The sequence below is a fragment of the Rhodoferax sp. genome, from assembly GCF_028688795.1.
Taxonomy (GTDB): domain Bacteria; phylum Pseudomonadota; class Gammaproteobacteria; order Burkholderiales; family Burkholderiaceae_C; genus Rhodoferax.
In genome coordinates, this window is the sequence record NZ_JAQTXM010000004.1 from 57,672 (window position 1) to 115,342 (window position 57,671).

The 57,671-nt window shown below is 47.7% G+C and carries 56 protein-coding genes and 4 tRNA genes (2 of these 60 cut by a window edge); 51 read left to right on the forward strand and 9 right to left on the reverse strand.

The window, feature by feature from the left end:
- The 7 genes from PHQ58_RS04390 to PHQ58_RS04420 form a co-directional block, all read left to right on the forward strand.
- Positions 1-683 carry the 3' portion of a hypothetical protein gene (locus PHQ58_RS04390; protein ID WP_300107491.1) on the forward strand. Its footprint begins 232 nt before the window's first position, so only the last 683 of its 915 coding nucleotides appear in the window; the start codon falls outside the window, past its left edge; the stop codon is at positions 681-683.
- Positions 676-975: a hypothetical protein gene (locus PHQ58_RS04395; protein WP_300107495.1), complete on the forward strand. Its 300-nt coding sequence runs from the start codon at positions 676-678 to the stop codon at positions 973-975. The genes PHQ58_RS04390 and PHQ58_RS04395 overlap by 8 nt, the downstream gene beginning before the upstream one ends.
- A complete protein-coding gene (locus PHQ58_RS04400) occupies positions 969-1,475 on the forward strand; it encodes a hypothetical protein (protein ID WP_300107497.1) in 507 nt (168 codons plus the stop codon). Before PHQ58_RS04395 ends, PHQ58_RS04400 begins: the two co-directional genes overlap by 7 nt.
- Positions 1,476-1,492: 17 nt before the next feature.
- Complete coding sequence (locus PHQ58_RS04405; RefSeq protein ID WP_300107500.1) at positions 1,493-1,765, forward strand: hypothetical protein; 273 nt, start codon at positions 1,493-1,495, stop codon at positions 1,763-1,765.
- Between the two features lie 26 nt (positions 1,766-1,791).
- Positions 1,792-2,154 carry a hypothetical protein gene (locus PHQ58_RS04410; protein ID WP_300107502.1) on the forward strand — a complete coding sequence of 121 codons (363 nt, stop codon included), beginning with the start codon at positions 1,792-1,794 and terminating at the stop codon, positions 2,152-2,154.
- The gene (locus PHQ58_RS04415; protein WP_300107506.1) at positions 2,151-2,786 is read left to right on the forward strand and encodes a hypothetical protein; all 636 of its coding nucleotides are present in this window, start codon (positions 2,151-2,153) and stop codon (positions 2,784-2,786) included. The genes PHQ58_RS04410 and PHQ58_RS04415 overlap by 4 nt, the downstream gene beginning before the upstream one ends.
- Before the next feature lie 82 nt (positions 2,787-2,868).
- On the forward strand, positions 2,869-3,120 hold the full coding sequence (locus PHQ58_RS04420) for a hypothetical protein (RefSeq protein WP_300107509.1): 252 nt from the start codon (positions 2,869-2,871) through the stop codon (positions 3,118-3,120).
- Between the two features lie 105 nt (positions 3,121-3,225).
- Here PHQ58_RS04420 and PHQ58_RS04425 read toward each other — a convergent pair whose 3' ends face one another.
- Entirely contained in the window at positions 3,226-4,902 is a 1,677-nt protein-coding gene (locus tag PHQ58_RS04425) for a hypothetical protein (protein ID WP_300107512.1), read from the reverse strand.
- Positions 4,903-5,043: 141 nt separating this feature from the next.
- Between PHQ58_RS04425 and PHQ58_RS04430 the strand changes: the two genes are divergently transcribed.
- From PHQ58_RS04430 to PHQ58_RS04450, 5 genes are all read left to right on the forward strand, one after another.
- Positions 5,044-6,348, forward strand: coding sequence for a hypothetical protein (locus PHQ58_RS04430; protein WP_300107515.1), 1,305 nt, complete (start codon positions 5,044-5,046; stop codon positions 6,346-6,348).
- A gap of 25 nt (positions 6,349-6,373) precedes the next feature.
- A complete protein-coding gene (locus PHQ58_RS04435) occupies positions 6,374-6,829 on the forward strand; it encodes a hypothetical protein (RefSeq protein ID WP_300107518.1) in 456 nt (151 codons plus the stop codon).
- A gap of 66 nt (positions 6,830-6,895) precedes the next feature.
- Complete coding sequence (locus tag PHQ58_RS04440; RefSeq protein WP_300107520.1) at positions 6,896-8,317, forward strand: hypothetical protein; 1,422 nt, start codon at positions 6,896-6,898, stop codon at positions 8,315-8,317.
- A gap of 219 nt (positions 8,318-8,536) precedes the next feature.
- Positions 8,537-10,489, forward strand: a complete 1,953-nt coding sequence (locus tag PHQ58_RS04445; protein ID WP_300107523.1) for a hypothetical protein — start codon at positions 8,537-8,539, stop codon at positions 10,487-10,489.
- 14 nt (positions 10,490-10,503) lie between these two features.
- Positions 10,504-11,952 (forward strand): hypothetical protein, encoded by a 1,449-nt coding sequence (locus PHQ58_RS04450; protein ID WP_300107526.1) that lies wholly within the window; start codon positions 10,504-10,506, stop codon positions 11,950-11,952.
- A 52-nt stretch (positions 11,953-12,004) separates the two neighbouring features.
- Here PHQ58_RS04450 and PHQ58_RS04455 read toward each other — a convergent pair whose 3' ends face one another.
- Together PHQ58_RS04455 and PHQ58_RS04460 are read right to left on the reverse strand one after the other, a co-directional pair.
- Complete coding sequence (locus PHQ58_RS04455) at positions 12,005-14,950, reverse strand: hypothetical protein (protein ID WP_300107529.1); 2,946 nt, start codon at positions 14,948-14,950, stop codon at positions 12,005-12,007.
- 14 nt (positions 14,951-14,964) lie between these two features.
- Positions 14,965-16,011 carry a hypothetical protein gene (locus PHQ58_RS04460; RefSeq protein ID WP_300107532.1) on the reverse strand — a complete coding sequence of 349 codons (1,047 nt, stop codon included), beginning with the start codon at positions 16,009-16,011 and terminating at the stop codon, positions 14,965-14,967.
- A 30-nt stretch (positions 16,012-16,041) separates the two neighbouring features.
- Here PHQ58_RS04460 and PHQ58_RS04465 point away from each other — a divergent pair, with 30 nt between their 5' ends.
- The 21 genes from PHQ58_RS04465 (at position 16,042) to tmk (ending at position 42,051) form a co-directional block, all read left to right on the forward strand.
- Positions 16,042-17,172: a hypothetical protein gene (locus tag PHQ58_RS04465; RefSeq protein ID WP_300107535.1), complete on the forward strand. Its 1,131-nt coding sequence runs from the start codon at positions 16,042-16,044 to the stop codon at positions 17,170-17,172.
- 20 nt (positions 17,173-17,192) lie between these two features.
- Positions 17,193-18,095, forward strand: a complete 903-nt coding sequence (locus PHQ58_RS04470; RefSeq protein ID WP_300107538.1) for a hypothetical protein — start codon at positions 17,193-17,195, stop codon at positions 18,093-18,095.
- Positions 18,088-18,708, forward strand: coding sequence for a hypothetical protein (locus PHQ58_RS04475; protein ID WP_300107541.1), 621 nt, complete (start codon positions 18,088-18,090; stop codon positions 18,706-18,708). Before PHQ58_RS04470 ends, PHQ58_RS04475 begins: the two co-directional genes overlap by 8 nt.
- Before the next feature lie 78 nt (positions 18,709-18,786).
- Positions 18,787-20,382: a hypothetical protein gene (locus PHQ58_RS04480; protein WP_300107544.1), complete on the forward strand. Its 1,596-nt coding sequence runs from the start codon at positions 18,787-18,789 to the stop codon at positions 20,380-20,382.
- Positions 20,383-20,561: 179 nt separating this feature from the next.
- Positions 20,562-21,899 carry a hypothetical protein gene (locus tag PHQ58_RS04485; RefSeq protein WP_300107547.1) on the forward strand — a complete coding sequence of 446 codons (1,338 nt, stop codon included), beginning with the start codon at positions 20,562-20,564 and terminating at the stop codon, positions 21,897-21,899.
- 121 nt (positions 21,900-22,020) lie between these two features.
- The gene (locus PHQ58_RS04490; RefSeq protein WP_300107549.1) at positions 22,021-23,331 is read left to right on the forward strand and encodes a hypothetical protein; all 1,311 of its coding nucleotides are present in this window, start codon (positions 22,021-22,023) and stop codon (positions 23,329-23,331) included.
- A 9-nt stretch (positions 23,332-23,340) separates the two neighbouring features.
- Positions 23,341-24,519 (forward strand): hypothetical protein, encoded by a 1,179-nt coding sequence (locus tag PHQ58_RS04495; protein ID WP_300107551.1) that lies wholly within the window; start codon positions 23,341-23,343, stop codon positions 24,517-24,519.
- A gap of 140 nt (positions 24,520-24,659) precedes the next feature.
- Positions 24,660-26,354, forward strand: coding sequence for a hypothetical protein (locus tag PHQ58_RS04500; protein WP_300107553.1), 1,695 nt, complete (start codon positions 24,660-24,662; stop codon positions 26,352-26,354).
- Between the two features lie 9 nt (positions 26,355-26,363).
- Positions 26,364-27,746 (forward strand): hypothetical protein, encoded by a 1,383-nt coding sequence (locus PHQ58_RS04505; RefSeq protein WP_300107556.1) that lies wholly within the window; start codon positions 26,364-26,366, stop codon positions 27,744-27,746.
- 2 nt (positions 27,747-27,748) lie between these two features.
- Positions 27,749-28,363, forward strand: coding sequence for a hypothetical protein (locus tag PHQ58_RS04510; RefSeq protein WP_300107559.1), 615 nt, complete (start codon positions 27,749-27,751; stop codon positions 28,361-28,363).
- A complete protein-coding gene (locus PHQ58_RS04515; RefSeq protein ID WP_300107562.1) occupies positions 28,354-29,703 on the forward strand; it encodes a hypothetical protein in 1,350 nt (449 codons plus the stop codon). The genes PHQ58_RS04510 and PHQ58_RS04515 overlap by 10 nt, the downstream gene beginning before the upstream one ends.
- Before the next feature lie 59 nt (positions 29,704-29,762).
- A complete protein-coding gene (locus PHQ58_RS04520; RefSeq protein ID WP_300107565.1) occupies positions 29,763-30,383 on the forward strand; it encodes a hypothetical protein in 621 nt (206 codons plus the stop codon).
- Positions 30,384-30,497: 114 nt separating this feature from the next.
- On the forward strand, positions 30,498-31,022 hold the full coding sequence (locus PHQ58_RS04525; RefSeq protein WP_300107568.1) for a hypothetical protein: 525 nt from the start codon (positions 30,498-30,500) through the stop codon (positions 31,020-31,022).
- Between the two features lie 21 nt (positions 31,023-31,043).
- Entirely contained in the window at positions 31,044-31,580 is a 537-nt protein-coding gene (locus PHQ58_RS04530) for a hypothetical protein (RefSeq protein WP_300107571.1), read from the forward strand.
- 23 nt (positions 31,581-31,603) lie between these two features.
- The gene (locus tag PHQ58_RS04535) at positions 31,604-33,583 is read left to right on the forward strand and encodes a hypothetical protein (RefSeq protein WP_300107574.1); all 1,980 of its coding nucleotides are present in this window, start codon (positions 31,604-31,606) and stop codon (positions 33,581-33,583) included.
- Between the two features lie 18 nt (positions 33,584-33,601).
- Positions 33,602-37,183 (forward strand): hypothetical protein, encoded by a 3,582-nt coding sequence (locus tag PHQ58_RS04540; protein WP_300107577.1) that lies wholly within the window; start codon positions 33,602-33,604, stop codon positions 37,181-37,183.
- A 199-nt stretch (positions 37,184-37,382) separates the two neighbouring features.
- On the forward strand, positions 37,383-37,790 hold the full coding sequence (locus tag PHQ58_RS04545) for a hypothetical protein (protein WP_300107580.1): 408 nt from the start codon (positions 37,383-37,385) through the stop codon (positions 37,788-37,790).
- Positions 37,791-37,843: 53 nt separating this feature from the next.
- Positions 37,844-39,457 carry a hypothetical protein gene (locus tag PHQ58_RS04550; RefSeq protein ID WP_300107583.1) on the forward strand — a complete coding sequence of 538 codons (1,614 nt, stop codon included), beginning with the start codon at positions 37,844-37,846 and terminating at the stop codon, positions 39,455-39,457.
- An 87-nt stretch (positions 39,458-39,544) separates the two neighbouring features.
- Positions 39,545-40,654 carry a hypothetical protein gene (locus tag PHQ58_RS04555; protein ID WP_300107586.1) on the forward strand — a complete coding sequence of 370 codons (1,110 nt, stop codon included), beginning with the start codon at positions 39,545-39,547 and terminating at the stop codon, positions 40,652-40,654.
- A 65-nt stretch (positions 40,655-40,719) separates the two neighbouring features.
- Positions 40,720-41,274 (forward strand): hypothetical protein, encoded by a 555-nt coding sequence (locus tag PHQ58_RS04560; protein WP_300107589.1) that lies wholly within the window; start codon positions 40,720-40,722, stop codon positions 41,272-41,274.
- A 105-nt stretch (positions 41,275-41,379) separates the two neighbouring features.
- Complete coding sequence (gene tmk, locus PHQ58_RS04565) at positions 41,380-42,051, forward strand: dTMP kinase (RefSeq protein WP_300107592.1); 672 nt, start codon at positions 41,380-41,382, stop codon at positions 42,049-42,051.
- 92 nt (positions 42,052-42,143) lie between these two features.
- On the opposite strand, the gene PHQ58_RS04570 is transcribed toward tmk, so the two are convergent.
- Positions 42,144-42,911 (reverse strand): hypothetical protein, encoded by a 768-nt coding sequence (locus PHQ58_RS04570; RefSeq protein WP_300107595.1) that lies wholly within the window; start codon positions 42,909-42,911, stop codon positions 42,144-42,146.
- A 353-nt stretch (positions 42,912-43,264) separates the two neighbouring features.
- Here PHQ58_RS04570 and PHQ58_RS04575 point away from each other — a divergent pair, with 353 nt between their 5' ends.
- Positions 43,265-43,831: a lytic transglycosylase domain-containing protein gene (locus PHQ58_RS04575; protein ID WP_300107597.1), complete on the forward strand. Its 567-nt coding sequence runs from the start codon at positions 43,265-43,267 to the stop codon at positions 43,829-43,831.
- A 93-nt stretch (positions 43,832-43,924) separates the two neighbouring features.
- On the opposite strand, the gene PHQ58_RS04580 is transcribed toward PHQ58_RS04575, so the two are convergent.
- The 5 genes from PHQ58_RS04580 to PHQ58_RS04600 form a co-directional block, all read right to left on the reverse strand.
- Positions 43,925-44,260 carry a hypothetical protein gene (locus PHQ58_RS04580; protein WP_300107600.1) on the reverse strand — a complete coding sequence of 112 codons (336 nt, stop codon included), beginning with the start codon at positions 44,258-44,260 and terminating at the stop codon, positions 43,925-43,927.
- Position 44,261: 1 nt separating this feature from the next.
- Positions 44,262-46,235 (reverse strand): hypothetical protein, encoded by a 1,974-nt coding sequence (locus PHQ58_RS04585; protein ID WP_300107603.1) that lies wholly within the window; start codon positions 46,233-46,235, stop codon positions 44,262-44,264.
- 28 nt (positions 46,236-46,263) lie between these two features.
- Positions 46,264-48,288 (reverse strand): DEAD/DEAH box helicase family protein, encoded by a 2,025-nt coding sequence (locus PHQ58_RS04590; protein ID WP_300107606.1) that lies wholly within the window; start codon positions 48,286-48,288, stop codon positions 46,264-46,266.
- Positions 48,289-48,414: 126 nt separating this feature from the next.
- Positions 48,415-48,678 (reverse strand): hypothetical protein, encoded by a 264-nt coding sequence (locus PHQ58_RS04595; RefSeq protein WP_300107609.1) that lies wholly within the window; start codon positions 48,676-48,678, stop codon positions 48,415-48,417.
- Positions 48,671-49,591 (reverse strand): hypothetical protein, encoded by a 921-nt coding sequence (locus PHQ58_RS04600; RefSeq protein ID WP_300107612.1) that lies wholly within the window; start codon positions 49,589-49,591, stop codon positions 48,671-48,673. The genes PHQ58_RS04595 and PHQ58_RS04600 overlap by 8 nt, the downstream gene beginning before the upstream one ends.
- 127 nt (positions 49,592-49,718) lie before the next feature.
- Here PHQ58_RS04600 and PHQ58_RS04605 point away from each other — a divergent pair, with 127 nt between their 5' ends.
- The 17 genes from PHQ58_RS04605 to PHQ58_RS04680 form a co-directional block, all read left to right on the forward strand.
- Positions 49,719-50,252, forward strand: a complete 534-nt coding sequence (locus PHQ58_RS04605; protein WP_300107615.1) for a hypothetical protein — start codon at positions 49,719-49,721, stop codon at positions 50,250-50,252.
- Between the two features lie 2 nt (positions 50,253-50,254).
- Positions 50,255-50,521 (forward strand): DUF4326 domain-containing protein, encoded by a 267-nt coding sequence (locus PHQ58_RS23615; RefSeq protein WP_367187271.1) that lies wholly within the window; start codon positions 50,255-50,257, stop codon positions 50,519-50,521.
- A 2-nt stretch (positions 50,522-50,523) separates the two neighbouring features.
- Positions 50,524-51,141: a hypothetical protein gene (locus tag PHQ58_RS04610; protein WP_300107618.1), complete on the forward strand. Its 618-nt coding sequence runs from the start codon at positions 50,524-50,526 to the stop codon at positions 51,139-51,141.
- A 40-nt stretch (positions 51,142-51,181) separates the two neighbouring features.
- Positions 51,182-51,275, forward strand: a tRNA-Leu gene (locus PHQ58_RS04615).
- Between the two features lie 23 nt (positions 51,276-51,298).
- Positions 51,299-51,372: transfer RNA gene (locus PHQ58_RS04620), tRNA-Thr, on the forward strand.
- Positions 51,373-51,377: 5 nt separating this feature from the next.
- Positions 51,378-51,468: transfer RNA gene (locus PHQ58_RS04625), tRNA-Arg, on the forward strand.
- Position 51,469: 1 nt separating this feature from the next.
- A tRNA-Ile gene (locus tag PHQ58_RS04630) sits at positions 51,470-51,544 on the forward strand.
- Positions 51,545-51,609: 65 nt separating this feature from the next.
- Positions 51,610-51,873: a hypothetical protein gene (locus tag PHQ58_RS04635; RefSeq protein ID WP_300107620.1), complete on the forward strand. Its 264-nt coding sequence runs from the start codon at positions 51,610-51,612 to the stop codon at positions 51,871-51,873.
- A gap of 463 nt (positions 51,874-52,336) precedes the next feature.
- A complete protein-coding gene (locus PHQ58_RS04640) occupies positions 52,337-53,173 on the forward strand; it encodes a cyclic-phosphate processing receiver domain-containing protein (protein ID WP_300107623.1) in 837 nt (278 codons plus the stop codon).
- Positions 53,174-53,656: 483 nt separating this feature from the next.
- Positions 53,657-54,142: a hypothetical protein gene (locus PHQ58_RS04645; protein WP_300107626.1), complete on the forward strand. Its 486-nt coding sequence runs from the start codon at positions 53,657-53,659 to the stop codon at positions 54,140-54,142.
- A 14-nt stretch (positions 54,143-54,156) separates the two neighbouring features.
- Positions 54,157-54,381, forward strand: coding sequence for a hypothetical protein (locus PHQ58_RS04650; RefSeq protein WP_300107629.1), 225 nt, complete (start codon positions 54,157-54,159; stop codon positions 54,379-54,381).
- A gap of 24 nt (positions 54,382-54,405) precedes the next feature.
- Complete coding sequence (locus PHQ58_RS04655) at positions 54,406-54,879, forward strand: hypothetical protein (protein ID WP_300107632.1); 474 nt, start codon at positions 54,406-54,408, stop codon at positions 54,877-54,879.
- A gap of 80 nt (positions 54,880-54,959) precedes the next feature.
- On the forward strand, positions 54,960-55,298 hold the full coding sequence (locus tag PHQ58_RS04660) for a hypothetical protein (protein WP_300107635.1): 339 nt from the start codon (positions 54,960-54,962) through the stop codon (positions 55,296-55,298).
- A complete protein-coding gene (locus PHQ58_RS04665) occupies positions 55,291-55,860 on the forward strand; it encodes a hypothetical protein (protein ID WP_300107638.1) in 570 nt (189 codons plus the stop codon). The genes PHQ58_RS04660 and PHQ58_RS04665 overlap by 8 nt, the downstream gene beginning before the upstream one ends.
- A gap of 19 nt (positions 55,861-55,879) precedes the next feature.
- Positions 55,880-56,272, forward strand: coding sequence for a hypothetical protein (locus PHQ58_RS04670; protein WP_300107641.1), 393 nt, complete (start codon positions 55,880-55,882; stop codon positions 56,270-56,272).
- A 124-nt stretch (positions 56,273-56,396) separates the two neighbouring features.
- Positions 56,397-57,530: a hypothetical protein gene (locus PHQ58_RS04675; protein ID WP_300107644.1), complete on the forward strand. Its 1,134-nt coding sequence runs from the start codon at positions 56,397-56,399 to the stop codon at positions 57,528-57,530.
- Between the two features lie 2 nt (positions 57,531-57,532).
- On the forward strand, positions 57,533-57,671 hold the start of the coding sequence (locus PHQ58_RS04680) for a hypothetical protein (RefSeq protein WP_300107646.1). Its footprint extends 266 nt past the window's final position; 139 of the gene's 405 nt are visible here — the first part of the coding sequence; it begins with the start codon at positions 57,533-57,535; its stop codon lies beyond the right edge, outside the window.

Sequence of the window (57,671 nt, forward strand, 5' to 3'; positions counted from 1 at the left end):
AGTCTTCGTATGAAATCATTGGCGAAGATGGAGAAGTGAGAACCAAGCGTGCAATTACATTCAAGACAATCGCGCGTCTCTTGGGTTACTCCAACCATAACTCGCTCAAGTATTATGCAAACCCAGGTGGTCTTGTTGTCAACCGACGCAATGCGGTCAGTGCGACACATCAAATATTTCAACCTAGCCAGAAGGCTTTGCTGGGGTTGATCAAAAAGCCCAGCAACAAAGACCTGCGTAGACAGGTTAATGAGTATTTGAAGGATGGTCAACTCAGGCTCTCTAACGAAGAGAAAGAACGGTGTGGCATTCTTGCAAATGCGCTCAAGGAGCTTGACAATACTCAAGGGATTTCTCTCTTTAAGCGAGAAGACTCTGAAGAGCGGCGCGGGCGCATGACATTTAGCAAAGAGTGTTCTGCCTATGCACAATACGCAACGCCGGCATTCAAAGACCTGGTGGAATGGATTTGGAAAGAACTCAATGACGTGGTGTTTATCCACAGCCCACACAGCGGTGAGCCTGCATCAATTGACAAGCGTGTTGTGGGTCTTTTTGAATGGACTTACAACATCCTTATCGCAAGAACTTCCCCGTATTCCCTCGCGAATTACAACGTAACCATCACCCTGGAGAACATTCGCTTTATCTTCAAACCCTACAAAAAGGCAACAAATGGCTAAGATACTCACTCTGGAAGAAGCGCAAAAGCGCTTAGAAGAACGCCAGGTTGTCACGGATGTCTGGTTTGGCGATTGGGATACCTATCGCACAGCTGTGATCTTTACAGACGATCACTGCTTAAAGAACACCTATGGCTTCAAGACCTGGGTACCGTGCACTACGCGACTGGGAGTCAACCAAGTTAAGACCATGGAAGATTACATTCGCCACTTTGAGAAAGACGAAAAGATCCTCTGGTCTGAAGAAGAAGTCATCGAGTTTCGTAATTCCCTGCGCGATAAACCATGCTGATCCAGCTGAGTCTTTTTAAGTTAATTGCAGAGCATCGTGGTATTGAACTGGCTACTGAGAACCTGAAATGGTTGAACGAGGCTCAGGTGTTTGGTTGTATCCCATTCAAAGACCTGTTGCTTCGGCTCAGAGACATCCGCCAAGCCCACGCATTGCTCTTGTGTGCACACGAAGACTACTCCTTGTCACAAGAGCGCCTGAAGGCCGTTTCGTTGGCTTGGAGAGGCATTGTAAGGACGCGCATCACCAACGCACTCAGAAAGGACACGCACCTCCCTGAACCAGTGACAACCACTGCCTTACAAGTAAGAAAGGCTGAGGAAGCATATTGGGCAACAAAGAGCAACACAGGTGACGCGTTGGTTGCATTGTTGCACTATTGTCATGTCAGTATTCTGTACCTGGCTGAAAAGCATTTTGGTAACCATACGACATTCTTCATCACCTCATCGCTTTACTGCGATTTGGTACGCGATTTCAATCGAGCCATCTATTCTTAAACCCTTTGGAGAAATACGTGAAAACTGTTTACACCTACCAGTCTGATTCCGATGCTCTTGTGGCTTTTGCCACAGTCATGAAACGAATCGAGAACGCTCAAGCAGGAAAGCCGCTTTACGTCAAGCCTGGGTACATGAATTGCATTCAGGCTACTCTGCATTCTCCGTATGGGGAAACAGTTTTTCAAATTGTAAAGGCCTTAAATGGGAATACGTGGGATCTTCAATTTCCCGAGGAAAGCCCGTGGCTGAACAAAACCTCAACCCCTACATACATCTGGTCGTTTTAACAGCATCTTTTTAAGAGGAATTCGCCATGCAAGTCACTTTCACTTTTGAAGCAAAAACAAAAATAAAGTTGTATTCGGAACTCCTTCCTGTTTTGATTTATATGCACAAGGCTGGTGTGTATAACCATGTGCATCCCATCACCAAAAACTCAGTGTCGATGAGCATCACGGGGCTGAATAGTAAAACACACATCGAGGGCCTGATAAAGAAAGTGTCAGCCATGTCGGAAATCATTGTAGTAGCAGTGATTATCGGCCACCAATACGCTGCCGATGGCTGGCATGACGATGACGTGACTAAACGCCTTTCTGAATTGCAGACTACACAAGTTGGGCACGCTGTCCATGCTCCCGCTCACACATTAGAGAATGGCGGTTTAAGCAAATGAACTTCGTATTACCTCTGCCTGTCGAAAGAAATACAGACACGTACGAGGATGCACTTGCTGATGTAACATCGCTAAACTTTAATCCGGCATCAATCAAAGAAATACATTTCAGTTTCGATTACCATGCCTATGAAGCCACCGACCAAAATGACTCAGTGCGTCAAGAACCGTATTCTCAAATAACCCCTCCAACTAATCAAAGGAAAAACATGGAAAAGATCATCAACCTTACCCGCTACCCTGTAACCAAAGAACAAGAAGCCCAGGGTGCCGTGGAAGCACACGCACGAGAAAAGGTGCTTGAGCTGCTCACTTTCCACACCGCACCCACTTACTTGCAGATCGTCAGCACTGCGGTGGCGCTGGCCAATATCGCTGTCAAAGAAGATGTGAAGAAAGCTGCAATCGGCGGTCCTGCCTTTCTGACCAGTACCCTGGAATCTGCACTGCTGGCCAATGGGATTGTTCCTGTGTACCCGTATTACAAGTCGCAAGAAGTGACAAATGACACACAGGGCGGCGAATCAGTCAGTGTGGTGGTCGCCAATCACATCAGCTATGTGGAAGCATTGCTTCCACATTCAGCAGAAACATCGCGCGAGGAGCTGGATAAACAATGGGATAAGGTGTAAAGCCTTAGTCTAGCCGCGCAGTAGCTGTCTCTTGGCAGCTACTGCATTTTTTTTTGCTGTAACGGTATTTAGAGGAAATAGCATGTCTATCAATTTGCCGTCTCTCCAACAAATCAATCACGCAGTTGAGCAATGCGGCGAGCCCCTGCAGCTTTTCAATTCCGACCGACCACTGACTACATTTATTCCAAAAAACCAGTTCTTGGAAATGGAGTACGATACCGAAACGCAACCGCCTGGGCGGGTTTTTCATTTTTCGTTCGACCATGACGCATATCAAAACTGGGTACGCACTAACCAAGAGAGTCACACCGACCACGATGTCTGCCTGTAAGCTGCAAAAAATGCACTGGAGCAATAGGCTTTATTAAGAAGGTAGCATATTACCCCTACTTCCCTTTTTCTGGGAAGTAGGGGTAATAGCTCTTTATTTTTTTTTTTATGCTTCTTGTAGGAATGCGTCCAGCCACTGGTCAAGAGATGGTAGACCGTACAACGTCACGGCAATCTCTGTGGCGTTGACATACCCTGCGCTGTAATTGATGGTCGCCATCCTTCGAACGGTTTCATCCACGCCCTCTACTTCAATCAGTTCTTTACTGGTAGTTTCCTTACTGATATTAAAAACAGCTTCGCCATTTGGATAACTTGCCGAGACATCAAGATCCCCAACATGGATGCGTATATTTGTAGGCATATAAGGATTTTCTTCAATAATCCTTAAGCCGTTGTCTGCTACCAAATGTGAAGGCAGCATCGTGATCCAGTCTGAAAGCCCTACGGTCTCTTCATCGAAGTCATCGGTCATTTCACTCGCAGTGCTACCTATTGCCTTTTCGTGTTTTAAACAAAAGAAATGCAAGTCGTTTGCAGAGCGTCTGGGTTGAGAGTTGAAGTTCTGGAAGTCGCTAAAGCCAGCTTGAAGCGGGAATGACGTAGACACGTCCAGCGTAGCTTCATCTAACATCTCCATGGAAATACAGTCGAATTGGTTATAGACGATGTACTCCAACGGGTAATTGGATTGCATGAACTTGTGCCACTCGGCCTTGACATACTTGTTTGCTGCTTCAAACTTGAGCTTACGCACATTCTTTAAGTTCTTTGCCAGCAAAGCATCCAGGCCGTATGATGGTTCTTCAGGTGCTCCGTTGCGCACCTGTCGGTAGATGCACATTGGATCGGCCCAATAGAACGACGCAGGACAGAAGACCGTGTTCCAACGCTGGTGAGGGCCATAGTTCATCACTTTACCTGCATTGGTGACTTTCTTTGCTTTGCCCTTCTTAAACTCGAAGCTGCGGTATTTAGACGGTACAGAAGGATCGCAGAGTATTTCCTCAGGCGCAATGCCTGCGCGATTGCAGGCAGCGACAACTTTGTCCACGTCGAAGACCATGTTCCATGCGCAGAGGAAGTCGGGCTTCCATTCGTGAGCACGTCGTATGGTTTCTTTAACTACGTCGATTTCAGTATCGACTATCATGATCTCGATTGTAATATCGCGCTGTTTGATCACATCGCCAATATACTTCTCTGCTAACTGCTTAAGCTGATTTTCTACATCGACATAGCCTTGCACAAACTTCTTCTGCACTGCCGTGAATACACGCTTCTTAAAGCTGATTGTCGCCATGAGAATATCCTTCTCTGACGACAGCATGTTGGTCTCTACGTCAAATGCAGCATACGTATAGGGCGTGAACACGTCCCATTTCTGGCTGTAGCTTTGCTTAATGAGGCATGTGGACAAGATATCTGTGCCATAAACGTAAGGCGACTCACACAAGTCACGCAGCGTGCCTCTCAACCAAGGTTTACCTAGGGCTTTAGCTACTGAATGGGTTAGGTTGGTTTGCGTGCACTCGAAGCGATTGAGGTTCTCTAAGTCTTCCCATTCTTTCTTATCTTGATGGTTTTGCTTGCCTTTCTTGGTGATGTAGAAAGGACGCTTGTAATCGATGACCATCCTCGTATTGGGGATGAGTTGCCCGTCTTCAGTGTGTACTTGCTCTTTGATGAAGTGCATGTCACTGTAATCGCCAGGCTCTACAGATTTGTTGTAGCTGACGAAGCGGCATTCAATGGCTTTAGGTGCTTGTTTTTGGGTGCTCATCGGAAGACTCTCCATCCATGGTTATGACTGGGGCTGGCTTTGTTTTGACACAATGCTGCCTCTTTACATGACATAACACACTTCGATCAATTTTAGACATAGAGAAGGATTTCTTTGCATATGCGAGTTAACATTATGTCAATGGCTGCTGAGTCCATTGATTTTCAAGATGGGTCTTTGTTTGCCAAGCTCGCTGCAGCGATCGACGCCATGAAAGACGATGCTGATCTGCAGCGCGTGGATGATCGTACGTTCTTTGAGAGTCGTAAGGCAAATGCCATCCCAGAGCTCTTTAAAGCAGGGATGGGATTGAACTTTTCAATCAACGTCATTGAGGATGCTGTGGGCCCGTCCATCATTGCACCACTGCTGGATAAGAACCACGTCTTCTGGACAGAGTCTCGTCGATACAACATCGACACTGACGGCATGATGAATAACTACTCAGGTCAAAAGGACGTCGATGACGTGATGAAACTTTTGAACACCAAGTTTGTCAAAGGCACTGTTGACCTCAAACGAGCCAAGGTCACTGGAGTCTTTGAACAGATGCAGTTCAAGTTGTTCATCCCGCGCAGTCATTTCGCAAAAAGGAGCATCTTCACCAGCCAAGAAGTGGCGGCTGTGATCATGCACGAGATCGGACACATGTTCACTTACATGGAGTTCCTCACACGCATGGTGACGACCAACCAAGCGTTGGCAGGAATCGTTCGGTCGATCGATAAAACCTTCCCTGCTGACAAACGAGAAATTGCCTTTATCAAGGCTTCAGAACTCCTGGAGATGGACAACAGTCAGCGCGAAGCTTTGATTGGCGCAAAGAGCCAAAAAGAGTTGTGCTGTGTTGTGCTGGATGGCGCTATCCAGAAATCCATTTCTGAACTGGGTGTGAGTCTTTATGACGTGAACTCCTGCGAATACTTGGCTGACCAGTTCGCTTCCCGCATGGGCGCAGGTCGCTACATTGTGAGTTATTTGGACAAGTTGTATCGCGATTACGGCATCGTGCCTAATGGCGCAGAAACATTGTTTGTGACAATCATGAAGACTGTCATCAATATTATCGCTATCTTGATGTTTTCAGCCTTCACTGCAGGTTTGCCTCTGATCCTGATTGCATTGATGATCGCTTCTGAAGACAAGAAATACAACATCTACGACAACGACAAGGCTCGCTTCACTCGGATCAAACAACAGAACATTGAACGGCTCAAAGACCAGTCGCTCAGCAAAGAAGAGAAAGCCTCTCTGGTTGAGGATAATGAAGCGATTGACAAGATTGCGAAGGTGTATGCAGATGAATTGAACTTCATCCAGAAAGCAGCCTACTATCTGCGACCGAGTTATCGCAAAGCTCACAAGTTTGAGTTGTTGCAAAAAGACTTAGAGAGCTTGGCCAGCAACGACTTGTTCCATATGTCAGCAAAGCTGGCTACTGTTTAACCCGTATTACAAGTAAGGAAATGACATGACAAATTTGAAATACCTCGATCTGCAGACCTTTGTTCGCTCCAAAATCCCAGATGCCGTAGTCGCTAAAAAGGCTACAAGCATTGCGCTCGGGATTGTGATTTCTCGCCTGCTGCCGCTTCCTACTACGGAAGCCGAGTCGGGAGAGTCGCACTACAGCTTTTCTGCGTATGCCACTGCTGCGGAAATGGCAGCGGCATTCAATGAAAACATTCTTGTCGACATCAACCTGGCGTTAGACACTGCACGCAGCCACTGGATGATTCGCTATGCTAATACCTATCCGAATGTCAATTTACCGCTGATCTCAATTGGTGAACATGACTTCTTGGTGAAGCTCACGGGCGCGTGCCGTTATGTCAATGAAGACACTCATTGCTTCTGTGAAAAGTATTCTGAACTGATGATTGTCATGGTCAATCGCATCAATCGTGCGATGAAGGCCCAAAACTGATTAAAGCCTTAGCGCTTAAGCGCTATGGTGTGTGCTTAAAATTAGCTATTTTGCAAAGGAAAAATCATGAAAATTATGCATGCCGTAATGTCGATGGAAGACAACCAGAGCCAAGACTATACTGAAATTAACCAAGAGGTCGGTAATAGTCTTATCGAAGTGCACGAAGCAGATAACGAGTTGGAGAGCATTACTTCAGACGTTGAAGCCGCGCAGGATGTCGGTGATGCTGTTTCTGAAATTGCAGAGCATGTCGAAACTGCACAAGAGACCGAGGGTGGCTTAAGCGAGGCCGAAGCAGAAACGATCAACATTGCAGTAGAGCATCTCTGCCGCAGCATTGGTTATCGCCGTAAAGCCATGCCTTCTTTAGAGTCGCACTACTCTGACAAAAAGCGAGCCTCTGTGGCTTTAGAAGGGCTGGGAGAAATTGTTTCTTCTATTTGGGAAGCGATTAAAGCAGCGTTCAAGAAAGTTGGAGAAGCAATTTCTTCTCTATTCAACTCCATTTTTAAGAATAAGAAGGCGGTTCAAGAGAAGGCAAAGACGGTGAGTACTGAGTCGAAGTCTCTCATTACCGTGGTTCAATCTAAACCGAAGGTCTCTACAGCAGTGGTTGCTTTAAAAACCGCAACAACTGTAGCTGACTACAAGGACGCAGTTGCGGATGTAGTTGAGACGGCAGCTGAAAAAGAAGCCCTAGTGGGGCATTTGGCCGACGTATCGCTAGTTAAATATTTCAGAACTCCCGATGGCAACGGCGTCTATGAAAGCGATAAAATTTTGGATCGCTTTAAAAAGAATCTCAACGGCATCGACACCTTGATGAGCGACACTAATGGCCTGGGTGTGGGTCAATTTGCCGACTACATTGACAAGCGAACAGCCAGCTTAGAATTGGGCGTCGATAAGAAAGAACGCCCTGAAAACTCAGGCTACGTCAGAAACCTGATGAAGAACTTTGGAAACAACGCTTTGGATGGATTTGACAATCTTTCTAATCCGGATAAAGACTTCGACTCCCAAGGATACACAATGGCGTTTGATACGACCATTGCCCACTACTTTCCTAAAGACGAAGAACTCAAATACGAAATAGAGTTACATGAATTTAAGGCTGTTGCTTGGCCGGAACTTAATAAAGAAGACGCTGTATTGAGCCTGGCGCACCCTAAACTGACTGCGGAGGTGGCTGACCAAGCATACAAAAGTGCTCAAGAAGGGAAGCTAGAAAAAGATGTCAAAAAGCTTGAAGAGAGTTTGAAAAAATTGATGAGTAAAGGCGAAGAGCTGGTTACTGCATCAAAGAGCGAAGAAGATGCCAGGGCTATGGCTAAAAAGGTCAACTCTATAAAAATGAGCGTTATTAGAGTCATTGGTTTAATAAAGCTTATGGCTGTTTATCAACTTGAAATGACAAATAAGGTTCTTAGCTATGTCAAGGCTAGTAACAACTTGATCAAATATCTTGCTGAACAAGCATCGTAAAAATAGCACGGACAACTGACAAAAATCTTTTGATTCTTTTCAGTTTAACTTATCAGCATTTTTCCCTGTTAAAAAATTAACTAGGAAGCATGTACGATGGTTAATTTTTTAAAGTAACAACAACATAGCGGCCAAGGAAAATCCTTGGCCGCTATGTTGTGTTAATTGGATATAGTTCATTTTTATGTGTGTAAGACATTTTAAATCGAAGGAAAAATCATGAAAATTATGAAAGCAGTGATGTCGATGGAGTCTTCGGAAATCATCGGGGATGAGGAAGTCATCATTCTGAATCAGGAAATTGACACTGCGCTTTTAGGCATTCAGGAGCAGCAAAATTCGTACGATGTGCTGGAAGACCAAGTGAGTGAAGCATCTTCTGTCGCAGACACTCTGATGGAAATGCAGGGGCAAATTACTAAAATCGACAACGTGACACCACAAGAGTTAGATGTCATTAATATCGCTGTAGAGCACTTCTGCAAAAGACTGGATTATAAACCTGCGAACACTATTGGCTTAGAGTCTTACGTTGGATCAAATGGAAATAGATTGGTTTCTCTAGAGGGAATCAGTAGCTTCATAGACTCCATTTGGCAAGCAATTAAGTCGGCATTTTTAAGGTTATTGGAATGGATAAAAGGTATTTGGAGTGCTATATTTGGCACTAAGGACAAAGTAGAAACCAAATTACAGGCTGCGGAACATTCCAGTGAAAAAGTAAAAGTAGTTATAAAAAGCAATACTAAATCAGAAGAACAAATTATAGCCAATGTTCAAAAAGCCGTAGTTGAAATACCGCAAAGTAGCACCTCACCGACCACCAGCCAAACGCAGACGGGCACACCCCCTCCCCAACGGGAAAAGGGTATTGAGGAAGATGCTAGAAAAGAAGCATTTGAAACTGCATTTAAAAATGCAAGAAGAATCGAATTCGATGAAAAGTGGAAAAATGGTACCGGCTACCTTGACCACGCAGCCGAAGGCAAACATGCGCCTAAGGTAAGCCAAGGCCAAGTGGTATCCTTTCTCGACGATAAAGACCGTCGCGGCGTAATTGTCGGTACGAAATATGGCAACATAGTAGTTTTTGAACGTTATTCCCCTGAAGGCAGTGAAACGTCAGGTGTATTCGTTTGCAACATCGCTGATAAAGTTAGAACAAATGTTGACTTTATAAAATTTGAAAGAGCACTGAGTCTCGACAATTTAAGGGATATCCTTGGGCACAACGGAAGGGATAACATCGGTAAACTTATAGGCAGCTCTAGGGTCTTGGACATACCTGCAACTAGGGAACTTTCTAAAGAAACCCTTAAGCAAGCCTCTATTTTTTTAAATAATGAAAAACTTAAAAAATATTTTAGGTCTGAATTTGGCGACAGTTGCTTAACTGCCAAGCAAATAAGTTCGCGCACTTATCAATACCTTGCCGGAAGCTATGCTGAAACAATACAACAAACAAACGAGTTTTTTGTATCCCTACTAGACCGCATAGAGGATTATAAGAAAGCCGTAAATGAGGGCACTTTAAATGCGAAAGGGCTGGGTTCAGAAAGGCTAAAGGCTGGCATGTATTACTCAAACGCAATAGGCAATCCTACCTATTATGAGAAGAATGAAGAGGCGAATGCTGTAGATGGAAAAAATATCGTTACTTATCTTCTCCCTTTTGATAAAAACCTATTTTTCATACCTGTTCACAAAGATCGCGAAACTGGTCTTTACAATGAAAAGCCGCTTTTAGAGTTCCGAAACTTTCAAGAACTAAAGAATTTAGAAAAACACAATCTAGAAATCGCTGATTTTTTTGTAAGGGACATAGTTTTAAAAGATGCCAGAAAAATAAGCGACTTCATTAAAAGCGGCGTTAATCAACGAAATTCCGACAAGGTACAAAAAGAAATAACGGCATTACTTGGCCTTATTGAAAAGAGATTGGAAAAACTAAAAAGTGAGCTTAATACTGCAAACGAGAAGCGCTCTTCAGAAATAAATGCGATCACTATCGGTCTTCAAAGATTGTCGTCTTACGTAAGAATACAGTCTGCGCACGTGTGCTCGCTTGCACTCATGATTGAGAAATACAACCTAGAGCTCGTTAACAACCTATCTGAGTACGTCGACGGCTCTGCAAAGATAATTTTAAAAGCAATCAACGTAAAACCTTAACTCATTGCAATGCCATGACTATAAAAATAATGTCTTTCTCCTTGCCAGGTAGGGTTTTATCACTTGAGGAGTTTTCGCAACTCAATCAAAGCATCGATAATGCTACTTTGGAGATTCAAGAAAATCGTGATGCTCAAGAACAGCGGAATTCTTCAGTTGAAGAAGCCGTGCAAATCGCAGACACCTTGGATCAAATGTCGGAGCATATTGGCCAAGCGCAGCAGCTCAATCCCAATGAAGCACAAGTGATAGACATTGCAGTCGAGCACTTCTGTAAACGTTTGGGATATGTCTCCAAGCAAACTGTTGGGTTAGAGGGTCATGTTTCTAACACTCATCGAATTTCAGTATCGCTGGAAGGAATTATTTCCTCTATTTGGGAAGCAATCAAGGCTGTGTTTAGAAAGCTCAAGGAATGGATTGTTGCTGCTTGGGAGGCAATTTTTGGGAAGTCAGAGAAAGTAGCTACGAAGACTGTCGCGGTGCAGGAACAAAGAGACCGGGTCAATAAAACAATTCCAGAGAGTGCGCAGAACCAGACCTCTGAAAAAATAAACTCGCAGATAAAAGACACCGTAACAAAAGTCGCTCCAACAAAAGCTGTCCCAGCAAAAGCTGTCCCAACAAAAGAAGCTACAGAGCAGACAACATTCAGTGAACGGCTGTCGAGATACTTCAGAAAAGAGGATGGGAGCGGGTGTCATAGTCCTAAAGAAATACAAGATAAGACAGAGAAGCTGCTTGACAATCTTTCCAGCGGAAAGCACAGTGAGAATTTTAATAAGCTCGGCGAGAACATTGACAACGTTACAAAAATTGTCGACAAGTTCTTTGATAAACTAGACGAAGTTTCAGAATGTATCAAAGCTGGCGATAAGAAAAAATACGAAGACGAGCTAGAACTTTTTGAAAAAACCGCCTTAGATACCTACAAAGAAGTTTCCCCGTTAAATGATGGTACGATACTCGATAACCCCTTCGATCATCACTTCCGAATCGCGGGTAAAAATCCTGCATTTACAATGGTGGAAAAAGAGCACTTTAAGGAATTAACTCGGTCCAGTACGTTAGAACTTCCTCCAAAAGACTTTAAGGATAAAGTGCTTTTCTCTGTTGTAAAACTAGGAGAGACTGAAGGAAAGGGAAAAAACAAAAAGATACTTGACGCAAACAAGAGGATGTTAGACCATGTCGATAAGAGGATCGATCAGAGCACTAAACTGTACAATACAGCTTTGAGTAATACGCACGATGGAACTTCGCACGACTTAAAAGTGAGTATTTTTGGGATGTTGATAACTACCGAAACTTCTCGTTTAAGAAATGCCATCCGAATGGTGATGGAACTTCAAAGAACATACGTTGAGTATTACATTACACTAATGAACAATTTGATCGAGTATGTTAGGCTTTCTGACAGCATACTGATCAACGAGTACGGTGAAAGCACTGTCGTTATCTAACGCGCTGTACAGCATAAAGGGAGGGTAAGCCCTCCCTTTATGCTGTACCTTTTTACTTCACTGCATTGCCGTGACGCAAGAACGTCACTTCCACATCTTCTTCGACGATCATTCGTCCGTCTTGTTGAGGTGTGAGTCGTTTCTTGATCGACAAGCGATTGGAGTTATCCAGCACTGTGATGGCATTATAATCCGCCACCCAGCCTACGGGCTCCAGTTTAACGTCGATCACGTCGCTGCTGTAGCGGTTTCTCAGCGCGTACTCAATGGCAGAGACTGCCACTGTGCTGGATTTAAGTGATTCATCCAAAGTACGGATAGTGGCTTTCTTCAATGCATCCAGCAGCTCTGGATTCATGTAGGTTTTATCAGGCACGCTCAGCGTAACCTTAAACGCTTGGCTGGCGTCGATGGTGCTCTCAATCCCGTCAGTCGCAAGAATGCGGATGTTTCCTTTTGTCACACGAGGATAAAAGTAAACCTTGGTCTGATCCAACAGACGCTGACTCAATGTTTCCAAGTCTTTTGTCAGCCAACCTACGAGCGATTGCGCAAAGTAGCTTCTGTAATCAGAGGCCGCCTTGTCGTTAGCAAAACGATATGCGCTCTCAATGGTGAACACGTCCACCAAATGCAGAATAGAAGTTTGCTTGCCGGCTTGCATTACCGGGAGTCCGCTGTTGTCCAATACTGTTTCACCTTTAAGGTACCTGTACCTCTGGACCCCTTTTGCATCAAGAACAGGATCACCGGCACGGTGAAGGTACTTGTAGACCAGTTTACCAGTTGCGTCGACTGTGAAAGCAGTGCCTGTCACTGGGTCGATATCAAAGACATCGTTTTCATACACCAGCGGGACGTCCTCTTCGTACTTCTGGTAAGATGCAGAACCTGGGACACTTTTACCCTGTGCCCACAAAGTCTTAAGCGAATGTCCAAACTCAACGCGCAAGCTCTCCAGACTGATGCCGGCTAAGATGCTGCCATTGACAGTGTAGTCTTCCAACAGATCAATACTGAGTGCTTCATCAATGCTGGTGTACTCTGCTTGCGTTCCTTGCGGCAATACACAACCCAGAACAATCTTAAAGTCTTGCAACAAGTCGCACCGTGTAACCACAGACGACCGGCTCACTGTAAACGAAGACTGGTCCAATGTGTCATCTGCATCCAGAGCAAAATCTGTTTGCATGGTAAACACAAACACACGTTCACCGTCACTGTTTAAGTACGTTGTGTCGTTATTCAAGTAAGCAGGAGCCGCTTGCTTGCTGGATGAATAGAAAAGCTGAGCAAAGACATGCTTGTCCTCCAAGGCCTTATAAGCATCGTTAGCGCGAGTGCTGATAATGAGTTTGTAATAGCCGTCAAATTTCTCAATGGTACTGGTGGTGTCCACAGAGACTTGTAACTGCGTGCTGACGTTGTCTTTTATAAACGTCTTAGAGACAATCTGAGGTGCCTCTAAATAGTACGGCCTGACTTCAAAAATATCAGACGTCGTATCAAGGACGTAGTAAAACGGAGAGAAGCTGTAATTGATCTTGTTCACCTCGGTGCACAGCAGGGCTGGGCTCATAGATGCCAGGCTGTCATAAGCCGATTTAGAAACCAGTTTTGTCACCCCGTTCTTTGTCACGTACAGCGCACCCGAAGTCAACGTCACCGCAGACCCGTTATCCACCACACCGTGTGCTAAGCGACACTCGTCAAACGACAGCAACACCGTGGACATACCCGAAGCAGCAGGTGTGATCAAAGACAAATCAACAGGCGTGGGTAAGGGTTTTGTGGCCAGGAAGATGCGGTTCGTAATGGTGTCAACGTTCTTTACAATTTCATACCCCATATCCTCAACACTGCTTTGCAGCTGGATGTTTGTGATAGGCAACTGTTGAGGACCGATGTTGTTGTCAATCACGCGTTGGCGTAGCACATCAATTGACAAACTGTCCCGACCACCTGAAACAGTAGCTGTCGAATACACGGCCATTGTGCTCAAGTTAATGATTGGGGCTGTGTACTGCGTCGAATCAGCTGCGTCAATCGCTTTCCATTCCGTGGAGAAGTTATCCAGCTGGTAGCCCGACAGCATCAAGACAACAGGGCCCTTTGTGTAATAGATGTCTGTGCGGAGTTTTCCGCGCACCTTCCCAGATGTAACATACACGGAAGGGATAGTAACACTAACTTTCCCTTCATACACTTGGAGCACAGCAGTAGGTGTACGAGGGTCGTAAATCTGCTGGGTATGTGTGGTCTGTATTTCTTTCCAGGAGTTATCGCTCTGTTGAATGTACACCCTGGCGTGGTAGAACTTATCAGGATGGGAGACAGTGGTAACAAATCCCGACGCAGCATTGACATCGTTGTATTTGGTAACAATGTCAAACTGGTTAACTTCTACGTTGAACTTAATGAAGGTGACACCGTCGTAAGCCGTAAGTTCCTCAAACTCAATCAGGTTGGTAGTGAGCTCTTGCAGTGGGGACGATACCGTGGTGTCGTAGACAACTTGTAAACCGCCATGGTCCAATTGCCGAATGTCAACCGGGTATTGAAGACTGAACGAAGTTTCTGCAACACGGAACACCGTGTTCCTAGGAATCGTAATCTTCTTTATCTTTGCAATCGGGTCCAACACCATGGCATTGATGACTTCGTCTTTTCGAAACATCATCGTCCAGAAGGTACTGGCTGGTGCCGCAAATCGTCCGATGTAATCCTTGTCAGACATGTGTAGATACAGGTCTTCTTGTGACAGTGCAGAGGCAGGGTACTGGCGACGCGTCAGTGCTTCCATGTACTGCATGAAGGCAGCGGTGTTGGTGGCAGTGGTTTCCAGCGCAAACACAAACGGGTTGGTGGCGTCCACAATTTCTACTGTGCCGTCGGTAGTGGCGCGAAGAACCTCCAAGGATACGCGTTGCATCTGAGCTGGATTGAAGCGATACTTTTCGATATTGCCAAGAATACTGGATACGGTAACTGATGCCATGTCTTTTCCTTTGATTAGCTGGATAGTGCGCCCATATGGGCTTGGAACGCGATCATGGAGATTTGGAACACTTCACGTGAAACGTACCACTCCAACTCGTACGTATTGGGATTTATTCTGGGATACCCTCGGTTGTTGAAGACACTCAGTGCCTCTACGGGTATTTTCTGCATATTAGAAGCATACATGCTTTCACGCATGTTGGGATTGAATATCCCTACGGCTGCATTGAACTCATGCATGATGATGTCATCTTGGTAACATGCACCCATACACCGAAACCGAATGGCAATACGGTCGTTGTTAGCGTTCAGCGGTGTTTCTGAATCGTAATCGAATGCCGAGCCCATAGGAACGTCATAAGGAAACGCAGCGCCCGTGCAGCCAATCTTCTGAACATACCGCTTGTTCTTATCCAGCACGAGTCGATAAATTCGTGTGTTGTAATCAATCTCGTTTTTAACCATGAAGTCCGGGTAAGGGACCATGATGCCTTTGAAAACAGAAGCCGCGTAAGAAATCCATGTATGAAATAAAGATCGAATGGGATCACCAACCATATTGCGGAAGGTCGCCGTAATATCGTATGCTGAGTAGATGTCTAGGGAGCTGTCCACCATGCTGAATGTTTCTTTGTAAGCGCCGGGCTCACTGGAATAATAATCCAGAACGGGGTCTGGCCATCCGGTGCATGACAGTAAGTGGTTTGTCAGCAATGGCATAAATGCGTTTTCGTGATCCACAAATGGGCACGAATAAGCAAAGTCCGAGATGTTCAATCGCGGATCAAGGTAGCACCGAATAATGCGCTGTATGCTGGCAGCTTCGCTAGTCAGCAGTGGAATGAAACTTCTCTCTGCGCGCACGTTCGATGAGGACAAATTCAGCTGTGGGCGCGTAAAAAAGGTCAGGCCGTAGACATCTCGATTAATTGGTACGGGGCTGGGCGTCTGCCGATGGTTAATGCCATAGAACACCGAACCAATCGAACTGTTGGCATCTCCCAACGAAGTGGTCTTATACACTTCGTTGAGTGTCGTGTTAATTTTGTTTTCATTCATCTTTTTCTCTTTTCTTAAGGAATAATAACCATGACCCCTATTGCTACTGGTGCCGCTGTGTCTGGGGCGCTGAGCGTGGCTGCTCAGACATTCGGCGCTTTAGAAGTCGCCACAAAGAAATACCAAAAAGGCAACAAGTACCTCAACAACGTCTCGCTGATTGATGTCACGCAAGTCGCGCGCGTAGAGCCGATTGCACTGATTGATGTGGATTGCATGAACTTAGAGTACGTCAATGACGTGGTCGAGACCATGCATACACTATTCAGCGGTTACTACCTGCAAGCCATCAACCTGCTGGGCAATGTGGGTGGCGTGAGCGTTGCAAAGCGTTTGGCGCCTCTGAATCCCAATCGCGGCATCGGGTTTGAGTCGTATGACGATTGGCGCCTGGACATGCAAGCGTATGCACACAAGCTGCCTACGTCTCATAACAAACCTGCGCTAGAGAGCAAAGGAGCACCTGTTGTTGACCGCAGCATGAATGCGACCGACAAAGAGGTCGTCTCGCTCAATGAAGTCTCGAACCTGTGCGTGGGCAAACTGTTCAATGTGGTGATCCGTAACGACGACCAATCGGTCACGGTCCCTGTAGCAATTCGCCTGATGGTTTCCAACCTACCTACAAACACGCTTGTCAATATGTTGACCTTCAAGGACAACTTTGACATGGACATGAAGGAGCGCTACCACGCTTGGCGTGCTGGGCGTTTGAGCTTCATCAAAGACTTGATCCTTTGCCGTGATCTGATTGAGAAGCACCGCAACGCCATCATCAACGACAAGTCTGGCGTGTACGCAGAAATGCTCAAGCGCGAAAACAACAACATGAAGTCAGGGCTGCTTAACAACAACCCGTCGTTGGCTACTGCCTCTAACCTGGTCATCATTTCTTCGGAAACACTGGCCGACATAGAGCATAAGATCAACGGAAAGTTTTCAAACTTCAAAGTGCGTCAAGCAGTGTTTGAGAACACCAACCTGATGATCATGGCCGTGGTCGACAAGGACTGGGGTATGACCACGTTCTATTTCCGTGGCATGACGGAAACTACCCAGGTCTCTGTTCGTGGCCTGCGCAGCTCGAAGAAGGGCGGTGGTTCTTCTGAAGTGCTGGACGTCATGAAAGCTTTCATCTCCGGTAGCAACCCCAGCCTGTAACAATAAACAAAGCAGTTATCATGAACATCCTCCATTACCTTAAAGGTCTCCTGCCGTCTTTCAAGAAAGACAAGATTGTTGAAAGCTGCGAGATCATCGGCAACAGCATCCGTGAACACACCTTGCCTGCTTATGTGTCGGCAGAGGCCCTCTTCGAGGGTCGCAAATACAACTCTCAAGAAGCTAAAGATTTTGCAACCGTATACGACAAGAAGGTCGGTCGCGTGCACGGCAAGAACATGATGGGCTCTATCCGTGAAGGTTTGGAGAACACACTCGTTCTGTTGCAGAAGATTTCCTCTGATGCGAATCACCTATTCTCCGAAACAGAGACCAACCTGAGCATCACCTACGGCAAAGCTACTTGCCTTCGTTTGATTGATGCCGCAGACTACGTCAATGAATTCAGTCGCAAACTGCTGAATTACATGTTTGTCTTGGAGACCGCCAGTGCGGACGAGCACGTCAGTGTGAAAGACTGCATTTCCGATGCAGAAATCAAGATGCTCAACGATGGCTTCTTTGACTTCTGCCTGTGTATGCAAGTGCTCAAGCGTGACGTCAAAGACATTGAGAAGGTCATCAAAGACATTCCTGATGCGATCATCACGCCGATGACCGAAAAGACATTGCCTGCTACGATTGGCCGTGACAAGATCGACCCCTTCCTTCTGACGAACTTGTCGGTGAAGATCAATCCGATTTACAAAATCGGCATGATGGTGGCAGAGCGCCAGGCGAACAAATACAAGTGCGCCAAGGCTGAACTGGAACTGCTGCAGCTGCGCAAACTCAATCTGGAAAAGCTCTACGAAAAGACCCATGACGCCAAGCTCCAAAAAGAGATTGAATACATGGAAAACCGCGTGACCAGCCTGAACTACGCTGTTGCCAAAATGGAGAAGGAGTACAACAATGAATAATAATGAGCAACTCATTAACGGACTGAAGGTTTACCCTTCTGGTTTTCTAGGCAGTCCTAATGTTCCGCAAACCAAGCCTATCGACATTGTCACCACTGCCAGCCGGTTACTGAGTAAAGGCTTTACACCTCAACACAGCAACTATCTGGCTAACGCAGAGGTGTGTGACATCTGGGTAGACGTGATCTCTGGAGATCCCGACTATAATACGTTTGCTTTCAAGCAACGTATTTTACAGTGTGCTCTGGCTTCCTTTGGTACTGAGCGCATCATGGACTGGATCAATGCGCAGCAGATCAATCCTAAGGCGGGTGACAACCATTACCGTTGGATTGATGAAACGATTCTCTATGTCTTTGAAGGCAAGAATCGAGAGATGTCTAGCAATAACTGGACCACGCTCTTGAGTGCCGGTGGCGTGGGCACGAACCGCAGCATACAAAGTCGGATCATCAAACACTATCTGTTAGGTGAACCGGACAAAAACATTTGGCGCCATGCGCCATATCGCGGTGACATGACCGTGCGTGAATTCATCCTAGCGTGGGTGCGCGCTAAAGGCGGTATGGAAGATTTAACCACATCGCTCAATGTCCTGTTTGGCAAACGCTAACTAAAGACCATAATAGGGGTTAGTCCCCTATTATGCCGCCTATTAAATGAAACCCTTAAACTTACTAAAGGAAGAAACATGAGTCGCTTTTCAATTGCACGTTTTGCCATGGAATCCGAGGACGCTCCGGATGAAAACCTGGACACTGATCAGACGATCACTGAAGACGAAAATGGTAATCCTCCAGAAGACAACTCTGGTGATACTGAGACCGATCCTGCCGAAGATGATGAAGTTGATCCTGCTGACGAACCTATTATCTTCCCCGAGGTCGGTAATCTGAATGTGGATAAAGTCGCCGAAGTTCTGGATGAGGAAAGCACCCGCAAAGACGTAACCGATGAAGCGATTGAAGAAGCAGGTGTGTTGACTGCTGCTGTTGAAGCGATGGCAGAACAAATGCACAGCAACGGTACGTTGTCTGTCGCCATGCTCAACCTTGCCAACGCCGTCTATTCGGGTGCAAAGAATCGACTGGGTGCTCCTGAGGAAACTTATAAGAGCTTCGGTCTGGAGAGCTTTGAGAAAAACTACAAGTTGTCTCCTACCGTCAAGAACCGCAGCCGCGTAGCACTGGAAGGTCTTGGCAGCATGATTAACTCAGTCTGGCAAGCTGTGGTTAAGGCCATTCAACGCGCAATCGATTGGGTGCGTAATCTCTTCTCCGGTTTCTTTAAGGCGGCAGGGCGGTCGAAGAAAACCACGCAAGATACCATGAGTGCGATTCTGAAGATTCGCAACACTCCCAGGTATGAAGACTACTTAAAGAAAACTTCGATCGACAAGACCGCCTACGTCACATTGACACCTGACAAACACAAGTATTTGACCATTGACGGCAAAGACCCTTCTGAGGTCAAGACGACATACACCGACATGAAGTCCCAGCGAGCGGTGTACGATGGGGCACCGAATGATTACTTAGGCGCATTTGAGCACCTTGCAGGTTTGGCAAAAACGCATGAGAACTACCCCAAGGTGTTCAGCAAGCAATTTACAGATGACGTGACTGCTATCTGTAAAGACCTGAGCGATAACAAAGACTTGGATCAGCGTCCTTCGTTTTGCGACTTGGGTCAGCTGTTTCAAAAGGGGTATTTAGTTGTCCCAACGGGTCAGACCTATCTTGGTAAAACACCTGCTGCGCAAGACATGGTCTATCTGGTCAACCAAAACTATCTAGGCGATCTGCACATCTTCAATTACGTGTGTCCGTTTGATTTAACCAACTACGCACAGACAATCCACTACTTGACTGAGTGGAAGTTTGAAGTCAACGTCAAGGCTGATTCGGTATCCACAGGCGCCATGCCTTACATGGACACTGAATACATGAAGGCGTGCAACCAGAAAGTCATTGAGATCAACAACATCCTTGACAAGTACGAGCTGACACTGGACGTGATGACGGACTTCCAAGCACGATTAAAGAAACTGGCTGAGCAGATGGTGATTGACTCTACAGAATTCTTAAAGGAAACCACCACGAACGGTACATCGCAAAAGGGCCGTGCTCAGATTTATCTGGATCTCTCCAAGATGGTCAACAACGTGGTAAGCAACATCAACACCGGAATGGTAAAGACCGCAACCCACCTTGGACAAGTCTGCGCTGCATGGAACAGCTACCTGAAAGAGGTATTGATTAAAGAGCAAAAGATTGTAGCGCAATAAAGAAGTGCTCTAAAATACCACCTATTTTCTGACAATAGCAATAGGGCTTCGCTTAATTGAAATATCTATTGTGTGTGAAAGTGGCAGAAACTGCACTTACCACCTTTGCGGGAGAGAAGGTAGCCCGTGAATTCTCAAAAAGCTTTTTGACAATTTTCTTTTTTTACTGGAGTAAGAATATGCGTAAAGGTATCATGGCTTTCGAAAGCATGGATGGCGAAGTCGACGGCGGCGCTGACGTTGCAGAATTTGCCGAATCGGCTGAATCCGACATCATCGAGATGGACGAAGCCAACAACAACATCCAAGGTCTGGATGATGGCATGGATGAAGCAGAAGAAACTGCTGACACTCTGGACAAGATGGGCGAGTCGCTGGGCGAAGCTGCTGAAGACGGCGGCATCTCTGAGCCGGCCGCCGAAGCCGTGCGCGTCGCGGTGGAACACCTCTGCGCCCGCATCGGCATGCCTGCAGGCACCCGCGTCATGCCTTCGATGGAAAGCTTTGGTGACCGCTCCTCGCGCGTCGCTGCGACCATGGAAGCCATGGATGGCATCAAGGCTCGCGCCAAGAGCATCTGGGAAGCCATCGTCAAGGTGTTCAACCAAGCCATCGACTGGGTCAAGGATTTCTTCCGCAAGCTGACTGACGGTTCGCTCAAGCTGAAGAAGCGTGCTGAGAAAATCATTACTGAAACGGGTAAACTAGGCAGCAAGACGATCAAGGCAGATGCAAAGATTGCTGCCGGAGGATTTGGTAAACAGCTGGTTGTTGGTGACAAAATTCCCGAAGGTTCCGACTTTGTTTCCAAGGTCGGAGAATATTCGAAAACCCAAAAAGAACTGAATACCAAAATTAAAGGTATGTCAGACAACGGCAAAAACGCCGTTAAGGACATCATGTCCGCAGTCGAAAGCGGCGATGCGCTGAAAGAAAAAATTGGTAAAGCTGCAAAAACCATGCTAGGTATGTGGACTGGTAAAAACAGCAGCAATACCGAACTTCAAATTGACGGCATGCAGCTGGGTGAATACGCCCTTATTTTCGGCAACAAATCCTTCTATAGTCGCGTTCCTATGCACATGGAAACCCAAAAAGAGGATGCGGCTTTTGAGGAAATGATCAAAAATACAAAGTTCACCGTGGCTAACAGCGCAGGTGAAAAAGAAGCCAAGGAACTTGCTAAAGAAATCACTGCTCTTCAAAAAGAAGAAATCAAGTCGGTAGCTACTGCCATTAAGGCAAACATGGAGCTTTATAAGGACTACAATAAAGAGATTAAGGCTCTTGAAGAGTCTCGCGACTCTGTTCGCAAGGGTATGGATCGCGTTAAAAACGCATTCAGTGAGTCAGACCGGACAGCAGCTCGGATTGCTAAAATTTACGTCTCGGCATTGACAGCTGGCGCTTCTTCGCTGCGCAGCTACGACATCAAGACCTGCAAAGCTGCGCTGGACTATTGCACCGCTTCGCTGAAGTCGGCTGGCGCTCCGGAAGCCAAGAAGGAAGGCAAGTAAGCATACCTACTTCTGAGTGATCCTCAGAAGTAAGTAGCTGATTGTTAAGCATAAATACCCTCGGCACAACCGAGGGTATTTATGCTGTGTGTAAAATTCCCCTATGACAGAAAGTAAAAACATGTCTTACAAACCCAATCGTCGCGGCATCCTTGCATTAGAAGATAACCTTCCGGAAGAGTTTCCTGTCACTTCTGACATCAGTCTGAACGAAGTCCAGGACCTGAACTACTTGGCACAAGCCCAAGACGTCATGGTGGATTACTCCATCAAGAATGAGATCACAGATGACCGCATCGATGCAGTCGATGCGCTGAGCGACATCCATGAAGCCATGGCGGGTGCCGAAGAAGTCGGCGGCTTGAATGAGCATGAAGCACAGATCATCAACGTGGCTGTAGAGCATTTCTGTAGGCTGGGTTTTGTGAGTGCTCCAGTTCGTGTGTCGCTTGAACAGTACAGCGGCACTGCCAGCCGCAAGCAAGCCCTGCGTGCCTCTATGGAAGGTATCTCGGATGCCATCAAGTCCATGATCAAAAAGATCGTTGACTGGATCAAGCGCATCTTTACCAGCACTAAGGACTCCGTGGTCGCCATGGCCACTGGGGCTGACAAATTGGTCAAGTCGGCGCGGCGCGTGGCTGATGACGCCAAGGCTGTGGCAGACAAAACGATTCCGCCCAACAACAAAGTGATGAAGGACTACAAGCTGGCAGCCTTCTTCAGCAAGAGTTCGGCTGTCATTCCTGCTGATCAGCTTCTGAATTTGTACGCGGACTACTGCGAGTTTGCTAATCAAAAGTTCAAGAACAAGTTCATCAAGCAGCTGGGTGCCAACACCTACAATGCTTCTGAAGCTGCACGAAAAGGTGTCACTGAAGAAGTTGTGGCTGCTAAGGCTTCTGAAATTCTGACCAATCTCAAGAAAGAAGCCCTGGACGAATTCGTTGCTAACAGCGAAGCCAGTGATGAAAACAAGGAAGGGCTGCGCTATGATCTGCCGTTCGGTCAACGGCACATCTCTGCTGTCTTTAACAAAGATGGCGAAAGGTACACGGGTTTTGTTGTCAAAGTGGGCGAAGACCCTAAGCTGCCCAAAGACATTGCCGAAAAAGGCGTCACTACTCTGACGCACAAGCAAATCGTGGACCTGACGAAGGCTGTTGAAAAGCAGCTGTTGTTCGGTATCTACAAGGATTACAAAATCTCCATTGATGACCTGGAGAAAATGCAGAAGGCAGTTAACAAAGCCTGCGAAGACATTTCTCGCCAGCAAGAGAAAGAAGAGCATTCCGTCACATTCTCGGTCAACTTCCTCAAAGACCTGATGGCTTCGGCAGTGGCAATGACCAGTGCGGTCTACCAGTACGACATCAGCGTGAGTCGCGCGCTGCTGGAATACTGCGACAAATCCATTCGCCAACACGTTTAAGGAAACACCATGAAGTTTTTTCAATACACTTACGCCGCTGAAGCCGCAGAAGAAGACTCTCCAGTTGATGAACTGGCCGACAGCCTGGGCGAAGAAGTGTCTGCAGGCCAAGAGTCCAGCGAGTTAGAGGGTAACATTGCTGAAGCAGACAGCATCCATGAAACGCTTGAAGAAATGTCTGAGCACCTTGACGGTGCTGTTGAAGCCGACGGCATGTCTCCCTCAGAAGCAGCCGTCTTGGAACCCGCCATCGAGCACTTTCGAAAGCGTTTGGGATACACCAATACTGGTGTGTTCCCTTCCATGGAATCCTTTGGTGGCAAGGTCAGCAAAAAGGAAGGCGCCAAACTGGTCGTGAATCTGAATCGCAAAACCATGCGCGATATCCAGAAAGCACGAGGTGTGGCTCAAGAAGGGTTGTTTGACAACATCAAGTACCGACTGGGCCTGTGGTTCAGCAATCGTAAAAAGATTGCAGAGCGCCTGGACAAGGTCAGTGCTGCTTACGACAACAATGGCGCCAAGGAAGAGAAATTAAAGAAGCCACCCTTCTCTAAATTCTTTAACCGCTCGGGACTGACCCATGTTCGCTCTGGCGACGTGTACAAGATTGCACAATCGTACTTGGAACTTGTCGACAACAAAGAGCTGGTCAAACTGGTGATTCAGTCCACTGAGGCGCTTGAAGACCTGGTAGCTGCTGTTCAAAAACCCACCATCACTGTGGAAGAAGAGCGCCTGAAGGAAATCAATGACCTGAGTGCGAACGTGAGCCAACTGCGGCGTGCGATTGACAAAAAGTCAGATGGCATGGGTCCTGACATGACGCGAAATGTCGACTACGACCCGTTGCAACCTGGTGACAAGAGCAAGCTGGTTACGTTGATCAAACAAGGCCTGACGAACGACCAGATTGAAAAGGCCATGGACCAGTTTTATCAAGCGGCTTACGAAGCACACGAGCTGTCTCGCTCTAAGCTGGCTGAGCTACTTAGCTTCTTTGGAGGCGCTGGTATGATTGCAGGTGCTGTGATTCAGAACAAGCACAATAACAAAGCTGAAGTGCGTGCTGCAAAGCAAGGCATCGATGCCGGTGTTAAGATTTACTACCATGTGATGCATCTTCTTTCTGTAAAGAACGAAGTGTGTTATGGTTCAGTGGCGTACATTGCTGCGTCGACCAAGTAGACTGTACTAAAATAAGAATGGTCCAGTAAACATAAAAGCCCTAGGAAGTACCTAGGGCTTTTATGCTGCTTGGTCATCCTGTGTCTAGAAATTCAATAAGGAAACACGCTGTGCCAAATCTAACTGTGCCCCTTAACGACGTGCAGTACAGCGTCGAGCGGCCTGTCATTTACGACATCGTCAGACAACTGCTTGACATCACTCAAATCTCGCATAAAACACCGATCATGTTTTATGGTGATGAGAACAAAGCAGCGCAAAAGAACTCTTCATTGGCGAGGGATGGATTGACTGAGAACTACTGGCCATTTAACGAGAAGGTGTATATTGAAGTCGATGAAGACTATGAAAAAGACCGGATTCTTTCTACGGCTGTAAGGAAGCCAGAAAACCTCTTTATCTTCAAAGACGAAGCACTTGGTGTGGCTATAAAGCCAGTGTACTCCTCGTCGGATGTGAGCATCCAATTCAAATACCGAGCCAGTGACAAGAACCAAGCCACCCGCTGGAGAAATGAAATGCGCACGCGCGTCTCCATGATGCGCGATATCAATTTACATGAATTGACTTACCACTACCATCTGCCTGAGCTATTTGTAGTTATTATCAGAGAGATCCATCGCTTACGAGAGAGTAACGCAGGCTACGGGGAAAGCTTTGAGGAATACTTTACCAAATATCTCACCATCAATGCATCACTGATTAACAACTTTGCTGGAAATGGTGAACTGTGGGCTATCTCTGAGCGACAGATTCGGGTACAAGGGTACTTTGATTTTGATGATGTTCCTGATAAGCCAGAAAAAGAAGGCGATCACGACAACTGGACCGTATCTGTAAATTACCGGTTTAGGTACGACAAGCCCATCGAATGCCACATGACGTATCCGTTCATGGTTCATCAGCAAGAATTGGATTCTCGCTTTTGGTCTACGGAGCAAGCATACACGTTGGAACAACAAAACAAAGTCTACACGCTCTCGTCGGGTCACTTCAGCCAGTTTGAGAGCGATGAGATTAACAAGACTTATGCGTCTAATAAAGGTGTGGCTATTCCGGCATATGACGAATTTGCACCTGCTGCGATATTGCCCAGCACCTTAAGGGTGTTCACTGCATTGACTAGTCTGGACCCCAGCAATCCGTTATTTCTATTTAACCTGAGCGAGTTAGGCGATGTTCAGCTAGATCCTGAGGTCTTGTCGTTCATTAAGAATTCCGAATATCCTTACCTGGGTACTGATTACGAATCCATTATTTGTTTATGTCTTTACGAAGGCAAGTACGCCAAGAAGAGCGGCTCTTTGTACGTGGACAGAAACCTGAACGTGTTTTCTACAACTGCGATGGACATGCGCAAAGAATACCGCGTAAGGATGTCCATGGTAGCAGATTTCCTTTATCTGGACAAAGACGCCATTGTGCGACTGGGGCAATATCCTGACGCGGCCATCAAGATACTGGCGGCTATCAACAGCGGTTTAGTGAATTGTGGGGGACAAAAAGATTTGATGAAGAGTCGCTTGTCATGGAAAGATATAAGTCGTTTGAAGCTATTAGGAGACTTTAACTTTTTACATCTGAGTGACAGCGAGTTGGATAAACTCACTGCTTTTTTAATTGCCCAAGCAGCTAACACGGGCATGACGGCCTGGTTAAATCCACTGGCTGAAGGGAATGTGGCTAAATTGAACGACACTCGATCAGTGCCATTGTCAACCTTGTCGCGAGAACAACAAATGCACTGGATTCGCCATTTGGTGAAGATAAGTGTTTCAGGCAGTGTGCCGCGTTTAAACCAAGCCCTATACGTAATCACCGCTCATCAGGAATAAGGAATTATCATGCCGATTGTCAATACAAGAAAATCACTTGCTAGCATCACCGTGCCGGCAACCAGTACGCCTACCCCTGAACAACCAATTCAAATCAGTCACCCGCAATACAGCGGCGTGTCGGTTGATCAGCGCTGGACAGCAAAAGCAGACCTGCTGACTCACGTAGAGGGCAGTTCTTGGGTAGTCGATTACTATTCCCAAGTTCTGGGAGTCGACTCACCGCTATCAGGCCAGCAACTCAGTGTGAGTTCTGCTTACCAGTCTTACAAAAAGATTAAAGACTTCGAGCTCAAGGTGAGCTCCGCTCTGTCGACATCGCAAGACGATGAGAGCAAAGAAATGACAGTGAGTGGTAGCGCTATTGTTTACCATGCTGTCATTCCGAATGAAGGCGACATGTTCATCGCTGACATCGGAGAAGGTAAGACCGGCTTGTTCAGAGTAACGTCCACAGTTAAGAAGAGTATTTTCAAAACTGCCTGTTACGAAATTAATTACTCGCTGGACACCGATCAGCAAGAAAAGAAAAACGACTTAGAAAACAAAGTCGTTGACACGCTGCACTTTAACAAAGACTATATCACATTAGGCAAAGACCCACTCATCCTGACCAGCGACCACAATGCGCTGCTCAGCTTAAAGCGGGCTTACGAGGTGATGTCACACCAGTATTTTAAGAAGTTTCTCAGTCATGAATACAAAACACTGATCCTGCCTAATCAAGGCGGCAAGAGCATTTACGATCCGTACCTGACACGATTCTTGCTGGACACGGTGGATAATTGGGAATGCCAAGACGCCAGATTGGTACGGCAGTTATCGGTGGATGACGATCCTCTGATGAAGGGAAGCTCCTTGTGGACCGCGTTGTTAAAACGCGAATCACAATACCTGGAGACCAGCTTTACCAGTGCAGGATTGGTCAGCGCAAGAACATTCTCTACCAACCCGCGCTTTAATGGAATTCGCTACACAGGTGTCGGTTATGTGGTTTATCCAACCGACGCAGTGGTCAATGTGGATGGTGAGCTGTACACCAACACCAAGCCCCTCAGTGAGCTGCGTATAGCCGCTTCAGCGCCAAAACAGGGCCAACTTAATGCCATGGTGCGTGCTGTCAACTTACACGCGCCACAGGGCCAATGGAGCGATATACGGGCCGTAACGTACGACGAGCACTACGTACTGAGCCAAGCGTTCTATGAGAAGAATGAGGAGCAGTCTTATCTTGAATCTGTGGTCTGGCGGTTTATTGACGGCCAAGCGATTGAAGCACAGGTTCTCATCGATGCTACCAAAGCACTGAACAACTGGGGTGCGTTGGAGCAATTCTATTACACACCAATCATCATGTTAATGACAAAGAGTCTGATAATGGAAGGCAGGTAAAGATGACGCAACAAATTTACAGAAGAGACGATCAGCCGCTAGATCCTATCACTGCAACGGGTAAGCCCATTTGGGAAGCGTTGTTTATGGCCTCTGTGCCATTTAAAGATACCATGTCCGATGATTATGTTCGGTTATTTGGAATGCCCACAGTGGGTGATCCTGTGATTGACAGGGATATGCACAACCAGCCCATCTACACGTACATGACCATTAACAAAATGGTCGAATACTTCAGAGCGGGCATTAACGTCAAAGTGCAAAAGCACTCTGACACGAAAAGAATCTATGACATCATCTCCAGATACATCAACTGTTGGAAAGAGCAACTGGAGCATGGGATCAACATTGGCGGTGCGCCGATAGATGATTTAATTCTATTGGACCGCTTTGCAAGTGTGGTGTTTGAGCACGCTGTGCAGCACTTGACAATGGAATACTTAAACTCCGACGCCATACGCGACCTGACAGGAAACGGCACCTGGATGAACCGTGGTTCATTTGTTAAGGCGCCTGTCGCGTTGGATGAGGAACCTGCCGAATACCAAAAGCACCAAAGTCTGGCCCAGCTATTCAGTGAACGCATCATCAGCTCCGGAGGTTCTAGATGGAAATAATCGATTCACCGCTAAAGAACGAGATTGATTGGATCACTTCAAATGGACCCACAGGAACGAACTACAGCTGGGAAGCTGTAGTGCACTACGGTGAAGACCAGTTGCTGATTCCGCTTAAGGTGGTCTCCGTCAACAACAAGCGCGATTACTCACAAAGCTTTACTGACGAGATGACAGTAACACTGTTGATTCCTTTGGGTAAGTATGCACGCCAAATCTACCCCAATCGAACCAAGTTACAAATTACACTGACTAAGATTCCGTTGGGTGAATTAGCAGATGAAGAAGATACCAGCAACGCACACAGCAGCGAGCGGTATACTGCGATTCTGATTGACCAAGGACCTGCAATCGCAGAGGGTCAAGGTACTGAGTCGAATGACGAATTTGTCTTGGACTTAACTGACTTGCTGGATGTGCACTTTCAGTTACTCAACAAAGCACTTGAGCAGGTGCGCTTGATTGGAGTGGGTGGTACGTTTCGCAAAGTTAAGGTCGGTGACCTCTTAGAAACTGCACTGACCAACGAGTCTCAGAAAGCGGACGTGGATGAACAACGCGCCATTGTTGGCGTAGATATTTCACCTGTCTCCAATAAAGACATTAAAGAGCAGATAGTCGTCACGCACGGCATTAAGCTGGTTGATTTACCCGACTACCTGCAAAAAAAGATAGGGGTTTACAACGCAGGGATGGGGTCTTATGTCCAAAACAAATTTTGGCATTTGTTTCCTTTGTACGATGTCTCTCGATACAACGACAGTGATTACACGTTGACCTTGATTGTGCTGCCTAAGAGGAAGTATAGCAACATTGAACGAACCTATTTAAGCGAAGGCACAGCCACTACGGTGCTGGTCACTGGTCAAACTTTGATGAAAGACGACAGCGGGTCGCAGTACATGAACCAGGGCAATGGTGCGCGGCTCACCAGTGCGTCTAGCTTGATCGAGGGCAGCTCAGTGACCAAAGACAATAAAACTAAATACGGAAGAGCAAACAACAACAGTGAGTTCATTACTGACCAGATGTCCAGTGGAAATAACCACGTCCCAATACCTCCCCAGCGAATCTCGGACAACCCATTTACTGTGTTCTCAAACCTGAACGCACGAAATGGCGGTATGTTCCGGGGTGTCTGGCAGAACTCAGACCCTTCGATACTGCTGCCTGGCATGGCAACAAGGATACTCTACGCCGACAATGACGACATCAAAGAAGCATTCGGCGTATTGCACAGTGCTAACACCATCAGCCACCACCACGGTGACTTTCACAACCGGCGCTTTCAAAATCAAACAATCCTCGAAGTGTTTTATCGTTTCGATGTAAATAAATAATTTTTACAAAGAGACTATACTTTGTGACGCCACATTGTCGTTACATCAAAGGAACAAACATGCATTACAAAACCAACCGCCAAAACCACGATTTCCAAATTGCGTACTTCCTCGCCGGAAGCTGCCACACACCCGACGGTGCTTATGCGCTCATGTGCGATCTTTACGAAGATCGTGACAATGCTATCCGTTCGTTCGAAGCCTCCAAGCTGCGCGAGCAAGCCAAGATCGTTCGCGCACATCGACTGATCAACAGCCCTGATGAAGCTGAGCAGCTCGAAGGCAAAGCTGACCTGGTTGAAATCGAAGCCATGAAGGAAACCGTGCAGCGCAACCTGGACGCGGCCATCGCAGAGCGCGCCACGATCAAGAAGTGCATGGATCGCCTGGAGCCGCTGCGCAAGTATGCACACCTATCGCTGCCTGAAGCACACCAAGCCGCTCAGCAAGAAGAGTGGAAACTGGAGCTGATGAAGCGGGCTGAAAACTACCTGCTGTCCCAGAACGGCATTCCTGCTGATCACTTCGCCACCATGCGCCTGCATCCTGATTTCAAGGATGCCATCCTCCCTAAGATCAACAGCCTGGTCGATCTACTGGCTTCCGGCAACCGCGCAGGCATGATTGAGCTAATGCTCCCCGATGCTGAATTCAGCGTACCCAAACTGATGGCTAGCTAAAAATAGCCCACTGCTAATACCCGGTATTGCATTGCGCAATACTGGGTATTATGCCGTGATAAAAATAATAAAGTATGCTATGCCGATAAGATTTAACATTTATTTGAGGTACCTATGGCTACGAATCCTGTCAAAAGAAACTACGACAAGCCTACCAAAGAACTTGCACTGGAGCAAATTGCCCTGGCTACCAAATACCGAATACCGTCTAACAAGATTATGTTCGGTAAGCCAAAAGAAATGGACATTGTTCCAGGTGATGCAAACGACGAAAACACCTTCGTTTCTGCCCGTGTAGCAGACGGCTATCCTGCTGATGAAAACAGGACAGTTAACTTTTTTTATCATCGGGAAGACATCAGCGTACTGTATCCTGCCGATCCATTACCGATAGAACCTGCCGCGTATCCATTTAATCTGTACGATGTATTACCTCAAATCAACGTGCTTTTAGGGGCACAGTTGGGCAAGGACGACGTTATAAACGACACGTTCTATAACGACAATATCACGTTACGCGCTGCTGCGTCATCGCTAATGTGGATTGGTAGCAAGACGTTCAATATTGGTAATGTAGAAAAGAAACTGCTTCTTGACAACAATACCACTATAGGGTTCCTCCAGTACGTAAATCCTTAACGATTGTATAGGACCATCACAATGAGCATGCTTGCACCTTACGCTGGAACAAGTTTAGAGCGCCTCATAGCGCTAATGAACTCCGTCAATAAGACCAACTACCAAGTTGGTATACATTTCAACTTCGGTAAAATGTATGACGTGTTTCCTGCTGACAAATACAACACCCGAATCCGGATCATTCCGATCGATACTGCAACCTATTCGGAGCAGTATTTCTTCTATCGGCGCTTACCCATCAGCGTATTGGAAAAACTTCCGCCAGGATTTATCACCCCGGTGGAGTTGAATATTTTTCCATTTAGCATCCACCAGCTTTTACCCAACATCAATTTGGCGCTGGGTATTAACCTGACACCAGATGAAGTGTATGACGATGCCTTCACGGATCTTCGTGCAGCTTATCCACTGAGGATAAAGCCGAATGCGTCAATGGCGTGGACGGCCTCTACTTATTTCTTTGGCGTGACGCAATTGAGAGGCAGGTTCCGTGCACTTGAAGACGGTAGCCTTCGCATGACTGAGTCAGGTACAGTCCGTGGTTTAGAAACGTATTAATTTCAACAAGAAGGAAAAGTAAAATGGCAACGACTAGCAATGAAGGAAAAATCAGCAGCATGCCTGTAGCCGGTGCGCTACAAGGTAATGAGCTGATCGAGATTGTACAAGGCGGTATCAACAAGCGCACCACGCTTGCTGATCTTGACAAAGCAAACAAAACCGCATACGAGATCGCAGTAGTCAATGGTTTTGTGGGTACTGTGACGCAATGGCTGACTTCTCTGAAAGGTGATAAGGGCGATGTTGGCCTTGCTGGTGCAAAGGGTGATACCGGTGCGCAGGGTCCTCAAGGGGTTGCGGGTATTCAGGGTATTGACGGTAAAGATGGCATTCAAGGTGTTGATGGCAAGACCGCTTACCAATCGGCACTGGATGGTGGGTTTGTAGGCACCGAAGCAGAATTCAACGTCGCTCTGGCTGCGCCTAAAGGGATTAATGGCGGTGTGTTCATCACTGATGTGTTGCCTCAGGTCGTTACTGACAACACCGGCGATAAGGTCAAGTCCGCCGATGGTTATAGCCTGAAAGGTTGCTCCAGTACATCACTGAAAGTGAAGGTGATGGTATTGGCACTGACTGGTCACTCCAACTACAAGCCGGTGATCAGTGTCAATGGCGTCAATGCCACGATGACCATCAAGGGAGAAGGGCCCGTGTGGACGGGAGAAGCGCTGATTACGCTGGCTGCGCCAGTCAACGGTATGTCCATTATTACTGCCACACACGAAGACAATGCCGAGGCGCAATGCAGTGTGACGCTTGAAGCCATTCCTGTGGTGCAGAGTGCGATCTTTACGTCGACTTACCCCGGCGCTCAAACTGAGCTGAAAGCTGGTGACAAGATGAACATCACTGTCACGTCCGACGTGGATGTGGTGGGGTACGAAGTTGCTGATTTTGGCGCCTTCGTTGCATCTTCTGGGTCGTTTGCGGCTGGCAAAATACAAGCCATTTCCAACTTGGTGATCGCAGACCGTGGAACCACCACTTCGTCGCAAGCATTTAAGGTTCGCGTAAAGAAAGCCAACGGTTCGTGGAGTACCTGGTTTGACACAACGACTGCAGGCAGCGTAGAACTGAAGAACGTTGTCAAGCTCAACAACACGCAGCCCGACATCCAGTTTGGCACAATCACGTATCCTGCCAACCAATCCGCCATCAAGACAGGTGAGAGCGTCACAGTTAACCACACTGTAACTAACTACGATACCATCGCATATGCGTCCACAGAGCTGACTATTGCGAGTCCTGCGACTTATTCACCAGCCAAGGCAGCCACGTACCTGGCAGGCACTTACAACGTCAGTACGCAGAACTTCACTGTCACTGCCACTCGCGCAGCCAACGGTGCTGTAAAGACCGCCGGAGTGGTGGTATACATTGCAAACGTGGCTCCGGTTATCACGCTTTCTTTACCCGCAGCGCGTTTACGCTCCGGTGGAAATAACGGCACCGCTGTTCAAAAACACACAATCACGCTCACGTCTACTCAGGCTCTGAAAGAACAGCCCACGCTCAATCCGCCAGAAGGTACTTGGGCAGATGCAGCGTGGACGCCTAACGCAGCCAAGACCATTTGGACGCGTGGACTTAACATCCACGACAACAATGCAAAGGGCACATTCACCTTCAATAGCCTGCAAACCACCTCGTTATCTGGAGTTGCGCAAACCACCTTCGGCGGCAGCGCAGACTACGTCCTGGGTGGCTTCGTGTTCCGCACACTGACCGTCCCTGCATTCCCCAATCGCGAAGTCGCAATTGGCACATACGTTGCAGATGTTGCCAAACTTCGCTGTACCAACCTGGGTAAGGGTGCAAGCGGTAGCTTGAACTTCACTTACCAGGCAGCTGTCGGTGATGTGACCAACAAGTACACCATCGCCTCGCCTACTGGTGTTGCGAACAACAAGGGTAACTTGTGGTACAACTGCGACGCCGCCAACGCATCGTCTAACACCGCCGGCACGATGAAGATCGAGCTGGAAGAAGCCGTTTAATTTTAAAAAGGATACAACATGGCTACGCCATTTGAAGATTTTGTCAACGTCGAGTTACCCAAACGGATTTCGTCTAAGGACAATCCACTGACTGTCGCAGCAGGTCTGGTGCCTGTCAGTACAGGTGTAGGCTTGGAAGTTGTACTGACCAATCCCGCCACAATGGAGAGCATGAAGGGTCCTAAAGGCGACCCCGGTATCAATGGTATCGACGGTGTTGACGGCAAGGACGGTCGACCGGGTCCTATGGGCACTGGCTTGAGTATCTTGGGTAAATTAGATAGCCCTGATCAACTCACCAGCATGAACCTTGAGGACTATGTGGATGGTGAAACATGGGTGATTAACGGTACGTTCTATACCAAGAATGCTGGGCAATGGCAGAACTTCGGTGACATCCGAGGCCCTGCTGGTAAATCAGCCTTTGAAGTAGCGCAAGAATACAACCCGAGCTACATCACCATTGTTGACTGGATGGATTCCCTAAAGGGCCAGGACGGCATTGGTTTGCGTGTCTTGGGTGGTTTTAACTCGGTTGCAGACCTCCCTCCAAGTGGTGATAATGGCGATACTTACATCATCGAAGAACGGATGTACGTGTGGAACGGCTCGTACTGGGACAAAGTGGGTCAAGTGGGTCCACAGGGTCTGGGCGCTTACGAGCTGGCGCAATACTTTGGCTACAGTGGGACCAAGCAAGAATATCTCACTTCTCTAAATGGTAAGGACGCTTACCAGGTGGCTGTTCGTGCGGGTTTCAATGGCACGCAAGCCGAATGGCTGACATCCCTAAAAGGGGATAAAGGCGATCAAGGCGACAGCGCCTATAAAACCGCCATAGCTGGTGGTTACTTTGGCTCCCAGGCGGAATGGATTGCTTCGCTCAAAGGCGATAAGGGTGATAAAGGTGACCAGGGTGAGGTGGGTGCCAACATCGCTATCCTCGGCCGACTGGACAGCGCTGCTGAACTTGCAGCTCACAGTGCCGGCAGGCAACCTGGTGAAGGTTACATGATCGGTGTGAACTTCTGGGTGTGGGACGGTGCTGTATTTGTTGACGTGGGTCCTATCCAAGGACCCAAAGGCGATAAGGGCGACAAAGGTGATCAAGGCGTTGCTGGAAAGAGCGCATTTGAGTTAGAGCAGCAACTTGGCTATGGCGGCACGTTCCAAGAATGGATAACAGGGTTCCATGGAGAAGATGGCGCGCAAGGTCCTCAGGGTGACCCCGGTGACAGCGCATTCGAAGTAGCGAAAACTGCAGGGTGGTTGGGTGACGAAGTCTCCTGGTTGGAATCTCTCAAGGGCCCCAAAGGTGACCAGGGTGTTATGGGTCCCATTGGTCCCGTAGGCAAGGGGATCACCATCGTAGGTCGTGCAGCGGACGTCTCTGGTCTTCCGACAGTAGGCGGAGCAGACGCAGAGTCCTGGGTCGTAGGTGAAAATCTTTGGGCTTGGATAGATTCGAAATGGGAGGATCTTGGCCCGTTCCGTGGACCTCAAGGTCTTCGAGGGCTTGTGGGTGTTCAGGGTCCGCAAGGTATCCAAGGACCTCAGGGTCAGCAAGGCGCTGTAGGGGCTACTGGGCCTGCTGGTCCATTGGGACCACAAGGACCTCAGGGTCCGCAAGGCGCTGTAGGGCCAGCAGGCCCTACTGGCCCCATTGGGCCCGAAGGACCGCAGGGTCCGCAAGGCCTTAAAGGCGATGCTGGACAAGGTGTGAGCCTGAAGGGGACCGTTGCTACTGTGGGTGATATACCCGCTACTCCGGCACCTAGTGACGGTGATGCATACGCCATTGGCGACAGCCTGTATATTTACAGTTCCGGTGCTTGGAAAAACATCGGCACCTATCGAGGTCCACAGGGCCTTCAAGGTATCCAAGGTGATGAAGGTCCTGCGGGTCCTGCAATTACACCAAAAGGAACACTGGCAGACGTTGCCAATCTGACAGGCATTGTCTCTCCTGCAAAGGGTGACTCATACTTGATCAACGGTACATTGTACACCTATGACAATAGTACCTGGGTGAACATGGGTAACCTGATGGGTCCTATTGGCCCCAAGGGTGACAAGGGCGATAATGGCATTAATGGTCTCAATGGCCTTAATGGCGAAGTGGGTCTGCAAGGCCCTATGGGTCCTGGGCTTACGCCGAAAGGCAAACTCGCCACGGTCGCTGATCTGGACACATTAGTCAACACGAAGGACGGTGATGTCTATTTGATCAACGGCGAGATGCATGTATTTGACTCCACTGACTGGGTCAATATGGGCGATCTGACTGGGCCTGCTGGTCCGTCTGCGCTGGATATCGCCAAGTCACTGGACCCTTCTATTGCCACTCAGGCTGATTTCTTTGCAGCACTGGTGGGCCCGCAAGGCCCTGCTGGTCCCATTGGGCCCGAGGGCCCCAGGGGTATTTCGCTCAATGTCAAGGGACCCTTAACAGACATTGCGCTTTTGCCAGACAGCGCAACTAGCAAGCTGAATGATGCTTATCTCATTGGCGGGCACATGTACGTCTTTGATGGCGTTGGTTATGTCGACACAGGAGACATCCGAGGCATTCAAGGCGATAAGGGTGACATGGGTCCAGGTGTTACGATTTTGGGCAGCCTGACATCAGTCACGGAACTGCCTACAACCGGAACAATCGGCGAAGGTTACTTAATTGGAACAAACTTCTGGTGTTGGGTGGATGGCCAATATGTTGACTTAGGCCCCATTCGTGGACCTAAGGGTGAGCGCGGTGCTACAGGACCTACTGGTGCTACAGGCCCTACGGGTCCTCAAGGTCCTACGGGTCCCAAGGGTGATGTTGGCGCACGCTGGATCATTGCAAAACGCAATCCCAACGCACTGGATGGTCGTACCAACGATTGCTTCTTCAACAGCATCAGTCAAGAGATTTTCTACAAAATCACCTCGACCGCATGGTCTTCGCAAGGTTTCGTCGGTGGCGGTAACGTCTACGATGCACCAAACGACGGCCTGAAATACCTCAGAAAAGATGGCGGCTGGGTAGCAACCACGATTGATGACGCACCCGATGATGGCAAGCTGTACATCCGTGAGAACGGAATGTGGGTTCAAACCACGCTCACGGACGCTCCTAAGGACGGAGTCAAGTATGTTCGAAAGGACAATTCTTGGGTAGCTGTGGCGGTTGATGAAGCACCGAAAGACGGAAAAGAGTACGTTCGCTACAATGGAGTTTGGGCGGTCGTAAATAAGCTGGAAGACGTGACTGCAGGTTCTGTCGGCGATTACTTCCGAACTGTGTCGGGGTGGTCACGCTTCAACCGGTACGATTTAGACCATGAGGTCAACGGCACTGGTGTTTTAGACCTGTCTAAGAAACAGGTCTTCAGCATTGACATCACGGCCAATAAAACAATCTCTTTCACAAATGCACCGCCATCATCGCGTGCGATGTCGATTGTGATTGTGCTTACAGGTACTGGTGGTACGGTTACATGGCCCGTAGACATCACTTGGGCCGACAACACAGCACCGGTACTGGGTGCTACAACCACAGTGGTTACGCTGCTGTGGGCAAACGGAAGGCTGTTCGGAAGTGTAAGCATTTCCGCATAAGCAATTCATGACAGCATAATACCCTGGCAAGTCGCCAGGGTATTATGCCTTCAATACAGCGTTCTTTCTTTTATGCTATGTCTGCCATTCAAGGAATCTACAAAAGATTCTATTGCTCGAATAGCACCTTTCAGTTACGTGCGTATTGTGTCATGTGACAAAAGAGGTGTTAAGTCCTCAACTTCAACATCGGCTTGTCATGTCCTTCACCTTACCCAATTCGTGCGATTCTTGTCAATCGACTTCAAATGAAACCGATCCTTTCATACTGCCTGAAATGGTAACGATTTCCCAGCTACCTCCGGCCGATAAGTTAACCGGCTACGAGGTCATGGAAATTGTACAAGAAGGCATGAACAAGAAAGTCATGCTTAACGTAGTGGGGCAAGCTGTCTCTGGGATCGTGACCAGACGCTATGAGTTTGAGAGCTCGATGGTCTGGAAAATTAAGCACAATCTCAAAACTAGCAGCTTTATTGCGACCTTAGCAGACTCGCAAGGCACGCCTTTATTCACCAGTATTACGCCAATCAGCAAGGACGAAATCTGGATTCAGTTCACTGAACCAGAAGAAGGCAGCGCAAGCATCATATTTAATGTGGGATGACGATGTTTTCTAACATTACCCGCACTTTTGAGAAACCTCTATAAGGCATAAAAATGGCATTTCCCAAGTTCCACGGTCTCCGTCTGGCCGGCAGCAGCTTCATCGAGAACCTGCAAATTGAAAAACTGACCGAAGACCCGGCCAACCTGGTTGGTTCGCGGATCTGGCACAACACCACCGAAGGCACCCTGAAGTACTCGGTGATCGAATCGGGTAGCGTTGTCACTCACGCCATCTACGACCGCGAAACCGCAGTCGCAGCACTGAACGCCATCAGTGGCACCGTTACCACCAACAACACCACGCAGACTGCTGCTCTGCAAGCTGAAGTTGATGCTCGCGTCGACGCCATCGAAACGCTTTCGCTGGCGATCACTGCAGAGCAAATGGCTCGTGCCACGGCCGACACCGAAGCAGCACTGGCAGCTTCGACCGCCCTGCAAGCCGAAACCGACGCGCGTATCGCAGCTGACCAAGTGGCCACCTCGGCCGCTTCGGACCAACTGACCACCGAAGCAGCTGCACGTCTGGCTGGCGACCAAGCACTGGACACGACCATTCAAGCTGTTCAAGCTGAACTGAACAACACCCAAGGTGGTGCTGGTCTGTCCATCACGGGTGCTTACGTCCCTGAAGCTGGTGCAGCCTACATCTCCAGCGCTACCTCGCTGGCTGGTGCTGCTGTCCTGCTGGACACCGCTGTTGTCGCTGAAGCTTCGGCGCGCGCTGCTGCTGATGCGGCTATCCAGACTGCACTGACCGCTGAAGCACAACTGCGTGCTGACGGCGACACCGCGCTGGAAAACCGCATTACCGAATACGTTAACGGCCAAATCGCCGCTGACGAAGTTCAAGACCAAGCCGAAGTCGCTGCTCGCATCGCTGCTGACGCTGCCATCCAAGCTGAACTGGATCTGACCCAAGCCACCATTGGTGTCAAGACCGACGGCAGCCTGGACGCCATCACTACCTCGAACTACATCAACAGCGCCACCACGGTGATGGGCGCCGTGATGACGCTGGATAGCTCGCTGAAGGGCGTTTCTAACGACCTGACCAGTGAAATCACCAGCCGCACCACCGCTGAAGCCGCACTGGCTGCCAGCATCCAAGCCGAAGCCACCACCCGTAGCACTTCGGACCTGGCACAACAGCAAGAGATCGACAACATCGAAGCTGGCGCTGGTCTGGAAACCAACGGTACCTACCTGGCTCCGACCAACTCCAACTACCTGAACAGCGCAGCAAGCCTGAAGGACGCAGACTTCAAACTGGACGCTGCTGTCAAGGCAGTCGATGACAAGGCCGTTGCTGCTCAAGTCAGCATTGGCGCTGAAGTCACTCGCGCTACTGCTGCAGAGCAAGCTCTGAGCGACCGCATCGACAGCGCTCAAACTGCTGGTTCGACCGCCACTGCGACTCTGAAGACGCAGATCAACGGCACGGTCTTCAACGTCAAGACCCTGGTCCCGCAACTGGTCCACGTGATTGAACACAACCTGGCTGCTGAATTCATTCAGTGGTCGCTGCTGGTTCAAGCTGCAGACCTGTCGTGGAACGGCGACATCGTTGGTTTCACTGAAATCAACAACAACTCCGTGCGCATCGAGCTGTCGGAGTCGAGCAACATCAAGCTGAGCATCAAGAAGATGGACGCCCTGGCTTAATGTGAGTTGATGCAGCAATGGGGCGAGCAATCTCCCCATTGCTGCACTTTCTTTTTTATGTCGTAAATCCTTAGTAAAGGAAAAATAATGAGTGGATCTCTCGCCTTTGATCTGATTCGCGCACGATTAGAAGTTGACTTGGATCTGGCGCACAAGTTTGTGCACGGTACAGATACCGAGACAATTGTCATCGAAAGTGGCGAAATCCCTACGTTGGCCAATATGGTCAAATCGCTGCCGTTGTCCAGCAAGTTGGACACAGCAACGAACCTGGTAAACTCTGCAGAAAATGCCGTACAACGTGCAGAGGCTGCTATCGCAGTCCTGCAGCTGGCTGAACAGCGAACACTAAGCTACAAGGACGCTACACTGTCGGCGCTTCAGACCGCTACTGAAGCCATGTCGATTGCGCAAACCCACGCATCCAATGCACAGGCGGCTGCGCAAAACGTTACCATTCGAGCCGATGTGGCCACACTGGCTGCCACCAATGCAGCCAGTGCGCGGGATCAAGCAAGCACGGCTGCGCTCAGCGCCGCAGGCTATGGTTATGCCCTGTCTGCCACCAGCAAGACTTCTCTGTCTATCGGAACGGGCAGCAAGAGCTTTTCGATCGGCACTGGAAAGCAGTTTGTTGCAAAGCAATGGGTGATTGCTGTTGCTGGCAACAACAGCATGACAGGTGAAGTGGTCAGCTATGCCAACGGCAACCTGACAATCAACGCGGTCAATGTTACAGGCAGTGGCACATTTGCTGACTGGACCATCGCAGTTTCTGGCGCAGCGGGTGCCGCTGGTGCTCAAGGTCCACAGGGTCCGCAAGGCCCCAAAGGCGATACCGGCAGTGCTGGTGCTGACGGAAGCCTACGCAAGTATCTGGACAAAGGCCTCGTTGCTGGCGCAGTAGCCGTAGACTTTGCCTTGGGTCAACACCAGCGCATGCAAGTCACCGGAGCGACTACACTGTCTGTTGCCAACTGGCCCGGAAATACGACGTCCAACATGCTGATGCTGGAGGTGGTCAATGGTGGTGCATTCGCCATTACTTGGCCTACGATCAATTGGGTGTTGTCCGATGGCGCATTCACGCAAGTGTTTAGTGCTAACGGTACCCCGCTGCAAGCCTCTGGCATCGACTTCGTGATGCTTTGGACTCGCGACGGCGGCACTACGGTCTACGGTAAAGTTGTCCGTTAACAAAAAAAATAATCTCAATTGCATTCTATGCAATTGGGTGCTTTTCATTTCTTAGGAGATTTTTTATGTCTTTTCGAACTCAGTTCCGTATTCGAGAATCCGGCCTGATCGTCGGTGATGCCGGGTTTCGTACCCTGCATCCCAATGTGTCGTTCCCTGAGGCTATCAGCCAAGAGATCGCCGATAGCTTCGGCGCCGACTTGGTCGAACTGAAGGACCCGCCGCCGCTGGCACGCCGCGAGCAGGCTGTGGTGAATGAGCCTGCGTACAACGAGGAAACAGGCCGTTGGACACAAGACTGGACCGTTTCCCCGATCACTGATCCGGAGATCCTGGCCGAGTCGTACCGCATGGAAGCCGAAGAACTCAAGCAGCGTTACCTGGGTCACGTCCAAGTGCACTTGGACACCAAAGCCCGTGAACACGGCTACGACGACATCAAGTCTGCAGCCCTGCGTGCAGCCTATCCGGGTCCTTACCAACAAGAAGGCATCACGCTGGCTACCTGGATGGACGAGTGCTGGTTCCTGACGTTTGAGCTGCTGGCTGAAGCGCAAGGCGGTGCCGCTGAGCTGACTCAAGAACAACTGATCGCGCAACTGCCGGTCTGCTCGATCTGATCGATCGCACCATACCCTTAGGTTATAACCTAAGGGTTTTTATGCTGTCTATTTATTTTTACTTAAAAACAGCATGTAATGTAATCAACCTGCAAGGATTAAACCATGGAAACCGAGAACAAGAAACCGGGTCTTTTTATTACTGTGGAAGGACTGGATGGCTCAGGCAAGACCACTGCTGTGAAATACCTGGCTGAAGCTTTAAGGGCACAAGGTATCGAAGTGGTCACCACTCGAGAGCCTGGAGGAACTGCCATTTCGGAGCAGTTGCGCAATCTGATTGTGGGGCAACACGAAGAACCACTGGACCCTATGGCGCGTCTTCTGATGGTCATGGCAGGACGCATTCAGCATTTAAAGAACCTGATTTATCCCGCTTTAAAAGAAGGCAAGGTGGTGCTGAGTGATCGGTATACCGACTCCATGCACGTTTATCAAGGTTATATGGACGGCCTTCGTCCAGCTATCTTGATGCTTGAGAATATGCAAGAAATTCGCTACTTGTCCAATCGGCCCGATTTGACACTGCTGATGGATTTACCCGCGCATATTGCCTTTGAGAGAACAAAGAACGAACGTGAGGCAGACAACCATTTTACTGAAGGAAGTCTGGAGGTGTTGGCAAAGCAGTACGACTACTACCACAAACGAATGGACGCTGCCAATAAAGAGGCCCCTGGTAGCATTTGGTGTATTGATGCATCTAAGCCCTTGTGTGAAGTCAACAAGTTCTTAGACTCTTTTTCTGAACTGATTGCGCACCGCATGAAACCTTAATATACACCATAAAACCTCGTGAAGGCACTGTAAGGGCGCCTCACGAGGTTTTATGGTGTATGTGCTGTAACTCAGCGCGCCAAGCCAATGCGCTAGTCAGCGAGCACTTTTGCTACATTGTATTTATGGTCTTCATAAGACCCGCTTCGCTTGACGTAATCGTGAACTTCGATATCGAAATAAAAATAATCACTAGGGATAGCAAGTCCTGCTTTCAGGTAAATGCATGTGAGCACTTTTTGATAAGCGCGCAACCGGGTGCTTTTATCGATGTTGGTAAAGCGAATATTCTTCATGAAGTTGTGAATATTCGGAGGCACCTTCTGTGAGAACAGCAGGTGCATAATTGTGTTGTTTCTAAGGACCGAGTCGATAATCTGTGGCAGTTTATGGACATCAACAAAATCAGACATGGGCTGATTGTCTACGTCAATCACTTTCATTTCGCGATGCTTAGCATAAATCAGAATCATTAATGCGGTGGTTCTGTCCATGAGGCACAACGATTCGGGGATACTTACGTCATGTAGGTGCGCACTTACAGTAATGCAACGCTTAATGTTGTCAGCTTCCTTTGGGGCTTCTTGCTGAATATAGATGGCAGTCTTAACTAAACTGTCCTTGGAGTGATTGGCCACCAAATGCATCCAATACCCATGTTTACTTAAGTCCTCTTCTTTATAATCCGTCTCGTAAATCTTAAGCGCTTCTTTTAACGCAATGCTAGGTGTGTACACGTTACCACCAATTGACATCCAACCATTCCTGTAAGTGATGTCTATGGTAGGCTTATATCCTTCTGTGTTCGCAAGACCCACCAGTTGTTTGGCCCATTTTGCTGCCCTTTTGAAAATTGACACGGTAGAATTCCTCAATGGTAGTTTGACACAGAATTGTTGCGAAACGATAAAAGTTTACTAAAAATACTTTTACTATATGTATCGTCCAGTATTATTTTGAACACATATTACAGTAATAGTGCTTAAACAAGAAGGGGGTGCATCACGATTGAGAGCGTGCGATTAGAATTATCTAGTTCGCACATGGCATGGCTGGGTCTCCAGTTCATGCGCAGGTGTAAAGAATGCATGCCCGCAGTAGGCTCCCTTGAGCTTTTCTCTGCGGCCCTAGGGGAAATGACTCCTAGACGCAAACACTTGCAACAGATGAGATTGCTTGTCTGTGTTAATCCCCTAATCAAAAAGGATTTGTCATGAAGATTGTTTCAGCGTTTTTATTCGTGGTCTCACTGGTTCTTTTTGCGTGTATGCCTCCTACGGCACACGCTGAACCTGTCTCCGCAGAACGTGTGGCTGCTGTGCAGTGGGTCAAAGAAAACAGCTCTCCGACCATGTCGGATGCGAAGCTGAAGAAGATTGTCAGCAATGTCTGGGCCACGGCTCACTTGAATGACATCAATCCCTTGTTGGTCATGTCTGTCATCAAGACGGAGTCCAACTTCAAAGAAAACACCAAATCGTTTTACGGCGCGAAAGGCCTGATGCAAGTGGTTCCTCGGTTTCACCGGGACAAGCTCAAGGGTCGTAACCCCTATGATGCTCACACTTCGATTGAAGTGGGAACTCAAATTCTTAAGGATTGCTGGGACAAAAGTCGCCGCAACCTGAAAGCTGCCTTGCAGTGCTATTCGGGCGGTGGAGGTAAAAAATACTACAAGAAAGTAGTAACCAACCACGCTGCGCTGAAAACCTATTTGAAAGACACTCAACAAAGTGAGGTCAAGTTGTCGCAGTTTGCTGCGAATTACAACAACCTTTAAGTAAAGGATTTAAGTTAATGAAAGCATAAGAGCCGTGGGAACTCCCACGGCTCTTATGCTGTTAGCTTATTTTTTTTGTTAAGTGTGAAAGCGTCAGTTAAGTAAGGCTCGCGCTTCTTGCCGTTTTTGTAAAACGTCGTCAGGAATGGGCTTTCCGGTTTCCATCATGCGAGTAACATACCAGTCGGTGTTTTTTAGGCATATACCGGCGGCTCTTTTTGCTGCTACTAGGCGCTGCTCCTCAGTAAAAACAACGTCTGTAAGTACGGGTGATCCGTTCGGCGACAATGAAATACGTTTTCCTTTAGATTGACCATTTAATAATTCACGGTGCAGTTCTTCAGATATCATTACAGAATCATCAGGGATACTTTCATGGATTTCCGAGACGTAAAAACCACCTGTTTTCTGAGAATAAAAAATGCTCATTTTAATATCCAATCGCAATGAAGGTAACGTAAATTTGCTGAACTGCGTTGTTCCATTCTTGAACCGTGAAAGAAAAACCAGAATTTGTAATGCCGGTGACGGCAACACTTGCATCAAATGCGCCTGCAGCAAACGACTCCATCGTAGTATGCACATGAAATGCCATATTCGGAAACACGATAGGGAATAATGCAGAGGTGTCAAAATAATCCGTTTGTGGATCACCAACTGCGACACGTCCCCACTGAATAATTAAACCACTCCCAGGCAGCTTCACATAACCCGCACCGGATTTATTGCTTCCAGGATCTGTAACACTGTCGGCATATTTAACGCCAAAACCATCGTGAAAATTGCCTTGGTAATAGCCATTTAGGCGCCAGCCTCGACCAGCACCACTGTCCCATTCCGCTTCTATTGTGTAGTTCGCATCAAGGTTACGACTATATAACTTATTGTGCGTATGTGAAGCCGCAGCGTAATCGTGGGTGTGATTAGTAGCGGCGTAGTCGTGTGCATGTGCAGACGGTGCATAAGTAGCTGGTGCTCCTGTGACCCCGGTCCATGCAACCGAGCCAGCACTGTTAGCGTAATTTACACTGGCCGCACTGAGATCATGTCCGTGACTTGCAGGTGCGGCGTAGTTATTGTAGTTGGCCGCATTCAGGATAACGTGACCATTAAGCGTCATTCCATCATTATGGTGAGTGACGCCTGGGGTGTCAGTACCACTGCTTGCGTTCCAGAACCGGAAAACGTCAGTTGCGTCGTTAGTCAGGCGGAACATCATCGCTATGTCCTCACCTCCGCCGCTTTCTAAGAGGATGGATGCAGTATCACCGCCTCCTCCAAACGCATCATTATCCCAGACAATGCCCTGGTTGGCGCCAGGGCGCAAGTTATGTGCTGTATCAACACTGAATCCAGACGGATTATAGACGTAGTAGTTGGTTTCGTCCTGGCCATCGTTTGCGCCCCAAACCCATTGAGGTTGGCCAGTTTTTGATGTCCAATTGAAATTAATATTAACGCCATCTTCGCGAACAGGGTGAGCCCTGCCTGCGCTATCTGCATACTTGACACTCGCGTTCGAGAGGTCGTGAGAGTGTGCAGCTGCAGCTGCGCCAAGTGTTGCTAATGACGGCAATGGGTGAACGTGATCACTCTTTGCCGCTGTGGTTGCAGATCCTACAGCGGCTGAAGTTGCTAAGCTGGTACCTGCTGAGGTGCCTAATGCGGCGGCACTGGCAGCTATGCCGTTTAGCTTTGTTTTATCTACAGCACTCATCAAGCCAGATGCATTTATTGTGGCATCGGTGTGTGTGTGATCGCTCTTAGAAAAACGCGTCCCTGCACTCGGTGAATATTCGTCTAGATCAAAGCTAAGACCGCGTTGATCGCCGCCACTTTCATAAATGCGCACCACGTCCTTAGTAGAATCAATGATGATATCGCCAGTAAGTGTCGTGCCAGCTGTGGGCAACTGAAACATCAAACCACCACCGTCCTCGCCATACGCAAGAAACTCTGGTTTATTTTCAATATACTCAAACGAGGCAGTACCCGTAAAAGTAGGAGAGTTTAAAGGGGCTGTGGCGTCTAAGCGCACCTTATCGGCCGCACTCATGAAGCCCGCCGCAGTCGAAGTAGCAACGCCGGGCATGGCGTGAACGTGATCGGAGCGTGCAGCAGCCGATGACGAACCCAGTGCCGAAGAAGCACCTACCGCCTCTGCAGCAGGCGCTGCATTCGTTATCGACACAGAACCGGCACTCATTGCGATGTTGGAGACAAACTCCGTGGTCGCAATCTGGGTGGTACTTGTTCCAGCGGCTGCTGTAGGGGCTTTTGGAATCCCCGTCAATATAGGTGATTCCAGTGGTGCAGCACCATTAACGTCAGTGATCGCCAAACTGACGTCTCCGGTCCTTCCAGCTACTGTAGAAACAATTTTGGTTGTGACTGATCGTCCCATTTTCTTTTCCTTTTAAATAAAAGACATGTCACCAGCTCAAGAAGCTGGGTTTTTGTTTGTCGGCAAGCACCGCAGGGCTGTCAATACCTTCTAGAGAAGCATTGTAACTTTCCAGATCGTCAGTGATGTCAAACGGTGAGGTGATTCCCAGGATCTCTTCAATCTGCTGCTGACTCCATTTCAGAATATCGACACTTCGTGTACTGATATTGGGTTCATTCCCTGTGTCCAGGGAGGTGGTGTACACGTAGCATTGCGTGTTTGCGCCAATTCGATGCACACGGGAAACTGCTTGTTGCAAAATATAGTCACGGAAAGGTGCATCGATCATGATGACCGTGTCTGCCATAGTCAACGGCACCGCAGTAGACAACGACACATACGTCGCTAAGAGCGGATTGATGTCTTCGTCCTTATCGAATTGTTCGATAATACTGCTGAGGTTGTTGTTGGTCTTACCATACACTGACAGAGGATTGAGACCGATCAAAGGTAACTGGCGCTCACACCTTTCGATGACGTGTGTAAACGAAGTAAACACCACAGTCTTCTTTTTGGTGGATTGACAGATCGCTTTAAAGGGCAAGTATTCCACCATGTCAACATGGCAAGCAATTCTCGCACCGCCCACAATCCGCCCTAAACACTCGCCTTGTATCTTCAAGTGCACATACTTCACAATCGAGCGAACGTCCTTAAACTCGTTCTTCAGCTCGGGTGGCAAAGAAGGGATGATCTTATTGGCCTCGTAGCGGTTACAAAACACCATGTAGTCTTTTGCGGAGAAGTCGCCCGAGGACTTGATCACTAACTTCAGGTAAGTTTCGTACTGCTCAAACTCTGCCAACTCACGCTCTGTAGTCAAACCGTTTTTGTGCAGTTTAAGGCACTGGTAAAACAAGGCCTCATCTGTGGGTTTTCTTTCGCGATAATAGTCGTGACGTTCTTTCACAAACTCGCGCATCTTGTCACGGATAGCAGCAAGCGTATACTGTTGTGCACTGGGCATCTTCACTTTAATTTCTTGGAAGATAGGGTCTTGCAGATTAAGCCGACTCTTCTCCACCTTGAATGACACCAAACCCATGCGGTTTTTCAGAATCTCAACAGCCCGCTCATTCGAGCCGCCATAAATCTTCTTAAACCGTGTCTGCGCATCTTCCGTAAACAACGGATCAATGCAGCGGAACAAAGGAATCGCCTCGATGCTCAGTGCTTTAATCGGCGTACCCGACAACCAAATGACGTTTTGTGATTGCGTCAATGCGCACAATTCAATGAATGCTTGAGTGCGTTTAGCGTCTAGCGATGAGAAGTTGTGCGACTCATCCAAGATGATCGTGATCTTGTTGGTGCCAATAGACTTGGCAATTTCCAGCAGTGTTGGTAAGGCTTCGTAGTTGCCTACAATAAATTTTTCTGTACCTTTGAACTTCTGGTTGCTGTTGGTTAGCCAGTATGACGGTGGTTTGTGGAAATGCTCATTGAAGCTACTTTCCCAAACTCGATTCAAGGCGTTGTTAGGTGCCACTACAATGACACGCTCGGAATGCAGCATCTCTGAGAGTGCCAGCGAGGTGTAGGTCTTGCCACTGCCAGCACTCGCAGCCAGCAACAAGCCGTTGAGCCCATAGTGCTGTGTCAGCGTTTCGTAAGCAGTAAAGAATTCTTCTTGGAAGTCCAGTGGCGTGTACTTCAAGTTTTTTAACATGCTCCTGTCTAAACGTGGAATCACTGGTTGAGAAATCTTACTCAACCAGGTATCGCTAAGCAAGTGCTCTTTGATCTTGTTCAGCGTACGGATGCTTAATTTAAGAGAATTGTGTTGGGTCAAGCGCTCTAGGGTATAGAGCACGTCAGGTGCAAAGAATGAAGGGAAAGAAAAAGAGCTACGCCACATGCGGGAAAACATGTGTTGGTTGATCTTGTTAGTACCCCAAATGGCCTTAATGTCTTTGGCCATCACCTCGGCATCGACGCCTTCTACAAATATCTCGTTACCTCGGGTCTCTATGGTGATGTTGCCTGTTAAGCGTTTAATTGTGGAAAACATATTGGTCCTTTAAGCAGCACATACTTTATTCAAACGATGTCGTTCACAACCTAGGATATCCTGCATTTATGTAGACAGCATAAGAGCCTGGGTTTTACCAGGCTCTTATGCTAGTTATTAACAGACTTACTTATCCGCCGTTTCTTTCTTTTCGTGAGGATCACAACCGATTTTCTTGCGGAAGATGTGTACCGGAACCACGACTCGTGTGTACCAATCGGGCTGCAAAAGATCCAAGTAGCGCTCTGTCAACGCTGCTACTTTTGGGTCATGTGACATCCAGCGAGAATCCGCCAATATCACATTGCGCAATTGATCGAGCTGTTGGCTGGTTGGCCATTGACGGCGCAACATTCGTGCTTTGAGGTAACCTGCAATAAGTTTAAGCATTCGTATCTCCTTTGTTTTCTAATTGAAAAATTTCTTGTTCAACTTCTTTGCGGTATTGTCGCCAACCATTGAAGTTACCTGTTTGGCTCTTGTCATTAGAGAGACACGGTGTGGCCACATGCTCGAACGGACTGGCGTGGATAGGTCGTGAGCTGGCCAATTTCCTGCAAAGATCGATGTCCTCGCTAACGGATGCAGCAGTGCCATCGTGCTTCAAATACGACACGCGGCAGCATCGCGCTGCAGAGACTTGCTTAAGGATATTTATCCGATCCTCATGATCACCGGAAAGAGTCACGTAATCATCCAACGACACGTATGGCAAGTGCCATTCGCCTTCTCTCATGTATGTTGGATTGCTAAAAATTCTAGCAAGTCGCATACTGGATGCAAGGGAGCGTATCTCAGGTTGTGCATCAGGATGAATACGCAACTCATCCCAATTATCAAGGTCTGTCGCTGACAATACCACATGGATGTACTGCCAGGGTTCGAGCAACCGATTCGCTACTTGTTTGTGCAGACCGATTTTCATGGCGCTCCACACAAACACGCACGCAGCCTTACCCGCAGTCCGCCAAAGCCATTTAGCGACAGTCTTGCGCCAGCCTTGCAGTTCCTCTTTGGCCTGCATGCCTGGGCGATTGACACCCCAATGAACAGGACCCGCAGGATCATTCCACACCTGCTTGAGCATGGTCTTAACTGGGATAGCACGAGACGAGCTGGCATTTCTGCTGAATACCCGATGTGTCATGAGTTCCGCATGAATCGCGCGCCAGTAGCGGAGCTGAAACGTCGTGATTCGTTGCCCAGCATGGGAACACGAATCTTTGATGATCTTCACACTGTGAAAACCGTCATCAAGGTGAGTGACTTGCTCGTATTCCAACCAATTCAAAGATTGTTTCATTTGTTTCCTAAAATAAAAACGGTACAAAAGATTACACACGCCGTTAATTTTAATATTTATCTTTCAAATATTTATAGACATATATTACTACCTTGCAATTGTGCAATCTCCTAAAGGAACATCAACCATGGCTAAAGTGTTTGTCAACAAAATGTGCGAAGCCCTGCCCAATAACTTCACCATTACTGACCTGGATGCCTACCACCAGCTTCGTCGGTTTTTAGAAAACCGCTTCGCAGCAGGCACTAAGTGCAAAGTAAGGACACGTCAAGAGTGGTTCCTGAGAACACCAGGTTCGCAACGGCATGTGGTATTTACCGAGATCACGCTACCACTGCGCAACATGTTGCGCGATCTCGATAGCGCACTGGTGAACTTTTTGATCATGAACGACTTCACTGTTTTTATGGATGATGGCAAGAGCATCACATTCGTTCGAGAAGTGAACGAGACCGCGTCAAATGTTGCACAAGCGAATCATGCTGGTGCTGAGCCCCAATTTGAGAAAGCGCAAGACCTCGTAGACTGGGTAACGACGTTGCCGCCACATCTGGCAAAAAACGTTTTTACTGAGGCTTTGGACAAGCACCTTAATGAGGCCCTTGAAGGTAAGACCAACGCGAAGCATGTCATCGCGTTTAACTCCCGTTATACTGGATAAGCATGCCAAAAGTTCTTAACCGGTACAAACTCAAACCGGGTGAGACGGGTGTTTATTGCGGAAGGGGATCTCCTTGGGGAAACCCTTTTGTAATAGGCAAGGACGGCACTCGTGATGAGGTATGTGACAAGTACGAAGAATATGCAGAAACACTACCTGGGCTGGCTACGGCCATGAAGGAGCAGCTCAAGGGGAAAAACCTGATCTGTTTCTGTAAACCCTGTCGCTGTCATTGTGACACCATTCTCAAAATTGCTAACGAGGAATAAACATGCTTAAGCTAGAACCAGCCGCACTGGATGAAGTGTCTACAGAAGAAGGTAGACAAGGTGGTTATGACCAGTCGCAAGAAGCAGTCACATTAGCCTACACTGCCACAAACGACGAGTACCTGATTATGGCTTTAGGAAGGTATCGTAATGACAAGTTTTTTTATCGACCAACCGCTGAGTTGATTGAAAAAATACGATCAAGGCAGTGCGACAGCTTTGCTGTTGTACGCAGGCTTGCGCAGCTGGGTTGGGAAACGTGGTGCTCAAAACAACATAATCAGGTCGAGCTCGAACTCGCGATGACTACCGTAGTCGCAAAGATGGTGGAGCACATCCGCCGGCCATTGGAAACTCCAGACAAGAGCACTGCGCATGCAAAAGCTAACATCCCTGGGGTATTTGCAACCGTGTCTATTGGCAAAGTAGCTGGGCAGCAATTGGACACTGTCAACAAAGCTACGCAAGAATGGACAATGCAAGCGGCTAAAGGCATGTGTGCTTGGATATGTTCAGACTGTTGTGCTTCATTCCCTGAAGGGATGCCTGACGCCTGTGCACACGGTCACCAAGGATGTACTGACATTATTCAGCGCGATAAGCGAATCGCAGGTAGCTAATAAATTTTTTACACACGACTGCTATAGTTTGTAGAACAGTGCAAGTGTGGCGAAATTGGTTGAACCGCAGCGGGCTTAAAACCCGCCACAGATTAATGATCACACCGAGGGTTCGAATCCCTCCACTTGCACCAATCTCATTCTTGTTTTTTAGTGTGCTGGCGTAGCATAAAGGTCGTGCAGTGGTCTTGTAAGCCTCAGGTGAGAGTTCGATTCTCTCTGCCAGCACCAAAAATCCGTCTGTAGCTTAATTGGACAAAGCACTCGATTTCTAATCGAACTCCAACGAAGGACTAGATGGGGGTTCGAATCCCTCCAGACGGACCACGCATCGATAGCTCAACGGTAGAGCATAGAACTCATAATTCTTTGGTTAGGGGTTCGAATCCCTTTCGATGCACCAGTATAATCGCTCGGGAGTAATCCCGAGCTTTTATGCCGTCTATTCACTTTTTATAAGGAACTGTCATGTCACTTGAATCAGCGGGACAATCCATCACTCTTGAGTTTGCCAAACCACTAAATGACCCTAGTTCAGGCCAGCAGCTTACCAACAATCTGACCGTTCGTGTCTATACCCAGCAGTCGGGCGCTGAAGCCTGCAAACAGTTGTTCTTAAAAGCAATGGAGGAGTTTGCAGACACTACGAACTTTAAAGCCGCTACACACCAACTCGATAATGAGTTGGTGATTAAAATACACCACTCAATTAACCTTGTAATGCCGTGCTAGTGGTCGTGTGTGTATTTTTTTACACGACCACTATATTGAATAGGGAACGATTCCCTAATTCCAGAGAAGGTATAGGTGTTCTGGGTACAGTGAATGATGCTTAGGTCTGCTGCTAGAAGCGGTGACCGTACGAGTTCGCACTGTAATGGACTGTAACGATTAGTTCGGCTTAGATGTCGGGATTGATGCAGCCCAAATCCTTTTTGTATTCATTGCAAATAAAACCTAACGAGGGTGTGAGTGGAGTCCTGGCCAGATTCTACTTTGCTTTAGTTGTCCATGATCGGTTGGGCGACACCTAAGTTATTGACACCGGTGTTCTATATCCGGAGTCCGTAGCCTGTTGTGTATTGAGATTGATCACCTTAGTGCACAATGGGATGCGTAGTTAACAGCATAAAGCCCAGGGGTTAGCTCCTGGGCTTTATGCTGTTTTTTAAAGTGTTTTCTAAAGGAGTAAGTAATGCAAGATGTAATCATCCTCAACGACGAGGTATTCAACAGCCCTGTGGGTGCTGGAAAGATCACAGGAATGACGGACTCCGGATATCCGCAAGTCAATCATGTTGCGGTGGCCAGGCTGGCCATCAAGGTCAAGGAAGACCAGTTCTTGATCTGGGATGCGAACGGCTCGTACAGCCGAGGCGAATGGGAAATGTTCATTGACGATGAACGTTTTCCTGCTGAGAAAGAACAGCATTCGTTTGTGGTGGTCAGGTCTTCCCAAGAGGCCATTGCGTTTTGCAACGCAGTGCGGTCACTTCCTAAGCGCATCTCATTTGACCACGACTTAGGTGGTGACGACACCAGCATGGTGTTCATCAACTGGATGATTGATCGCCTCTACGAAGACAACCCAGTTTTTAAACTGAGAAAGGACTTTACCTTCTCGGTACATTCACAAAACCCTGTGGGTGCGAATAACATCAAATGTTCCATGAAATCCTTGATTGATGATTATTTCCGAGAACCTGAAATGAACTTCATTGCGTTCCATTTTTCCGATAACGATTTCCATGAACCGCTCAAAGAAGCCATCGAGTATGTGTATGCAAAAAAGCTGGAGCAACTATCAGTTGAAGCATTCCGTGAATTTGTCATTCGCGGCATGGTGGCATTCAGCAACCTGCGAAATATCAGTCGGTGGGGATTTCAGAACACCAAGTTCATTGACAGAACAGCCTATTTCCAAAATCGCCTGACAGTCATTCAGGTCCGACTAATCGCTCATCTTCCGAAAGACTTTGAAGGGTATGTGTTGAATATGCACACCGGCATCGTGTCATTCTACGGCAACTAAGGAACACTATGAAAATCTTTGTACAACGTGTAATGAATTTGATCAAAGCGTTTCAGCGCAATCCGCAGGTTAAGAACTGCGAGAAACGAAAAGACCAGAAAGAGAAGTAAAAATGATCAGGCAACAAATTCACAGTGAGCACATATTTACGCCCAAGTCATTGGTACTCTGATACTCATCAGAGGTGGCTTGGGCATGAAAGGATTCACTGTGCAAGAACACCAGAAAAGCCTCTTGCGAGGCGAACGACTCCACAAAGTAAAGCTGCTCAAAAAGAAGAGGAGCATTTACTGGGGACATGATTGGAAGAAGTCGCCCAAGCAATTGGGCCAGCTTTCACAAACACCTGCCAACTGTAACAACTTTTGCTGCGTAAACCCACGCAGATTTGGTTATCTGACATTCAAAGAACTCATACAGCTCGACGCCATGCGTGACGGGTTGAATGAGTAAACTTACTGACGTTTTTAACGGAGAAATAAAATGGGACGAGAAGTGCGACGTGTTCACAAAGACTGGCAACACCCGAAAAGAGAAGACGGGCGCCACATTCCTTTGTGGAATGTGGAAAAGTTGACACAGAGAATTGAGAACTGGGACAAGGAAGCGAAGCTGTGGAATGGAGGGTTTTGCTATGGGCGAGACGGCAAACTCGAACCGCTCAGCGATTACCAAAAGAGCAGGACATACCTGCAATGGGTGGGCGACCGTCCCGATCCTGAAAAGCACATGCCAGAATGGCGTGAAGAAGAACTCACGCACCTGATGATGTATGAAGATACCTCGGAAGGCACACCTATCAGCCCAGCTTTCACCACAGCCGAAGAACTGATTCAATGGCTGGTGGACAACAAGGCTCCTGTGTTTGCCTACCAGACTGCCAGCTATGAGACATGGATGTCCATCGTGGAGAATTCTGCCAATTCCCTCGTGGTCATGGTCCCTGGTCGCAATACGAAATCCAACTGACACAAGTAGAAATCATGTACGAACAACCTACCGATATCGCCAAGCCTAGATTGACTTCTGCTAAAAAACGCAGTGAAGTTTTGGAATTTGTGGAAATTGCAGAACAGCTGTTTCCCAAGTACGTTTTGGTCTATGACTTCGGTGCCGACCGCTTCGATGACGACAACACCAACGAAGTATTCGAGATGTATCTCCTGGGTCGTCACGGGACAAGGAAAAGTGGATCAATTGTTATGTAACAACAAACATTTTGGAGAAACAGTATGTCGTCCATCGTGATATCGATTTTTAGTTTGTGTTTTTTGGGGATGCTTTCATTGCTGTTAGCTTCCTCAATACCGGCAAACTTTTACAAACGAGCAAAGGAATACTTCGGTAGTCCGTTGGATGGTAGCTTTGAATTCGACTGGACGCTCAAGCAGTTTTACAAACTCTTTAGCGACAATGTCTCAGAACGATGGTATGAGTCCCGAGCGCACTGTAACCGCGGTGTCGTTATATCGACACTGTGTGCATGGGGACTCATTCACGTGGTTCGCATCACCTACTTGGAAGAATGTGGGCAGCATATATGGTACCATAACAGATACCACATCTATCGCGCCTTTAGGAGTGAAGCAGAGCTACGGGCGCTGATCAAGAAGCAGATTGACTCCTTCCCTTGCGAAGAATCAGGAACGGTTCTCTACTTTGAATACCTGTTCATTGCAGGTCAAAACGTGGTTCACAATCCGTAATAGCAAACTGACAAGGGGTCTTTGGCTCCTTGTCAGTTTATCACGTTATTTTTTTATGTGTTAGACACTGAAAGGCAAACATGAAACTGATTCACACTGATAAAAATGGTTTAACTGTTCACACCGACGAAGTCAATCCAGGACACCAATACCAAGTCAGCAAAGACGAAACCGTCTTTGCTGATCTACGCTTTCAAAAAGGACCAATCAATCAGGCTGGTGTCAACGGGTTGACCAACGAGGCGCTGATTGAAATTCTTCTGGACCGCATAGAGCAGCTCGACAAAGTTGTACCTTGTGTGGAGAACTGCGTGGCGCGCATACATCTCAGTGCGGCGCTGAATTCTTTTGAATTACGGCAGCGTCGCCGTGATGAAGAAATAAAAGCTGCCAATACGGCTGCTGCCCAAAATGGCTAAAGACGTTACCTGGGACCCCAGATTTGCCCCCAGCTATACGCCTGAAGAAATGCTCAAGGAAGGCGTATTCGAGGGCAAGTACATCAACAACATCAAAGGCATTCCTGCTGGTTGGAAGAACCTACCTAATGTGGTAGGTCCTAAAGACCCTCCCGATCCAAAGCTTAACAAATATGGTGTTAAGTCAAGACAAGGGTTGTCTGTCTGGAAAGACAACGGATGGATCAAAAGCGACCCCAACGGATGGTTCGCCTGGTACATAAATTATTTTCTAGGCAGACGACTAGGCAAAGAAGACGACTGGCAAATCAGTCGATGGAATTCATTTGTTGCTCGTCACCAAGGCCAGATCAACAACGATCCTAAGAGCAAGAATGAGGACCATCGTTTAGTGCAAAAGCAAGCCCTGCTTCAATGGGGGTGGGATTGGAAAACTAAGTTCACCGAAGAACAAAAGCTAAAGAATGCCAAACGAATTGCAAAGGCAGCAGGGACACCTTTAGAAGCTTCTGTAGCGCAAGAATCGATGCAGGTGTTACCTGGCTACATGCGATGGAAATAATGTCTTAAAAGGCTTAAAAATGTGCTTACAATGTAGCGCGCAGACAATCGATTACGGCGAATTTGCTAAAGGCTGGTATTTGGTAAGAGCAACGAGAACTGTAGAAGAGGAGATGCGCGAAGGACAGTGGGGGTTGGTTCGAATTAACGATCCTGACGTGATCTTCACGTCTCCTTTGCGATTACCAGAAAACCAAAAAGACCTTGTTTCGCTTCTTGAAGAATTTTCTGATCAGCTGTATCTTCGTGCACAAATCGGCTATAGCTTATACAAAGCTGTTAAAGAGGTTAAATTCCCATTTGCTGTAAAACGCTTTTGGGTGAAGAACAACTACGATTATTCGTTCGAGGCACAGCTGTACCTGTACTTAGCCTGGTTTGTTTCAGTTAACGCCCCTAATAGAACGCACTAAAGCATAAAGCCCTGGGAATCACCCAGGGCTTTATGCCGCATAGCGGACCAATAAAATATAGCCACATATTACTACTGTGAATAGCTTCAATATTGCTGTTCTTTTTTAACCCAAGGAGTCCTCCATGAAAGAGTTTCTCATTACCGTAGCACAAGCAGAAGACGCAATCCGGTCAAGTGTACCAGTCTTGCAAATGTACACGAAGGATCGCACCAGCGTTTACTTCATGAAAAAGACCTCCATGACCGAGCACGAGCTGTTCCATAAGCTCAAAGGCTTTCAGCTGTATTCGACCGAAGAGAACGATTACATCAAAACCCTCATCGCACGAGGTACCTTCTCACTGGAGAGCTACACAAAGAAAATCTATCCGGAGGTAGTGCTCAAGGACGCGGCAGACCAGGCATTTGAGGATGCGCTGAACTGGACCTACAGTTACAGCATTGACATCCCTGATGAAGACGAGAACCAGGAAGAAAAAGAAGAAGTGCCCGCAGCACAGAAAAGCAAGAAGAAGAAACGCGGCTACAATGTGCAGTTTTTCCCAATCGGCGCATTCTTCACCCGGTCGCGGATTGTCACTTTTGTGAAAGCTGAAGATATCCCGCCGGAAGTTTATTGCGTTAAAGATATTGTCAGAAACGGTGAAGACAGCTACGTCATTCGCACAACCACGCCATCCAAAATGCCAATCCTTTCTGACCAGCAGGAGTCATTTAACATCGGGTGGGTAGAAAAGATCCTGGAGCGAGGAAATGTGTTTGCCATCAGCAAAGACCAAGGCATGCTTACTTCCAATAAACATGTCGCTAAATACGTCGAAGGCATGCGCGAGATGTACCCGCAGTACCACAAAAAAGGTCACTGGCTGTGTTACAGCATTGAAGACATTATCCATGCACTGCTGCGTGATGTGAAGATATCGGAACACGCAGTGGTCGCGGCGCACTCACTGGGTTGGCTTTTAAGAGATCAGTCTTTTGTCAAGTGCATTAACATTTACGGCTATTACGGCAGCACTATTTACGTTGTTAACAAAAAGCGCGCTAAGCGCTTTGTTCAACAGAATCAAAACAAATTCTTGCGTTCTGCTCACAAGACACAATTGGAGAGTGATCGCGTCATGTACGAAGACAATTTCGACTATGACGACTGGCCCTACGATCTGCCTGTCTGTAACGGCGAATACGATGACGCTAAAGAGCCCGAACAAGTCGACGACTCCGACGCAAACGACCAGCACTCGCAATTTGACTGAACATGACTGAGGCGCACAAACTTTTTACCTGGCAGCGCAAGGCTAAGCTGGGTTACGAGGTATCGTCTAAAGGCGATTCACGCTTCTCTGCGTTTAATGCATTGATGCCAGATGGAAGATCGATCGAGTGCCACTACCAGT

Excerpts from the sequence above, each read along its gene's own strand:
- PHQ58_RS04575 (WP_300107597.1), top strand. The coding sequence starts at position 43,265 with ATGAAGATTGTTTCAGCGTTTTTATTCGTGGTCTCACTGGTTCTTTTT.
- PHQ58_RS04660 (WP_300107635.1), top strand. The coding sequence starts at position 54,960 with ATGAAACTGATTCACACTGATAAAAATGGTTTAACTGTTCACACCGAC.
- PHQ58_RS04600 (WP_300107612.1), bottom strand. The coding sequence starts at position 49,591 with ATGAAACAATCTTTGAATTGGTTGGAATACGAGCAAGTCACTCACCTT.
- PHQ58_RS23615 (WP_367187271.1), top strand. The coding sequence starts at position 50,255 with ATGCCAAAAGTTCTTAACCGGTACAAACTCAAACCGGGTGAGACGGGT.
- PHQ58_RS04665 (WP_300107638.1), top strand. The coding sequence starts at position 55,291 with ATGGCTAAAGACGTTACCTGGGACCCCAGATTTGCCCCCAGCTATACG.
- PHQ58_RS04485 (WP_300107547.1), top strand. The coding sequence starts at position 20,562 with ATGCGTAAAGGTATCATGGCTTTCGAAAGCATGGATGGCGAAGTCGAC.
- PHQ58_RS04515 (WP_300107562.1), top strand. The coding sequence starts at position 28,354 with ATGGAAATAATCGATTCACCGCTAAAGAACGAGATTGATTGGATCACT.
- PHQ58_RS04540 (WP_300107577.1), top strand. The coding sequence starts at position 33,602 with ATGGCTACGCCATTTGAAGATTTTGTCAACGTCGAGTTACCCAAACGG.
- PHQ58_RS04470 (WP_300107538.1), top strand. The coding sequence starts at position 17,193 with ATGAACATCCTCCATTACCTTAAAGGTCTCCTGCCGTCTTTCAAGAAA.
- tmk (WP_300107592.1), top strand. The coding sequence starts at position 41,380 with ATGGAAACCGAGAACAAGAAACCGGGTCTTTTTATTACTGTGGAAGGA.
- PHQ58_RS04635 (WP_300107620.1), top strand. The coding sequence starts at position 51,610 with ATGTCACTTGAATCAGCGGGACAATCCATCACTCTTGAGTTTGCCAAA.
- PHQ58_RS04520 (WP_300107565.1), top strand. The coding sequence starts at position 29,763 with ATGCATTACAAAACCAACCGCCAAAACCACGATTTCCAAATTGCGTAC.
- PHQ58_RS04555 (WP_300107586.1), top strand. The coding sequence starts at position 39,545 with ATGAGTGGATCTCTCGCCTTTGATCTGATTCGCGCACGATTAGAAGTT.
- PHQ58_RS04460 (WP_300107532.1), bottom strand. The coding sequence starts at position 16,011 with ATGAATGAAAACAAAATTAACACGACACTCAACGAAGTGTATAAGACC.
- PHQ58_RS04535 (WP_300107574.1), top strand. The coding sequence starts at position 31,604 with ATGGCAACGACTAGCAATGAAGGAAAAATCAGCAGCATGCCTGTAGCC.
- PHQ58_RS04450 (WP_300107526.1), top strand. The coding sequence starts at position 10,504 with ATGACTATAAAAATAATGTCTTTCTCCTTGCCAGGTAGGGTTTTATCA.
- PHQ58_RS04530 (WP_300107571.1), top strand. The coding sequence starts at position 31,044 with ATGAGCATGCTTGCACCTTACGCTGGAACAAGTTTAGAGCGCCTCATA.
- PHQ58_RS04670 (WP_300107641.1), top strand. The coding sequence starts at position 55,880 with ATGTGCTTACAATGTAGCGCGCAGACAATCGATTACGGCGAATTTGCT.
- PHQ58_RS04655 (WP_300107632.1), top strand. The coding sequence starts at position 54,406 with ATGTCGTCCATCGTGATATCGATTTTTAGTTTGTGTTTTTTGGGGATG.
- PHQ58_RS04440 (WP_300107520.1), top strand. The coding sequence starts at position 6,896 with ATGAAAATTATGCATGCCGTAATGTCGATGGAAGACAACCAGAGCCAA.
- PHQ58_RS04580 (WP_300107600.1), bottom strand. The coding sequence starts at position 44,260 with ATGAGCATTTTTTATTCTCAGAAAACAGGTGGTTTTTACGTCTCGGAA.
- PHQ58_RS04585 (WP_300107603.1), bottom strand. The coding sequence starts at position 46,235 with ATGGGACGATCAGTCACAACCAAAATTGTTTCTACAGTAGCTGGAAGG.
- PHQ58_RS04560 (WP_300107589.1), top strand. The coding sequence starts at position 40,720 with ATGTCTTTTCGAACTCAGTTCCGTATTCGAGAATCCGGCCTGATCGTC.
- PHQ58_RS04410 (WP_300107502.1), top strand. The coding sequence starts at position 1,792 with ATGCAAGTCACTTTCACTTTTGAAGCAAAAACAAAAATAAAGTTGTAT.
- PHQ58_RS04425 (WP_300107512.1), bottom strand. The coding sequence starts at position 4,902 with ATGAGCACCCAAAAACAAGCACCTAAAGCCATTGAATGCCGCTTCGTC.
- PHQ58_RS04610 (WP_300107618.1), top strand. The coding sequence starts at position 50,524 with ATGCTTAAGCTAGAACCAGCCGCACTGGATGAAGTGTCTACAGAAGAA.
- PHQ58_RS04455 (WP_300107529.1), bottom strand. The coding sequence starts at position 14,950 with ATGGCATCAGTTACCGTATCCAGTATTCTTGGCAATATCGAAAAGTAT.
- PHQ58_RS04465 (WP_300107535.1), top strand. The coding sequence starts at position 16,042 with ATGACCCCTATTGCTACTGGTGCCGCTGTGTCTGGGGCGCTGAGCGTG.
- PHQ58_RS04445 (WP_300107523.1), top strand. The coding sequence starts at position 8,537 with ATGAAAATTATGAAAGCAGTGATGTCGATGGAGTCTTCGGAAATCATC.
- PHQ58_RS04495 (WP_300107551.1), top strand. The coding sequence starts at position 23,341 with ATGAAGTTTTTTCAATACACTTACGCCGCTGAAGCCGCAGAAGAAGAC.
- PHQ58_RS04605 (WP_300107615.1), top strand. The coding sequence starts at position 49,719 with ATGGCTAAAGTGTTTGTCAACAAAATGTGCGAAGCCCTGCCCAATAAC.
- PHQ58_RS04550 (WP_300107583.1), top strand. The coding sequence starts at position 37,844 with ATGGCATTTCCCAAGTTCCACGGTCTCCGTCTGGCCGGCAGCAGCTTC.
- PHQ58_RS04645 (WP_300107626.1), top strand. The coding sequence starts at position 53,657 with ATGGGACGAGAAGTGCGACGTGTTCACAAAGACTGGCAACACCCGAAA.
- PHQ58_RS04480 (WP_300107544.1), top strand. The coding sequence starts at position 18,787 with ATGAGTCGCTTTTCAATTGCACGTTTTGCCATGGAATCCGAGGACGCT.
- PHQ58_RS04430 (WP_300107515.1), top strand. The coding sequence starts at position 5,044 with ATGGCTGCTGAGTCCATTGATTTTCAAGATGGGTCTTTGTTTGCCAAG.
- PHQ58_RS04490 (WP_300107549.1), top strand. The coding sequence starts at position 22,021 with ATGTCTTACAAACCCAATCGTCGCGGCATCCTTGCATTAGAAGATAAC.
- PHQ58_RS04675 (WP_300107644.1), top strand. The coding sequence starts at position 56,397 with ATGAAAGAGTTTCTCATTACCGTAGCACAAGCAGAAGACGCAATCCGG.
- PHQ58_RS04510 (WP_300107559.1), top strand. The coding sequence starts at position 27,749 with ATGACGCAACAAATTTACAGAAGAGACGATCAGCCGCTAGATCCTATC.
- PHQ58_RS04650 (WP_300107629.1), top strand. The coding sequence starts at position 54,157 with ATGTACGAACAACCTACCGATATCGCCAAGCCTAGATTGACTTCTGCT.
- PHQ58_RS04475 (WP_300107541.1), top strand. The coding sequence starts at position 18,088 with ATGAATAATAATGAGCAACTCATTAACGGACTGAAGGTTTACCCTTCT.
- PHQ58_RS04525 (WP_300107568.1), top strand. The coding sequence starts at position 30,498 with ATGGCTACGAATCCTGTCAAAAGAAACTACGACAAGCCTACCAAAGAA.
- PHQ58_RS04420 (WP_300107509.1), top strand. The coding sequence starts at position 2,869 with ATGTCTATCAATTTGCCGTCTCTCCAACAAATCAATCACGCAGTTGAG.
- PHQ58_RS04400 (WP_300107497.1), top strand. The coding sequence starts at position 969 with ATGCTGATCCAGCTGAGTCTTTTTAAGTTAATTGCAGAGCATCGTGGT.
- PHQ58_RS04545 (WP_300107580.1), top strand. The coding sequence starts at position 37,383 with ATGTCCTTCACCTTACCCAATTCGTGCGATTCTTGTCAATCGACTTCA.
- PHQ58_RS04395 (WP_300107495.1), top strand. The coding sequence starts at position 676 with ATGGCTAAGATACTCACTCTGGAAGAAGCGCAAAAGCGCTTAGAAGAA.
- PHQ58_RS04640 (WP_300107623.1), top strand. The coding sequence starts at position 52,337 with ATGCAAGATGTAATCATCCTCAACGACGAGGTATTCAACAGCCCTGTG.
- PHQ58_RS04505 (WP_300107556.1), top strand. The coding sequence starts at position 26,364 with ATGCCGATTGTCAATACAAGAAAATCACTTGCTAGCATCACCGTGCCG.
- PHQ58_RS04595 (WP_300107609.1), bottom strand. The coding sequence starts at position 48,678 with ATGCTTAAACTTATTGCAGGTTACCTCAAAGCACGAATGTTGCGCCGT.
- PHQ58_RS04590 (WP_300107606.1), bottom strand. The coding sequence starts at position 48,288 with ATGTTTTCCACAATTAAACGCTTAACAGGCAACATCACCATAGAGACC.
- PHQ58_RS04415 (WP_300107506.1), top strand. The coding sequence starts at position 2,151 with ATGAACTTCGTATTACCTCTGCCTGTCGAAAGAAATACAGACACGTAC.
- PHQ58_RS04435 (WP_300107518.1), top strand. The coding sequence starts at position 6,374 with ATGACAAATTTGAAATACCTCGATCTGCAGACCTTTGTTCGCTCCAAA.